This window comes from Cellulosimicrobium sp. 22598 (assembly GCF_052044445.1).
In the GTDB taxonomy this organism is placed as follows: domain Bacteria; phylum Actinomycetota; class Actinomycetes; order Actinomycetales; family Cellulomonadaceae; genus Cellulosimicrobium; species Cellulosimicrobium cellulans_G.
Genome location: NZ_JBQEMZ010000018.1, coordinates 1 through 57183, shown reverse-complemented (window position 1 = coordinate 57183; position 57183 = coordinate 1). Strand labels below are relative to the sequence as shown.

Annotated in this window: 51 protein-coding genes (1 of these 51 only partly in view); 12 read left to right on the top strand and 39 right to left on the bottom strand. The window is 73.9% G+C overall.

Features of this window, described 5'->3' with window-relative positions; genetic code table 11:
* On the bottom strand, positions 1-288 hold the 5' portion of the coding sequence (locus ACTJIY_RS17340; RefSeq protein ID WP_440673829.1) for a GNAT family N-acetyltransferase. The gene continues 615 nt to the left of window position 1, outside the view; only the first 288 of its 903 coding nucleotides appear in the window; the start codon lies at positions 286-288; its stop codon lies beyond the left edge, outside the window.
* A 61-nt stretch (positions 289-349) separates the two neighbouring features.
* Positions 350-1006, bottom strand: a complete 657-nt coding sequence (locus tag ACTJIY_RS17335; RefSeq protein ID WP_439157219.1) for a GNAT family N-acetyltransferase — start codon at positions 1004-1006, stop codon at positions 350-352.
* 73 nt (positions 1007-1079) lie between these two features.
* Here ACTJIY_RS17335 and ACTJIY_RS17330 point away from each other — a divergent pair, with 73 nt between their 5' ends.
* Together ACTJIY_RS17330 and ybaK are read left to right on the top strand one after the other, a co-directional pair.
* Positions 1080-1805: a VIT1/CCC1 transporter family protein gene (locus tag ACTJIY_RS17330; RefSeq protein WP_440673828.1), complete on the top strand. Its 726-nt coding sequence runs from the start codon at positions 1080-1082 to the stop codon at positions 1803-1805.
* Between the two features lie 25 nt (positions 1806-1830).
* Complete coding sequence (ybaK, locus tag ACTJIY_RS17325) at positions 1831-2334, top strand: Cys-tRNA(Pro) deacylase (RefSeq protein WP_253050581.1); 504 nt, start codon at positions 1831-1833, stop codon at positions 2332-2334.
* A gap of 100 nt (positions 2335-2434) precedes the next feature.
* Here ybaK and ACTJIY_RS17320 read toward each other — a convergent pair whose 3' ends face one another.
* A complete protein-coding gene (locus ACTJIY_RS17320) occupies positions 2435-2833 on the bottom strand; it encodes a YccF domain-containing protein (protein WP_047232538.1) in 399 nt (132 codons plus the stop codon).
* Positions 2834-2943: 110 nt separating this feature from the next.
* On the opposite strand from ACTJIY_RS17320, the gene ACTJIY_RS17315 reads away from it, so the two are divergent.
* Positions 2944-3690, top strand: coding sequence for a YggS family pyridoxal phosphate-dependent enzyme (locus ACTJIY_RS17315; RefSeq protein WP_440673827.1), 747 nt, complete (start codon positions 2944-2946; stop codon positions 3688-3690).
* A gap of 73 nt (positions 3691-3763) precedes the next feature.
* Here ACTJIY_RS17315 and ACTJIY_RS17310 read toward each other — a convergent pair whose 3' ends face one another.
* Entirely contained in the window at positions 3764-4813 is a 1050-nt protein-coding gene (locus ACTJIY_RS17310) for a lipoate--protein ligase family protein (RefSeq protein WP_253050585.1), read from the bottom strand.
* A 67-nt stretch (positions 4814-4880) separates the two neighbouring features.
* Entirely contained in the window at positions 4881-6539 is a 1659-nt protein-coding gene (gene cimA / locus ACTJIY_RS17305; protein ID WP_253050586.1) for a citramalate synthase, read from the bottom strand.
* A gap of 337 nt (positions 6540-6876) precedes the next feature.
* Here cimA and ACTJIY_RS17300 point away from each other — a divergent pair, with 337 nt between their 5' ends.
* On the top strand, positions 6877-7470 hold the full coding sequence (locus ACTJIY_RS17300; RefSeq protein WP_253050588.1) for a hypothetical protein: 594 nt from the start codon (positions 6877-6879) through the stop codon (positions 7468-7470).
* A gap of 111 nt (positions 7471-7581) precedes the next feature.
* Here the strand turns inward: ACTJIY_RS17300 and ACTJIY_RS17295 are convergent, their stop codons facing one another.
* On the bottom strand, positions 7582-8715 hold the full coding sequence (locus ACTJIY_RS17295; protein ID WP_253050590.1) for a branched-chain amino acid aminotransferase: 1134 nt from the start codon (positions 8713-8715) through the stop codon (positions 7582-7584).
* Between the two features lie 207 nt (positions 8716-8922).
* Positions 8923-9966 carry a 3-isopropylmalate dehydrogenase gene (locus ACTJIY_RS17290; protein WP_440673826.1) on the bottom strand — a complete coding sequence of 348 codons (1044 nt, stop codon included), beginning with the start codon at positions 9964-9966 and terminating at the stop codon, positions 8923-8925.
* A 131-nt stretch (positions 9967-10097) separates the two neighbouring features.
* Here ACTJIY_RS17290 and ACTJIY_RS17285 point away from each other — a divergent pair, with 131 nt between their 5' ends.
* Positions 10098-11315, top strand: a complete 1218-nt coding sequence (locus ACTJIY_RS17285) for an ROK family transcriptional regulator (RefSeq protein ID WP_253050594.1) — start codon at positions 10098-10100, stop codon at positions 11313-11315.
* A 68-nt stretch (positions 11316-11383) separates the two neighbouring features.
* On the opposite strand, the gene ACTJIY_RS17280 is transcribed toward ACTJIY_RS17285, so the two are convergent.
* From ACTJIY_RS17280 to ACTJIY_RS17225, 12 genes are all read right to left on the bottom strand, one after another.
* Positions 11384-11923 carry an ASCH domain-containing protein gene (locus tag ACTJIY_RS17280; RefSeq protein ID WP_253050596.1) on the bottom strand — a complete coding sequence of 180 codons (540 nt, stop codon included), beginning with the start codon at positions 11921-11923 and terminating at the stop codon, positions 11384-11386.
* 4 nt (positions 11924-11927) lie between these two features.
* On the bottom strand, positions 11928-12671 hold the full coding sequence (locus ACTJIY_RS17275) for a cysteine hydrolase family protein (protein ID WP_440673825.1): 744 nt from the start codon (positions 12669-12671) through the stop codon (positions 11928-11930).
* A 161-nt stretch (positions 12672-12832) separates the two neighbouring features.
* A complete protein-coding gene (ilvC, locus tag ACTJIY_RS17270) occupies positions 12833-13858 on the bottom strand; it encodes a ketol-acid reductoisomerase (protein ID WP_253050600.1) in 1026 nt (341 codons plus the stop codon).
* A gap of 117 nt (positions 13859-13975) precedes the next feature.
* Positions 13976-14500 (bottom strand): acetolactate synthase small subunit, encoded by a 525-nt coding sequence (gene ilvN / locus ACTJIY_RS17265; RefSeq protein ID WP_047232530.1) that lies wholly within the window; start codon positions 14498-14500, stop codon positions 13976-13978.
* 6 nt (positions 14501-14506) lie between these two features.
* On the bottom strand, positions 14507-16420 hold the full coding sequence (locus ACTJIY_RS17260; protein WP_253050602.1) for an acetolactate synthase large subunit: 1914 nt from the start codon (positions 16418-16420) through the stop codon (positions 14507-14509).
* Between the two features lie 377 nt (positions 16421-16797).
* Positions 16798-18666: a glycoside hydrolase family 13 protein gene (locus ACTJIY_RS17255; RefSeq protein WP_440673824.1), complete on the bottom strand. Its 1869-nt coding sequence runs from the start codon at positions 18664-18666 to the stop codon at positions 16798-16800.
* 19 nt (positions 18667-18685) lie between these two features.
* Entirely contained in the window at positions 18686-19735 is a 1050-nt protein-coding gene (locus ACTJIY_RS17250; protein ID WP_440673823.1) for a DUF4037 domain-containing protein, read from the bottom strand.
* A gap of 47 nt (positions 19736-19782) precedes the next feature.
* Positions 19783-20763, bottom strand: coding sequence for an NAD-dependent epimerase/dehydratase family protein (locus ACTJIY_RS17245; RefSeq protein WP_440673822.1), 981 nt, complete (start codon positions 20761-20763; stop codon positions 19783-19785).
* Positions 20760-22574 (bottom strand): AMP-binding protein, encoded by a 1815-nt coding sequence (locus ACTJIY_RS17240; protein WP_440673821.1) that lies wholly within the window; start codon positions 22572-22574, stop codon positions 20760-20762. Before ACTJIY_RS17240 ends, ACTJIY_RS17245 begins: the two co-directional genes overlap by 4 nt.
* Positions 22571-23872, bottom strand: coding sequence for a cytochrome P450 (locus ACTJIY_RS17235; protein ID WP_440673820.1), 1302 nt, complete (start codon positions 23870-23872; stop codon positions 22571-22573). Before ACTJIY_RS17235 ends, ACTJIY_RS17240 begins: the two co-directional genes overlap by 4 nt.
* Complete coding sequence (locus tag ACTJIY_RS17230) at positions 23869-24660, bottom strand: glycosyltransferase family 2 protein (protein ID WP_204542519.1); 792 nt, start codon at positions 24658-24660, stop codon at positions 23869-23871. The genes ACTJIY_RS17235 and ACTJIY_RS17230 overlap by 4 nt, the downstream gene beginning before the upstream one ends.
* On the bottom strand, positions 24657-25748 hold the full coding sequence (locus ACTJIY_RS17225; RefSeq protein ID WP_253050614.1) for a 3-oxoacyl-ACP synthase III family protein: 1092 nt from the start codon (positions 25746-25748) through the stop codon (positions 24657-24659). The genes ACTJIY_RS17230 and ACTJIY_RS17225 overlap by 4 nt, the downstream gene beginning before the upstream one ends.
* A 128-nt stretch (positions 25749-25876) precedes the next feature.
* Here ACTJIY_RS17225 and ACTJIY_RS17220 point away from each other — a divergent pair, with 128 nt between their 5' ends.
* Complete coding sequence (locus tag ACTJIY_RS17220; protein WP_440673819.1) at positions 25877-27196, top strand: cytochrome P450; 1320 nt, start codon at positions 25877-25879, stop codon at positions 27194-27196.
* A 37-nt stretch (positions 27197-27233) separates the two neighbouring features.
* Here ACTJIY_RS17220 and ACTJIY_RS17215 read toward each other — a convergent pair whose 3' ends face one another.
* The 3 genes from ACTJIY_RS17215 to ilvD (ACTJIY_RS17205) all read right to left on the bottom strand — a co-directional run bounded on the left by ACTJIY_RS17215 (position 27234) and on the right by ilvD (ACTJIY_RS17205) (position 30598).
* Positions 27234-28052 carry a hypothetical protein gene (locus ACTJIY_RS17215; protein ID WP_440673818.1) on the bottom strand — a complete coding sequence of 273 codons (819 nt, stop codon included), beginning with the start codon at positions 28050-28052 and terminating at the stop codon, positions 27234-27236.
* A gap of 71 nt (positions 28053-28123) precedes the next feature.
* Positions 28124-28798, bottom strand: coding sequence for a VOC family protein (locus tag ACTJIY_RS17210; RefSeq protein ID WP_440673817.1), 675 nt, complete (start codon positions 28796-28798; stop codon positions 28124-28126).
* A gap of 81 nt (positions 28799-28879) precedes the next feature.
* On the bottom strand, positions 28880-30598 hold the full coding sequence (gene ilvD / locus ACTJIY_RS17205) for a dihydroxy-acid dehydratase (RefSeq protein WP_253050622.1): 1719 nt from the start codon (positions 30596-30598) through the stop codon (positions 28880-28882).
* A 91-nt stretch (positions 30599-30689) separates the two neighbouring features.
* Here ilvD (ACTJIY_RS17205) and ACTJIY_RS17200 point away from each other — a divergent pair, with 91 nt between their 5' ends.
* A complete protein-coding gene (locus ACTJIY_RS17200) occupies positions 30690-31256 on the top strand; it encodes a hypothetical protein (protein WP_253050624.1) in 567 nt (188 codons plus the stop codon).
* A gap of 76 nt (positions 31257-31332) precedes the next feature.
* Here ACTJIY_RS17200 and ilvD (ACTJIY_RS17195) read toward each other — a convergent pair whose 3' ends face one another.
* A complete protein-coding gene (gene ilvD / locus ACTJIY_RS17195; protein ID WP_440673816.1) occupies positions 31333-33198 on the bottom strand; it encodes a dihydroxy-acid dehydratase in 1866 nt (621 codons plus the stop codon).
* A gap of 307 nt (positions 33199-33505) precedes the next feature.
* On the opposite strand from ilvD (ACTJIY_RS17195), the gene ACTJIY_RS17190 reads away from it, so the two are divergent.
* Positions 33506-34111, top strand: coding sequence for a DoxX family protein (locus ACTJIY_RS17190; protein WP_440673815.1), 606 nt, complete (start codon positions 33506-33508; stop codon positions 34109-34111).
* Between the two features lie 88 nt (positions 34112-34199).
* Here ACTJIY_RS17190 and ACTJIY_RS17185 read toward each other — a convergent pair whose 3' ends face one another.
* Entirely contained in the window at positions 34200-35810 is a 1611-nt protein-coding gene (locus tag ACTJIY_RS17185; protein ID WP_440673814.1) for a peptide MFS transporter, read from the bottom strand.
* A gap of 52 nt (positions 35811-35862) precedes the next feature.
* On the opposite strand from ACTJIY_RS17185, the gene ACTJIY_RS17180 reads away from it, so the two are divergent.
* The 3 genes from ACTJIY_RS17180 (at position 35863) to ACTJIY_RS17170 (ending at position 38207) form a co-directional block, all read left to right on the top strand.
* Complete coding sequence (locus ACTJIY_RS17180) at positions 35863-37242, top strand: cryptochrome/photolyase family protein (protein ID WP_440673813.1); 1380 nt, start codon at positions 35863-35865, stop codon at positions 37240-37242.
* A gap of 111 nt (positions 37243-37353) precedes the next feature.
* Complete coding sequence (locus ACTJIY_RS17175; RefSeq protein WP_440673812.1) at positions 37354-37722, top strand: ArsR/SmtB family transcription factor; 369 nt, start codon at positions 37354-37356, stop codon at positions 37720-37722.
* Positions 37719-38207: an SRPBCC family protein gene (locus tag ACTJIY_RS17170; RefSeq protein ID WP_439159126.1), complete on the top strand. Its 489-nt coding sequence runs from the start codon at positions 37719-37721 to the stop codon at positions 38205-38207. The genes ACTJIY_RS17175 and ACTJIY_RS17170 overlap by 4 nt, the downstream gene beginning before the upstream one ends.
* Before the next feature lie 115 nt (positions 38208-38322).
* On the opposite strand, the gene allB is transcribed toward ACTJIY_RS17170, so the two are convergent.
* The 8 genes from allB to ACTJIY_RS17130 form a co-directional block, all read right to left on the bottom strand.
* Positions 38323-39681 carry an allantoinase AllB gene (gene allB / locus ACTJIY_RS17165; protein ID WP_253050636.1) on the bottom strand — a complete coding sequence of 453 codons (1359 nt, stop codon included), beginning with the start codon at positions 39679-39681 and terminating at the stop codon, positions 38323-38325.
* A gap of 97 nt (positions 39682-39778) precedes the next feature.
* A complete protein-coding gene (gcl, locus tag ACTJIY_RS17160; protein WP_440673811.1) occupies positions 39779-41554 on the bottom strand; it encodes a glyoxylate carboligase in 1776 nt (591 codons plus the stop codon).
* Between the two features lie 44 nt (positions 41555-41598).
* Positions 41599-42483 carry a 2-hydroxy-3-oxopropionate reductase gene (locus ACTJIY_RS17155; protein WP_043654226.1) on the bottom strand — a complete coding sequence of 295 codons (885 nt, stop codon included), beginning with the start codon at positions 42481-42483 and terminating at the stop codon, positions 41599-41601.
* A 64-nt stretch (positions 42484-42547) separates the two neighbouring features.
* Positions 42548-43354, bottom strand: coding sequence for a hydroxypyruvate isomerase family protein (locus ACTJIY_RS17150; protein WP_440673810.1), 807 nt, complete (start codon positions 43352-43354; stop codon positions 42548-42550).
* 201 nt (positions 43355-43555) lie between these two features.
* A complete protein-coding gene (locus tag ACTJIY_RS17145; RefSeq protein ID WP_053371404.1) occupies positions 43556-44386 on the bottom strand; it encodes a bifunctional allantoicase/(S)-ureidoglycine aminohydrolase in 831 nt (276 codons plus the stop codon).
* Between the two features lie 97 nt (positions 44387-44483).
* Positions 44484-45854, bottom strand: a complete 1371-nt coding sequence (locus tag ACTJIY_RS17140; RefSeq protein WP_440673809.1) for a DUF6986 family protein — start codon at positions 45852-45854, stop codon at positions 44484-44486.
* Positions 45854-47500: a malate synthase A gene (aceB, locus tag ACTJIY_RS17135; RefSeq protein ID WP_440673808.1), complete on the bottom strand. Its 1647-nt coding sequence runs from the start codon at positions 47498-47500 to the stop codon at positions 45854-45856. Before aceB ends, ACTJIY_RS17140 begins: the two co-directional genes overlap by 1 nt.
* Before the next feature lie 42 nt (positions 47501-47542).
* Positions 47543-49039: an NAD-dependent malic enzyme gene (locus ACTJIY_RS17130; RefSeq protein WP_440673807.1), complete on the bottom strand. Its 1497-nt coding sequence runs from the start codon at positions 49037-49039 to the stop codon at positions 47543-47545.
* 129 nt (positions 49040-49168) lie between these two features.
* Here ACTJIY_RS17130 and ACTJIY_RS17125 point away from each other — a divergent pair, with 129 nt between their 5' ends.
* Positions 49169-49981, top strand: a complete 813-nt coding sequence (locus ACTJIY_RS17125; protein ID WP_253050650.1) for an IclR family transcriptional regulator — start codon at positions 49169-49171, stop codon at positions 49979-49981.
* A 91-nt stretch (positions 49982-50072) separates the two neighbouring features.
* On the opposite strand, the gene pucL is transcribed toward ACTJIY_RS17125, so the two are convergent.
* From pucL to gatC, 7 genes are all read right to left on the bottom strand, one after another.
* On the bottom strand, positions 50073-51014 hold the full coding sequence (gene pucL / locus ACTJIY_RS17120; protein WP_253050653.1) for a factor-independent urate hydroxylase: 942 nt from the start codon (positions 51012-51014) through the stop codon (positions 50073-50075).
* A 1-nt stretch (position 51015) separates the two neighbouring features.
* Positions 51016-51384, bottom strand: coding sequence for a hydroxyisourate hydrolase (gene uraH, locus ACTJIY_RS17115; protein ID WP_253050656.1), 369 nt, complete (start codon positions 51382-51384; stop codon positions 51016-51018).
* The gene (gene uraD, locus ACTJIY_RS17110) at positions 51381-51878 is read right to left on the bottom strand and encodes a 2-oxo-4-hydroxy-4-carboxy-5-ureidoimidazoline decarboxylase (RefSeq protein ID WP_353708817.1); all 498 of its coding nucleotides are present in this window, start codon (positions 51876-51878) and stop codon (positions 51381-51383) included. The genes uraH and uraD overlap by 4 nt, the downstream gene beginning before the upstream one ends.
* 354 nt (positions 51879-52232) lie before the next feature.
* A complete protein-coding gene (locus ACTJIY_RS17105; protein WP_253050660.1) occupies positions 52233-52838 on the bottom strand; it encodes a GNAT family N-acetyltransferase in 606 nt (201 codons plus the stop codon).
* Between the two features lie 4 nt (positions 52839-52842).
* Positions 52843-54348 carry an Asp-tRNA(Asn)/Glu-tRNA(Gln) amidotransferase subunit GatB gene (gene gatB / locus ACTJIY_RS17100; RefSeq protein WP_439159118.1) on the bottom strand — a complete coding sequence of 502 codons (1506 nt, stop codon included), beginning with the start codon at positions 54346-54348 and terminating at the stop codon, positions 52843-52845.
* Positions 54345-55886, bottom strand: coding sequence for an Asp-tRNA(Asn)/Glu-tRNA(Gln) amidotransferase subunit GatA (gene gatA / locus ACTJIY_RS17095; protein ID WP_440673806.1), 1542 nt, complete (start codon positions 55884-55886; stop codon positions 54345-54347). The genes gatB and gatA overlap by 4 nt, the downstream gene beginning before the upstream one ends.
* Position 55887: 1 nt before the next feature.
* Positions 55888-56184 (bottom strand): Asp-tRNA(Asn)/Glu-tRNA(Gln) amidotransferase subunit GatC, encoded by a 297-nt coding sequence (gene gatC, locus ACTJIY_RS17090; protein WP_253050666.1) that lies wholly within the window; start codon positions 56182-56184, stop codon positions 55888-55890.
* Positions 56185-57183 lie beyond the last annotated feature (999 nt).

The window sequence follows — 57183 nt, the reverse complement described above, 5'->3', positions numbered from 1 at the left end:
CCCGGCGTCCTCGGCGAGGCGGCGCGCGAGCTCGTCGTCGCGCTGCAGGTCCGGCGCGATCCCCAGGCGGAGCAGGTCGGGGCCGTCGAGCAGCCCGACGGCGACCACTCGTCCGTCGCGGCGCCACGTCCGCAGCGCGGCGGCGGTCGCCGGAGCGCCGAACCGCCAGTACCAGCCCACGTCGCCGGGATGGAGCTGCAGCGGCGCAGCGTCGTCCTGCCACGAGCGGAGCACGTCGACGACCTCGCCCAGCTCGTCGACCCCGAGGGTGCGCGTCTCGATCGTCACAGGTCGATCAGACACCACGACGCGGGCGCCGGTCGCACCCTTTTCGCCGGGCGGCGCCGCCTCAGCCGTCCGCGGGACGCAGGTCGAGGCGCATGACCCGGCGTCGCGTCGTCGGGCGCGCCACCTCCACCAGGCCCGCCGCACGGAACGCCTGGACGCTGCCGACCGAGTTCTCCCCCCAGGTGATCGGTGCGCCGGCCGGGTCGAGGATCGGGTACCCCTCGACCGCCGTCGCGCCGTGCTCGCGCGCGTACCCGACGGCGGCCCGCGCGAGGTCGTACGTCAGCCCCAGCCCGCGGAAGCCCGCGCGCACCACGAAGCACGCGACGGCCCACACGCCCGCGTCGTCCTTGTCCTGCGCGTCGCCCGCCGCACGCCCCGACCACGGGACCGGGCTCCCCCGCAGGCGCCGGTAGGTCGGGCGCGGTCCGACCGCGACCCAGCCCGCGGGCTCGCCGTCGAGGAACGCGACGAGGCCGCTCGTGGTCGGCGCTCCCGGGTCGTCGCAGCTCGTCTGCTCGTGCAGGAGCCGGGCCCGCTCCTCGGGCGGCGTCCGGTACCAGACGCGGTCGCCGAGCACCTGGCGCTGGCACCAGCACGTCGCGGGATAGCCGCGCTCGCCGAACACGGTCGCGAGCTCGTCCCACGTCACCGTGCTGGCCGGGCGCACGACGACGGCCCCGGTCGCCCCGGGGAGCGTCGTGCCGCGCGTCGCCACGTCCCGACGCTACGCCGACGCCGCGCTCCCCGCTCCCGGTCGCGGCGCGCGCGCAGGCCCCTACGGTGAACCCATGAGCGACGCACCGCGCACGGGCCGTCACCCCGGCGAGCCCCACCACCCGGAGAACACCGGGTCACGCCTCAACCGGCTGCGCGCCGGGGTCCTGGGCGCGAACGACGGCATCGTGTCGACGGCGGGCGTCGTCGTCGGCGTCGCGGCGACGAGCACGTCGATCCCCGTCATCGCGACGGCGGGCGGGGCGGCACTCCTCGCGGGAGCGCTGTCCATGGCGGCGGGCGAGTACGTCTCCGTGAGCACGCAGCGCGACACCGAGAAGGCCCTGCTCGCGACCGAGCGCCGCGAGCTCGCCGAGATGCCGGACGCCGAGCTCGCGGAGCTCGCGGGGATCTACGAGGCGAAAGGGCTCACACCCGACCTCGCGCGCCAGGTCGCGGTCCAGCTCACCGAGCGCGACCCGCTCGCCGCGCACGCCGACGCCGAGCTGCACATCGACCCCGACGAGCTCACCAGCCCGTGGGAGGCCGCGGTCGCGTCCATCGTGTCGTTCACGGTGGGCGGCCTGCTGCCGCTCGCGGCGATCCTGCTCGCCCCGGCGACCATCCGCATCCCGCTCACGTTCGTCGCCGTCGTGCTCGCGCTCGTGCTCACGGGCTGGGGCTCCGCGCGCCTCGGGAACGCGCCGACCCGGCGCGCGACGGTCCGGACCGTCGTCGGCGGCGCGGTCGCGATGGGCGTGACCTACGCGATCGGGTCGCTGCTCGACGTCAACGTGTAGCGCGGCGCTGCGGCAGAATCGAGCCGTGGCCAAGAAGTCGAAGTCGTCCGCGCACGCCGGCACGCCCGCGGTCGCGCTCCTCGAGCGCGAGGGCGTCGCCCACACGCTGCACCCGTACGAGCACGACCCGTCGAGCGACCTGTCCTACGGGCTCGAGGCGGCCTCGGCGATCGGGGTGCCCGCGGAGCAGGTGTTCAAGACCCTGCTCGCGGTCGTCGACGGCGCCGCGCTCGTCGTGGGGATCGTGCCCGTCGACCGTCAGCTCGACCTCAAGGCCCTCGCCAAGGCGGCGGGCGGCAAGAAGGCGAGCATGGCCGAGCCCGCCGCGGCCGAGCGCGCGACGGGCTACGTCGTCGGCGGCATCTCGCCCCTGGGCCAGAAGCAGCGCCACCGCACGTTCCTCGACGACACCGCGCGCGCGTTCGACGCCGTCTACGTCTCGGGTGGCCGCCGCGGCCTCGACGTCGGCCTCGCGCCGTCGGACCTCCTGCGCCTCACGGCGGGCACCACGGCCCCGATCGCGAGGTAGAGCCCCGGTCGGCCGAGGTAGAGGCCTGGTCTGGCGAGGTAGAGGCCTGGTCATGACCAGGCCTCTACCTCGCGGTACCGGGGCTCTACCTCGCGGTCCGTCAGCGCTGGTAGGCGGTGTACGGGGCGTCGGTCGGGACGATGTCCTTGCCGAGCGGCAGGAGCGAGACGGGGATCATCTTGAGGTTCGCGATCCCGAGCGGGATGCCGATGATCGACACGAACAGCGGGATCGCGGTGACGACGTGACCGATCGCGAGCCAGATCCCGGCCACGACCACCCAGATGACGTTGCCGATCGTCGACCACGCGCCCGCGGTCGGCTTGTCCACGACCGTGCGGCCGAACGGCCACAGCGCGTACCCGGCGATGCGGAACGACGCGATGCCGAACGGGATCGTCACGATGAGGATGCAGCAGATGATGCCCGCCAGGACGTAGCCCAGGGCGAGCCACAGCCCGGCGAACACGAGCCAGATGATGTTGAGCAGTGTCTTCACGGCACCGTCCTTTCGCGCACCATTCTCGCCGATCAGGGCGCCGGTGCGGATCCGGGACCACCCTGAGACGACCCGGGTCTCGGGCGACCCGCCCGGCCTAGACTGACCGCATGCCCCTCCCCGACCCGTCGTCCGTGCTGCCCGCGCAGATCGCGCAGAACCTCGCCCGGGTGCGGAGCAGGGTCGACGACGCCGCCCGAGCGGCCGGGCGTGCGCCGTCGGACGTGCGGCTGCTCGTGGCGACCAAGACGCAGCCGGCGGACGCCGTGCGCGCGGTCGTCGAGGCCGGCGCGGACCTGATCGGCGAGAACCGCGTCCAGGAGCTCGTCGCGAAGGCCCCCGACCTCGCCGACCTCGTGGCCGCGGGGCGTGTCGAGGTCCACATGATCGGGCACCTGCAGCGCAACAAGGTCAACCAGGTGCTCGCGACGGCCACGGGCGTCGAGAGCGTGGACTCCCTCGCGCTCGCCGAGGCGCTCGCGGCGCGCTGTGCGCGCGACGGCCGCGTGCTCGACGTCCTGGTCCAGGTCAACGTCTCGGGCGAGGAGTCCAAGTCGGGCGTCCGGCCCGACGACGCCCCCGCCCTCGCGACCGCCGTCGCGGCGCTCGACGGGCTGCGCCTGCGAGGATTCATGACGATCGGCGCGAACGCCCCCGACGAGACGCTGGTGCGCGCGGGCTTCGCGCGCCTGCGCGAGGTGCGCGACGCCGTCGCGGGCTCGGGCGCTCCCGGGACCGGAGACGCGCGCGAGCTGTCGATGGGCATGAGCGGCGACCTCGAGCTCGCCGTCGCGGAAGGGGCGACGATCGTCCGCGTCGGCACCGCCGTCTTCGGCCCGCGACCCACGCCGAGGTAGAGCTCGCGGTCGCGAGGTAGAACCCCGGGAGCTCTACCTCGCGACCGGCAGCTCTACCTCGCGGGTGACGGCGTCACGGGACGCGCGCGGTCCACTCGGGCGTCGAGAACTTCGTCCGCGCGAGCTCCTGGGCGCGCTCGCGCTCCTCGGGCGTGACCTTGCCCTCGACCGTCCGGTAGCGCGACCGGAAGTGCCGCTTGAACGCCTCGATGACGTCCTCGCGCGCCATGCCCGTCTGCGAGCGCACCGGGTCGACGCGCTTGTTCGCGCTCGTCGTGCCCTTGTCGGAGAGCTTCTCGCGGCCGATGCGCAGCACCTCGGTCATCTTGTCGGCGTCGATGTCGTACGCCATCGTCACGTGGTGGAGCACCGCTCCCCCGCGCAGGCGCTTCTGCGCCGCGCCCGCGATCTTGCCTGCGGGCGAGGCGATGTCGTTGAGCGGCTTGTACGTCGCCTCGACACCGACGTCCGCGAGCGCGCCGAGCACCCAGTCGTCGAGGAACGCGTAGGAGCGCTCGAAGCTCAGGCCCTCGACGAGCGACCCGGGCACGTAGAGCGAGTAGGTGATGGTGTTCCCCGGCTCGACGAACATCGCGCCCCCGCCGGAGATGCGGCGCACGACCGTCACGCCGTGTCGCTCGGCGCCCTCCGGGTCCACCTCGTTGCGCAGCGACTGGAACGACCCGATGATCACCGCGGGCGACGCCCACTCCCAGATCCGCAGCGTCGGGCCGCGGCGGCCGGCGTCGAGCTCCTCGGTGAGCACCTGGTCGAGCGCGAGGTGCATCGCCGGCTCCTCCGGGCCCTCGTGCACGATCTCGAAGGTGTGGTCGCCCCAACCCGTCGCGTGCCCGAGGGCTCGCCGGACGGCGATGGCGACCGCCTCCGGCGAGAAGCCGATCATCGTGACGTCCTCGCCGAGAGCGCCCTGGACGGCGCTCGCGAGCTGCGCGACCGTCGCCGTCTCCGGCATGCCCGTGAGCGCGCCGTCGATGTCCTCGAGCGCGTCGTCCGGCTCGAGGAAGAAGTCGCCGCTCACCGCGACGCGGGCGAGCCGCCCGGCCTCCACCTCGACGTCGACCGCCACGAGCTTGCCACCGGGAACCTTGTACTCACCACGCACCCGTCCACCCTAAGCCCGCAGGGCCCCGGCTCGACGGGAGACGTCGGTCACGGGGTCCGGTGACGGCTCAGCGCGGGTCGACCCCCGCGTGGACCAGCCCGTAGATCGCGGAGTCGGTCAGCGCCTCCCAGGCGGCCTCGATGAGGTTCGGCCCGACGCCGACCGTCGACCACGAGGTCGAGCCGTCGGTCGTCTCGATGAGGACGCGCGTGATCGCGTCGGTCCCCTGCTCCGTGTCGAGGATGCGGACCTTGAAGTCGATGAGCTCGAACACGTCGATCTCGGGGTAGACGCGGCCGAGCGCGAGCCGCAGCGCGTGGTCGAGCGCGTTGACGGGCCCGTTCCCCTCGCCGGTCGTGACGATCCGCTCGCCGCCGGCGTGGAGCTTGACGGTCGCCTCCGCCGTGGCCTCGGTGCCGCGCGACCCCGCCCGCTCGACGATCGTGCGCCAGCTCTCGACGCGGAAGTACGGGGGGCGCTCGCCCGTGATCTCCTCGCGGAGCAGCAGCTCGAACGACGCGTCCGCGGCCTCGTAGGTGTAGCCGTTCGCCTCGTCGTCCTTCACGCGGTTGGTCACGCGCGTGAGGAGCTCGCCCTGGCCCGACAGGTCGAAGCCGAGCTCGCGGCCCTTGAGCTCGATCGACGCGCGACCGGCCATGTCGGAGACGAGCATGCGGATGTCGTTGCCGACCGCCGTCGGGTCGATGTGCTGGTAGAGGTCCGGGTCGACCTTGATCGCGCTCGCGTGCAGCCCCGCCTTGTGCGCGAACGCGCTCGCGCCGACGTACGGCTGGCGCGCGTACGGGGAGATGTTGGTGATCTCGCTGATCGCGTGCGAGATGCGCGTGGACTCCTCGAGCCCCTCCCCGGTCAGGGTCCGCAGCCCGTGCTTGAGCTCGAGGTTCGCGACGACCGTCAGCAGGTCGACGTTGCCCGTGCGCTCCCCGTACCCGTTGACCGTCCCCTGGACGTGGGCCGCGCCGGCCTCGACGGCCGCGAGCGTGTTCGCGACGGCGCACCCCGAGTCGTTGTGCGCGTGCATGCCGAGCAGCGCGTCGCCCGGGAGCGCGTCGCGCCCGTGCGGGAGCCCGACGGCGTCGCGCAGCTCCTCGACGATCTCGACGACCCAGGTCGGCAGCATCCCGCCGTTGGTGTCGCACAGGGCGACGACCTCGGCCCCGGCCTCGAACGCGGCCTGCACGGCGGAGCGCGTGAACGCCGGGTCGTGCCGGTAGCCGTCGAAGAAGTGCTCCGCGTCGACGACGACCCGCCGGCCCTCGCCCACGAGGAACGACACCGTGTCGGTGATCATGGCGAGCCCCTCGTCGGGCGTCGTGCGCAGCGCGCGCTCGACGTGCCGCACGTCCGACTTGGCGACGAGCGTCACGACGGGCGCCTCGGAGTCGACGAGCGCCCGGACCTGCGGGTCGTCCCACGCGCGCAGCCCGGCCTTGCGGGTCGAGCCGAACGCCGCGAGCACGGCGTGGCGCAGGTCGAGCTCCTTGGCCGCGCGGCGGAAGAACTCCGTGTCCTTGGGCACCGCGCCCGGCCAGCCGCCCTCGATGAACCCGACGCCGAGCTCGTCGAGCAGCGGGGCGATGGCGAGCTTGTCGGCGACGGAGAGGTTCATGCCCTCCTGCTGCGCGCCGTCGCGCAGGGTCGTGTCGTAGACGTGGAAGACCCGGGCCTCGCGGGGGCCGGTCACGGGGGTCGTCGCCGAGGTCATGGTGCCTCTTCCTGCCGTTCGTCGTGTCGCGGACGCCGCAGCGCCCGCCCCTCTGGTCCGTCTCCCAGGACGCCGGGCGGGGCCCTCGTGAGGCGGGAGGCCCGGCATCCGTGCCGCCGGGCGGGGGTGGTGCCCAGCAACAAAAAAACCCCCCGAGGGTGCGGGAGGTCTGCGCGTCCGGTGAGTGCTACCGGGCGCGCTACTCGATAATGAGCTGGGAGACGAGGTGTGTCACAGGGCACATGGTGCCACAGGTTCGGCGAGGATGGACACGAGCGTCCATCCACCGAGCCGCCCACCGCCCCAGGGCGCGGCGGCGATCGACCGAGGAGTGACGATGAGCGACCCGACGCCGGGCGGCTACGACCCGCAGAACCCCCCGACGCGCCGGTACGGGCAGCCCCCCGTGCCGCAGCACGCCCAGCCCCCCGCGATCCCCCCGACGGACCCGCAGGCCGGCTTCCCCGAGCAGAGGCCGCCCGTCAATCCCGCGGACCCGCGCCTCGCGGTCGAGGCGGGCCGGTTCTGGGCGGGCGCCGCGGCGACGGCGCTCGTCGCCGCGCTCATCGGGCTGCTCGGCGTGATCATCTTCGAGCGCATCTTCGCGATCACGCTCGTGCCGCCGCCCGACCTGTTCGGCACGGGGTCGCGCCAGGCCGCGTGGGCGATCGACGGGGCGATCCTCGCCGTCCTCGCGGCGGGCGTCCTGCACCTGCTCATCCTCAGCACGCCGCGCCCGCGCGCGTTCTTCGGCTGGATCATGGCGCTCGTCATCGTCGTGATCGCGGTGCTCCCGTTCGCCTGGTCGAGCGACGTCACGGCGGCGGCCCTGTCCGGGCTCATCAACCTGCTGATCGGCATCGCGGTCTGGTCGCTGCTCGCGGGAGTCGCCGGGCGCACCATCGTCGTGCGGCCGGCGACCGCCGTCTGATTCACCGGTCGTCGCGCGTCCCACGCGCCGACCGACACGCACGACGACGGGGTGCCCCTCTCGCGGGAGGGGCACCCCGTCGTCGTGCCGGGTGCGGACGGGCCGCCGGCCTCAGGCGAGGCGGCGCAGCCAGCCGTGGCGGTCGGCCGCGCGCCCGGTCTGGATGTCGGTGAGCTCGGCGCGGATCGCCATGGTGAGCGACCCCGCCTCGCCGCCGCCGATGGTGTGGTCGAAGTCGGACCCCGCGAGGCGCCCGATGGGGGTGATGACGGCGGCCGTGCCGCACGCGAACACCTCGGTCACGGAGCCGTCCTGAATCCCGGCGAGGACGTCGGTGAGCGGGATGCGGCGCTCGACCACGTCGTGCCCGCGGTCGGTGAGGAGGCGGATGATCGACGAGCGCGTCACGCCCTCGAGGATCGAGCCGCTGAGCTCGGGGGTCTCGACCGAGCCGTCCGCCTTGACGACGAACACGTTCATGCCACCGAGCTCCTCGAGGAACGTCCGCGTGCCGGAGTCGAGGAAGCACACCTGCTCGCACCCGTGCTGCTGCGCGACCACCTGCGGGAGCAGGCTGGAGGCGTAGTTGCCGCCGCACTTCGCGTCACCGGTGCCCCCGGCGCCCGCGCGGCTGTACTCGCGGTCGACCCAGATCGACACGGGCTTCACGCCGCCCGAGAAGTAGGGCCCCACCGGGGAGGCGATCACCAGGTACTCGGCCTCGAGCGACGGACGCACGCCGAGGAACGCCTCCGACGCGTACATGAACGGGCGCAGGTAGAGGCTCGCCTCGTCGCCGCTGGGCACCCAGTCGACGTCCGTGCGCACGAGCGCCGTGATCGACCCGACGAAGTCGTCGACGGACAGGGCCGGGAGCGCGAGGCGGTGGGCCGAGCGAGCGAAGCGCGCCGCGTTCGCCTCGGGGCGGAACGTCCACACGGACCCGTCGGCGTGGCGGTACGCCTTCATGCCCTCGAAGATCTCCTGCGCGTAGTGCAGGACGGCGGTCGCCGGGTCCAGCAGGAGGGGGCCGTACTTCTCGATGCGGCGGTCGACCCACCCGTCCGTCGAGTTCCAGCTGATCCGCGCCATGTGGTCCGTGAAGACCGTGCCGAACTTCGGGGCCGCGATCGCGGCCTCGCGCTCGGCGGGCGGCGTCGGGGCGTCCGTCGGGCGGACGTCGAACAGGGCGATGAGGTCTTCCTCCGAGGAGGACGGCTGGTGCTGCGCTGCGAGGGTGCTCATCATGAGGCCTTTCACCTGGCGACCCGGGTGGTCTCCGCCTAGTTTTCCACGACCGCACGGCTCGTGCGGCGATCCGCGCGAGGGTACGACGACGGCAGGCGTCACCGGGTCAGAACGGGAGGGATCCGGTCCTGGGGCGATGACGACCGAGGTGCGGGGACTGCGGGCGAACCGGTGCCCGGGTCCGTGCGGGACCCGGGCGGCGTGTCAGCCGGCGACGCGAGCGGCGAGCTCGCGGCCCACCTCGGCCGTCGAGCGTACTCGGCTCCCCCGCTCGGCGAGGTCGACCGCGACGGCCGCCTCGACGCGCTTCGCCTCGTCGCCGAGGCCCAGGTGGTCGAGGAGCAGCGCGACCGACAGCACCGTGGCGGTCGGGTCGGCCTTGCCCTGCCCGGCGATGTCCGGCGCCGAGCCGTGCACGGGCTCGAACATGGACGGCGCCGTGCGGTCGGGGTTGATGTTCGCGGACGCGGCGAGGCCGATCCCGCCCGTGATCGCGGCGGCCTGGTCCGTGAGGATGTCCCCGAACAGGTTGTCCGTGACGATGACGTCGAACCGCGACGGCTTCGTCGTGAGGAAGATGGTCGCCGCGTCGACGTGCAGGTAGTCCGTCGTGACGTCGGGGAACTCGGCGTTGACGGCCTCGACCGTCCGGCGCCACAGGTGGCCCGCGTGCACGAGGACGTTGTGCTTGTGCACGAGCGTGAGGTGCTTGCGCGGGCGCGCCTGGGCACGGGCGAACGCGTCGCGCACGACGCGCTCGACGCCGAACGCCGTGTTGAGGGAGACCTCGGTCGCGATCTCGTGGGGCGTGCCGGTGCGCAGCGAGCCGCCGTTGCCGACGTACGGGCCCTCGGTGCCCTCGCGCACCACGACGAAGTCGATCTCGCCCGGGTCGGCGAGGGGCGAGGTGACGCCCGGGTACAGCTTGCCCGGGCGCAGGTTCACGTAGTGGTCGAGCGCGAAGCGGAGCTTGAGCAGCAGGCCGCGCTCGAGCACGCCCGACGGGACGCTGGGGTCGCCGATCGCGCCCAGGAGGATCGCGTCGTGGCCGCGGATCGCGTCGAGGTCCGCGTCGGTGAGCGTCTCCCCCGTCGCGTGCCAGCGGCGCGCACCCAGGTCGAACGGCGTCGTGGAGACCTTCACGTCCGAGCCGGACACGGCGGCCTCGAGCACGGCGAGGCCCTGCTCGACGACCTCGGTACCGATGCCGTCCCCGGCCACGACTGCCAGATCAATGGTGCGCGTCATGCCGTGAGCCTACGCCGCCGCGCCACCCCTCGGGACGACTGTCTCACGTCTCGGACTGCGCTCGAGTTGCGCGACGGGGCGAGACAGGGCACTATTAGGAAACTTTCCTAAAGCCCGCCCGAAGGAACGCCATGACCGCGCCCACCTCGTCGAGGATCCCCGGCACGCCGGGGCTGCTCCGCACGATCAACGATCGCGCGGCGCTCGAGCTCCTGCTCGACGCCGGGCCGCTCACCCGGTCCCAGATCGGCGACAGCACGGGAGTGTCCCGACCGACGGCCTCGCAGATCGTCGCACGGCTCGAGCAGTCCGGACTCATCGAGCCCACCGGCTCCGTGCAGGGGGCGCGCGGGCCCCAGGCGACACAGTACGCCGCACGCACCGACGTCCTCGTCGGGCTCGCGCTCGACGTCGTGCCCGACGGCGTGCGGGCGAGCGTCGTCGACGCGCTCGGCCGGACGCTCGGCGAGACGACCGTCGCCGCGGGCCCGGACCGCGCCGCCGCGACCGACGTCCGCACGGCGCGCGACGAGGCCTGCGCGGACGCGGGCATCCCGGTCGCGCGCGTGGCGACCGCGGTCGTCGGCGTCCAGGCCGCGGTCGCCCCGCGCACGGGCGACATCGCCCTCGTCGGCGAGCTGCCCGGCTGGCCGCGCGAAGGGCTCCGGGGGCATCTCGAGGGCGCCCTCGGCATCGACGTGCGCGTCGAGAACGACGTGAACCTCGCCGCGATCGCCGAGCGCGACGCGGGTCGCGACGAGCAGAGCTTCGCCCTGCTGTGGCTCGGCGAGGGCATCGGCATGGGGGCGTGGCTCGAGGGCCGCGTCCACCACGGCACCACGGGCGGCGCCGGCGAGATCGGCTACCTCCCCGTCCCCGCCGCCGGGATCGACGACTCCGTCAACGTGCAGGACCTCGTCGGGGGCCTGCGGCTCGTCGAGCTCTGCGCCCGGGCGGGCGTCCCCGGGGTCACGGAGTCCACCCCCTACGCCGCGGCCGTCGCCGCGATCCGCGAGCACGGCGACACGGCCGCCGTCCGCGCGCTCGTGCAAGATCTCGCCCGTCGTGTCGCGATCGTGCTCCAGCCCGTCGTGGCGATCCTCGAGCCCGACGCCGTCGTGCTCGGCGGCCCGACGGGGGTCGCGTGCGGCGCGGGGCTCGCCGAGGCCACCGCCACCGCTCTCCGCGGCACCGACCAGCGGACGGGAGCGGTCGTCGCGACCGCCGTGCCCGAGCTCGCGGTCCTGCGCGGGGCGCGCTCCGTCGTCGCGCAGGACGTGCGCACGCTCCTGCTCGCCGCAGCGGGCCGACCGGACCACCCGGTCGGCCCGTCATCGATCCCGGGGTAGTCCTCTTCACCTGCCCCGCGAGCGGTGGCCGGCCGACCGTGGCACGGCCGGTCACCGCTCATCCCGCCTCAGCGCGGGTAGCGCAGCTCGAACCGCTCGCACACGAGCGGCATGTCGGGAGCGAACTCTCGCTCCAGCACGCGCCGGAAGTACGTCTCGTGACCGTCGCGCCACGACTCGAGCGAGCCGTCGTCCTCCCCCTCCGCCAGGGCGAAGTCCGCGTCGACGTCCTCGAACGCGACGATCTCGACCGACGTCGTCCGGACGAGCGCCCGCGGGTGCCCGGCACCGTCGAGCAGGATGGACAGCTCGCCGACGCGCGGGACGGGCTCCCCCGAGTCCTCGTACTCCCACAGCGCGGACGACGTCGCGGTCTTCTCCCCGCTCAGCACCGCCGCGAGCAGGTCGTCGGCCAGCGCGGGGTTGTCGCCGAACGACCACGCGGGCGGCGGCACCGTCTCGGAGACCGTGGTGCCGGTGACCACGCCCACCCGCGCCATCCCGGCGCTCGGCCGCGCCAGCTCCCAGAACGCGAGGATCTCCGCCGCCCTCTCGTCCACCACCACGTCGTCCGTCACCGGTTCCCCCTCGTCCGCCTGTCGGGTCATGCCCCTATCGTGGCGTACCGAGGGTCGATGTGCCCGATCTCTCGCGGTTCGTCCCGCTCGTGTCGCGCCGACCGACGGCCCCGGCCACCGCCGCGACGACGGCCGACGAGGGACGCAGCACGACACCCAGTCCCGCGACCTGGGCGAGGCCCTCCTCGGTCGTGCCGGAGACGGCGTCGGGCACGACGACGGCCCGCAGATCCCGCTCGCTCGCGTCGGTGAGCGTCGCGCGCGGGCAGTTCGGGAAGTTGCAGCCCGCCACGACGACGGTGTCGACGCCGCGCTCACGCAGGAGATCCTCGAGCGGGGTGCGGTGGAACGCGCTCCACCGAGGCTTCCACACGACGATCTCGCCGGGCCCCAGGTCCTGTGGACGCCCGGCGAGCAGCACGTCGGGATCGAGCGGGGGCGCGCCCGCCGGCACGAGCTCGGGAAGGATCGCGGAACCCGGCGTGCCCGGACGCACGACGGCGGCGCCGTCGCCGATCGCCCGGCGCCGCACCAGGTCCACGTCGTCCCCGTCGTACAGGCGCACGACGTGGACGACAGGCAGGCCCGCCCGCCGGTACGCCTCGACGAGCGAGGTGAGCGCGGGCACGACCGCCCGCGTTCCCGCGACGGGCGTGCTCCCGCCCTCGGCGAAGTCGACTTGCGTGTCGATCACCAGCAGCGCCGACGTCTCCCAGTGCGGAGCCAGGAACGGATCCAGCAGCTCGTCGTGCGCGGCCGGCGGTGTCGTCGTCGTCACAGTGCCTCCTTGGTCGGCACGGTCGCGTGCCTGGTTGCCGCGACGATGGGGCGGGACGATCCGGGTCGCGCCGCGCGAGCGCGGGGTGACCCGAGAGCCCGAGGCGGAGCCGACGTCGCGCACGACGCCGGCTCCGCCTCGGGCAGGCAGGACGACCTGCGTCAGCGTGCGGCGCTGCCCTCGGTGTAGTCGGCGTCCTGCTGCTTCCACGCGAACAGCGAGCGCAGCTCCTTGCCGACCTTCTCGATCGGGTGCTGCGCGGCCTTCTCGCGCAGCGCCGTGAACTCCGGCGCGCCGGCGTCCTGGTCGTCGATGAAGCGCTTGGCGAACGCGCCGGACTGGATGTCCGCGAGGACGCCCTGCATGTTCTCCTTGACGTGCGGGTCGATGACGCGCGGGCCGGAGACGTAGTCGCCGTACTCGGCGGTGTCGGAGACGGACCAGCGCTGCTTGGCGATGCCGCCCTCCCACATGAGGTCCACGATGAGCTTGAGCTCGTGCAGCACCTCGAAGTAGGCGATCTCCGGCTGGTAGCCGGCCTCGGTGAGCGTCTCGAACCCGTACTGGACGAGCTGCGACACGCCACCGCACAGGACGGCCTGCTCGCCGAACAGGTCGGTCTCGGTCTCCTCGGTGAACGTCGTCTTGATGACGCCGGCGCGCGTGCCGCCGATCGCCTTCGCGTACGACAGCGCGACGTCCCACGCCTGGCCCGACGCGTCCTTCTCGACGGCGATGATGTCCGGGATGCCGCGGCCCGCGACGAACTCGCGGCGCACGGTGTGGCCCGGGGCCTTGGGCGCGACGAGGATGACGTCGACGCCGTCGGGGGCCTCGATGTAGCCGAAGCGGATGTTGAAGCCGTGCGCGAAGGCGAGCGTCTTGCCGGCGGCGAGGTTCGGCTTGATCTCGTCGTTGTAGATCGAGCGCTGGTGCTGGTCCGGCGCGAGGATCATGATCAGGTCGGCCCACGCCGCGGCGTCGGCGACGGACTTCACCTCGAAGCCCTCGTCCTGGGCCTTGGCGGTCGACTTCGAGCCCTCGCGGAGGGCGACGACGACCTCGACGCCGGAGTCGCGCAGGTTCTGGGCGTGCGCGTGGCCCTGGCTCCCGTAGCCGACGATCGCGACCTTCTTGGCCTGGATGATGGACAGGTCGGCGTCGTCGTCGTAGAACAGCTCAGCCACGATGGATCTCCTCGGTTCTTCGTTGCGGTGCAGGGGTCTGTTGCGATGTCTCGCGGTGGAACGACGATCGGTGCGCACCGACGCCCGTGCGGGTCTCGGTGCGAGGGTAGGCGATCGTCAGGCGGAGCGGACCACGCGTTCCAGCGCGCGGTCGGTGATCGAGCGGGAGCCGCGCCCGACGGCGACGGTCCCCGACTTCACGATCTCGCGCACGCCGTAGGGCTCGAGCGCGCCGAGCAGGGCGTTCAGCTTCTCGCCGGTGCCCGTCGCCTCGATGGTCACCGCGTCGGGCACGACGTCGACGACCTTCGCACGGAACAGGTTGACGACCTCGAGCACGCCGGTGCGGTTCGCGCCGTCGGCGCGGACCTTGACGAGCAGGAGCTCGCGCTGCACGGACGCGGCCGCGTCGAGCTCGACGATCTTGATGACGTTGACCAGCTTGTTGAGCTGCTTCGTCACCTGCTCGAGCGGGCGCTCCTCGACGTCGACGACGACGGTGATGCGCGAGATCTCCTCGTGCTCGGTCGGGCCGACCGCGAGCGAGTGGATGTTGAAGGCGCGACGGGCGAACAGGCCCGCGACGCGCGTGAGCACGCCGGGCTTGTTCTCGACGAGCACGGAGAGGGTGTGGCGGGACATGGCGGGTCAGTCCTCTCGGTCCCACGCGGGCGAGATGCCCCGCGCGTACTGGATGTCGTCGTTGCTCACGCCGGCGGCGACCATCGGCCACACCATCGCGTCGCGCGAGACGTTGAAGTCGACGACCACGGGGCGGTCGTCGATCTCCATCGCGCGCTTGATCGCGGCGTCGACCTCGCCCATCGACTCGACGCGGATGCCCTCGCACCCGTACGCGTCGGCGAGCTTGACGAAGTCGGGGACGCGCGCCGTGCCGTGCCCGGTGTGCAGGTCGGTGTTGGAGTAGCGCTTGTCGTAGAACAGGGTCTGCCACTGGCGCACCATGCCGAGCGAGGAGTTGTTGATCAGCGCGACCTTGATCGGGATCTCGTTGATCGTGCAGGTGGCGAGCTCCTGGTTGGTCATCTGGAAGCAGCCGTCGCCGTCGATCGCCCACACCGTGGCGTCCGGACGGCCGACCTTCGCGCCCATCGCCGCGGGGATCGAGAAGCCCATGGTGCCGAGTCCGCCGGAGTTGATCCAGGTGCGCGGGTGCTCGTACCGGATGAACTGCGCGGCCCACATCTGGTGCTGGCCGACACCCGCGACGTAGACCGACTCGGGACCGGAGATCTCGCCGAGACGCGAGATGACGTGCTGCGGGGCGAGGTGACCGTCGTCGGGCTCGGTGTACCCGAGCGGGTAGGTCTCGCGCCAGTCGTCGATCTGGCGCCACCAGGCCTCGACGTCCGGCTTCCCCTTGGCCTCGTGCTCGCGCTCGAGCTCGGGGAGCAGGTCGGCGATGACCTCCTTGAGGTCGCCGACGATCGGGACGTCCACGTCGCGGTTCTTGCCGATCTCCGCGGGGTCGATGTCCGCGTGCACGACCTGCGCGTGCGGCGCGAAGCTCGAGAGCTTGCCCGTGACGCGGTCGTCGAAGCGCGCGCCGAGGGACACGACGAGGTCGGCCTTCTGCAGCGCCGCCACGGCGGGGACGGTGCCGTGCATGCCGGGCATCCCGAGGTTCTGGGGGTGCGTGTCGGGCACGGCGCCGCGCGCCATGAGCGTCGTGACGACCGGCGCGCCCGACAGGTCGACGAGGCGGCGCAGCTCGGCCGACGCGTTCGCGCGGACCACGCCGCCGCCCACGTAGAGCACCGGGCGCCGGGCCGACGCGAGCAGGCGCGCGGCCTCCTTGATCTGCTTGCTGTGCGGCTTCGTCACCGGGTGGTAGCCCGGGAGCTGCACGTCCTGGGGCCACGAGAACGTCGTGCGCGACTGCATCGCCGACTTCGCGATGTCCACGAGCACCGGGCCGGGACGGCCCGTCGAGGCGATGTGGAACGCCTCCGCGATGGTGCGCGGGATGTCGTCGGGGTCGGTGACGAGGAAGTTGTGCTTGGTGATCGGCAGCGTGATGCCGACGATGTCCGCCTCCTGGAAGGCGTCCGTGCCGATCGCCCCCGCGGCGACCTGGCCGGTGATCGCGACGAGCGGGATCGAGTCCATGTTCGCGTCGGCGATGGGGGTGACGAGGTTGGTCGCGCCCGGGCCCGAGGTCGCCATCGTGACGCCGACCTTCCCGGTCGCGTGGGCGTAGCCCTGCGCGGCGTGACCGCCGCCCTGCTCGTGGCGGACGAGGATGTGGCGCAGCCGCTGGGAGTCCATGAGCGGGTCGTACGTCGGGAGGATCGCGCCACCCGGGATGCCGAAGACGACCTCGGCGCCGACCTCCTCGAGGGAGCGGACGATCGACTGCGCGCCGGTCATCTCCTCACCGGTCGAGGTGCCCTGCGTGCTGCCGGCCGGGCGAGCCGTGGCAGCGCGCCGGACGTCGCCGCGCGGGGCGACCGACGCGGGTGTCGGGGCGGGCTTCGGCGCCGGCGCCGCGGGCGTCGGGGCCCCCGGTCGCGGAGGTGCCGGGGTGGGACCCTGGGCCATGGTGTCTCCTGCGTGTCGTGGCCTCGGCCCGGCGGGCGCCCCGTGGGGCGCTCCGCCGGGAACCGGAGCCGACCGTGGTGGTGCGGTCGTGCTGGTCGCGGTGTGCGGGTGCCGGTCCTCGCGGGTCTCGCGGGTGCGGCGCTCGCGGTGGCCTGGTGAGCCTGCCGCGGTCTGTCTGCCGTGCTGATGGCGTTGTGGTGGCAACAAAAAACCCCTCGGACCCGGGATGCCGGGCTGGACGAGGGGTGAGCGCGCTGACGAAGCCTGGTTGCGTGGCCTCAGCCGGCGCGCTCAGGAAGTACTACAAGGAGGATCGTCTGCACGTCATGGGACTGTACGCCCATGTCTCGGCGATGTCACGTGTCGAGGCGCCCGTCTCACGCACTGGGACGTGCGGCATCCTCGCCCGCCCGGCGGAGCACCCGTCCCTCCCACGGCCGCAGGTGCCCGACGGCGCCCGGCCGGCCCTCGGCGTCGGGCCCGCCCGGGTGCGTGGCCACCAGGGTCGACGCGTCCTCCCAGCCGGCGAGGACGTCGTCCGGCACGTCCTGGGGCTGCCCGCCCACGTTCACGAGGACGAGCAGCTCGTCGCGCACGGCCGTCCCGTCCGCCCGTGTCGTGTCGAGGCCGCGCGTGAACGCGTAGACCGCCTCGTGGTCCGGCAGGAGCATGTGGAAGTCCCCGAGCGCGACGACCGGCTCGTCGCGGCGCAGGGCGACGAGCCGCCGGTAGAAGTGCAGGACCGAGTCCTCGTCGGCCCACGCCGCCTCCGCGTTGATCGCGGTGTGGTTGGGGTTGACCTCGAGCCACGGCGTCCCTGTCGTGAACCCGGCGTTCGCGCTCGCGTCCCACTGCACGGGCGTACGGGCGTGGTCGCGGCTCGCGTGCGCGAGCACGGCGAGCATCTCGCCGTCGGTGCGCAGCCGCGGTCCGCCCGTCCGGCCGGTGAGCTCGCGGAAGTACCCGAGCGACTCGACGTCCTGGTACTGCTCGACGCGCGTGAACGGCGCGTTCGTCATGCCGAGCTCCTCGCCCTGGTAGACGTACGGCGTGCCGCGGTGCAGGTGCAGCAGGAGCGCGAGCGCCTTGGCCGACGCGACGCGGTGCGCGGGTGAGTCGTCGCCGAAGCGCGAGACGACGCGCGGCTGGTCGTGGTTGTCCCAGTAGAGGGCGTTCCAGCCGCGGTCGGCGAGGCCGGCCTGCCACCGGCCGAGCGTCGCCTTGAGGTCGGCGAGCTCCCACCGGACCGGGTCGTAGCGCGTCGCCCCGTGGTCGATGCCCATGTGCTCGAACTGGAACACCATGTCGACCTCGCGACGGTCGGGGTCGGTGTACCGGACGCCGTGCTCGACGGTCACCCCCGGCGTCTCCCCCACCGTGAGGATCTCGCGGCCCTGCGCGAGGTACGGGGCGAACACCTCGCGGTGCATCTCGGCGAGGAACTCGTGCACGCGCGGCCCGTCCGTGTAGTGCGGGCTCCCGTCGCCGTACGTCCCCCAGTGCACCTCGCCGTCGGGCAGCGAGCCGTCCGGGGCGACGTCCTTGGAGATCAGGTTGATGACGTCCATGCGGAACCCGTCGACGCCCCGGTCGAGCCACCTCCGCATCATCGCGTAGACCGCGTGGCGGACCTCCGGGTTCTCCCAGTTGAGGTCCGGCTGCTTGGTGTCGAACAGGTGCAGGTAGTACTCCCCCGAGGCCTCGTCGAACCGCCACGCGCTGCCCCCGAAGAAGGAGCGCCAGTTGGTCGGCTCCGCGCCCGGCGCCCCGGGCTCCATGCCGGTGCGCGCGGGACGCCACCAGTACCAGTCGCGCCGCGGGCTCTCGGCGGACGACCGCGACTGGACGAACCACGGGTGCTCGTCGCTCGTGTGGTTGACGACGAGGTCCATGACGAGCTTCATCCCGCGCGCGTGCAGACCCTCGATGAGGGCGTCGAGGTCCGCGAGCGACCCGAACAGCGGGTCGACGTCCTCGTAGTCGCTGATGTCGTACCCGTTGTCCGCCTGCGGCGACCGGTACACCGGGGACAGCCACACGACGTCCACGCCCAGCCGCTCCAGGTGATCGAGGCGCCGGGTGATCCCGGGGAGGTCCCCGACGCCGTCGCCGTCGGTGTCCTGGAACGAGCGCGGGTACACCTGGTACACGACCGAACGCGTCCACCACGGTGCGTCGGCAGGCGTCTCGGCGCCGGGCCACCCGCCGCGGGGCCGGGCGTCCGGGGTGGGTGCGGACGAGGTCATCGCACGGCTTCCTCTCGGGTCACGGGGTCGTGGTCCCAGCCTGCCCGACGCCGCGCGCCGCGGCGACGCGACGGCCGGGGTCCGTGAGGACGTCGACGTCGTCGACCCACTGCTCGACCGTCCCGACGCCCGGTGGCAGCGCCCGCACGGCCGGGTCCTGGATCGCGGCGGTCACCGCGTCGGCCACCGGCCCGAGCCCCCGGTACGGCCGGTCGAAGAACGGGACGACGACGTCGGCCACCGTCGGGAGACCCGCCTCGCCCTGGAGGTCGTGCAGGGACGCCAACCCCCGGCACAGCGCCGCCTCGCGCGGGCGCCAGTCGTCGGCCACGAGCGCCGCCGCGAGGTCGGGCCCGACGGCGGCGGCGGCGCGCGGGAGGGCGGCGAACGCCGTCCCGAACCACTTCGCGTACGGGGGCCAGCACCGCTCGAGCAGGAAGCCGAGGTGCATCGCGACGCGTACGAGCCGGGCCGCGACGACGCGCGACCCGAGGTCGTCGCCGCGCTCCGCCGTCCGGCCGACGAACGGCAGCTCCTGCCCGATCCGCGCCCAGTCGACGGCGACCGCGTACCGCCACAGGTCGTCCGGGTACCAGGCGAGGCGGTCGCGCGCCGCGGTGACCCGACCGTCGGTGTCCGCGAAGACGGGACCCGCGGTGACCTCGAGCACCGCCTGACCGGTGAGCGCGAGCCAGTCGTCCAGGGTGAGCGGGCGCGTCGCGTCGAGTCCCAGGCGGGACGTGGTGAAGCCCGACGGCGACGCGACCTCGACCTGGTGCGGGCCCTCCGGGCTCCACGTGGTCGGGAACCGGGTCGGGTGCCCGGCGAACGTGCCAGGCAGCGCCGCGTCGAGCAGCGCGTCGACCTCGTCGACCATCGGCTCGTCGACCAGCAGCGTCAGGCGCAGGCCCCAGTCGTGGTCGCGCGACGTCGCGTCGTCGAGCCCGAGGACGTCGGACCCGCTCCCGAGGCGTCCGGCCGCGTGCCGCAGCCCCGGCCAGCGGCCGAGCACGATCGGCCCGACGACCTCGTCGTAGTAGCGCCGCGCGAGGTCGGCCCCGGTCTCCACCCGGGCAACCTAGCGGGTCGGCGTCACGACACCCAGGGCTTTCGCCGCTACCAGCGCTCGGCCCCGACGAAGCTCGTGGGAGCGGGCTCGACCCCGAGCACGTCGCGCAGGACGGTGAGGTCGTAGGTGCGTTCCATCGCGAGGTGGCTCAGCGCGTACCGCGTGAGGCGCGGCGGCTCGGGACGCCGCAGCCGCCGCGCGACCGTCTCGACCGCGCCCGCGAGCGCCCATGCCGGGCGGACCGGGACGGCGACGACCCGGGCGTCGGTGCCGCGGCGGCGCAGCGCCGCGGTGAGCGCGTCGCGCAGCACGACCGGCGCGGCGTCGGCGACGTTCGCGACGAGCAGCCCGCGGTTCGGTCCTTCCCCGCGGCCGGCCGCGCGGGCCGCGCCGTCGGGCAGCGCGACGGCGGCCCGCACCGCGGCGAGGAGCGTGTCCACGTGCGTGAGCGACTGGAGCACGCGCCCGCCGCCGGGCAGGACGAGGCGCCCGCGCCGCACGGCGGCCTCGACCCGCGGGAGCAGCGTCGTGTCCCCCGGGCCGTAGACGGCGTGCGGGCGCAGCACGACGACGGCGCCCCGGTCGGGGTGGTGCGCGACGTCGCGGGCGAGCGCGCGCTCGGCCTCCGCCTTGGTCGTCCCGTAGGCGTCGAGGTACCGGTCGACCGGAGCCTCGTGCTCGCGGGCGCGCACGCTCGGGCGGTAGGGGTCGTACACGCTGCCGGACGACACGTGCACGAACCTCGCGCCCGGGAACGTGTCGCGCACCGCGAGCGTCCCGCCGACGTTGGTCGCGCGCGCGACGTCGGGCGCGCACCAGTCGGACACGGCGGCGCCCGCGTGCACGACGGCGTCCACCGCGGGCGGGTCGGGGAGCGGACCGGCGGTGAGGTCCCACGCGAGGTGCCGGGTGCCCGGGAGGCCCGGGTCGCGGCGGGAGGACGTCCAGACGTCGTGGCCGTCGGCGACGAGGCCGCGGGCGACCGCTCCCCCGACGAACCCCGATGCCCCGGTGACGACGACCCTCACGCGACGGCACCGCGCGCGTCGCGGCCGGCGGCGGCCGGCTCGGCGGGCACGAACGGCGCGGCGGCGCGCGAGAGCGCCGCGCGGTCGGGCTTGCGCGAGCGCCCCGCGAGCGGGACGCGGTCGGCGTGCAGCACGACGTCGGGCAGCGCGTCGTGGTCGAGCACGCCCGGCAGCGCCGTGCGCACCCGCGCGACGAGCGGGTGGTCCGGGTCGAGGCCGACGTCGCCGTCGGGCCGCGCACGACGGGTCGGCGCGCCGTCGGTCACCGAGCCCGTCGAGGTGCCGGTCGAGGTGCCCGTCGAGGTGCCCGTCGAGCCGACCGACGAGGTGACCACCAGCGCGACCCGCTCGTCCCCGTCCACCTGCGGCACGCCGACGAGGACCGCCTCGCCGACGCCGTCGAGCGCCGCGACGCGCGGCTCGAACAGGCCCGGGTAGATGTTGGTCGTCCCGCGGATGATCATGTCCCGCGTGCGGCCGACGAGCACGATCCTCCCCGCGTCGTCGAGCCGCGCGAGGTCGCCGGTGCGGTGCTCCGCGACACGCGCTCCCCTGCCGCGCGCCGGGGCGTCGAGGTCGTGCAGATAGCCCGCCATGAGCGACGGCCCGGACAGCACGAGCTCGCCGACGACGTCCGCGCCGCCGTCGGCCGGGCGGTCCGCCGGGTCGCCCGGCCCGTCGTCCTCCACCGGGTCGAGGTGCGCGACCGTCCCGGGAAGCGGCAGGCCGACGAGGTCGCCGTCCCCCGGGTGCGCGAGCTTCTCCCGGGCCTCGACCACCGCGACGGGCAGGATCTCCGTCATCCCGTACACCGCGACCCAGCGCGTGCCGGGCAGGACCCGTGTCGCGCGCGCCAGCAGGGCGCGCGTCACGGGGGCTCCGCCGACGAGCGCGACGCGCGGGCCGCGCGGTGGCACCGTCCCGGCCTCGACGGCGTCGAGCAGCGCCGTGACGTCCGCGGGCACGAGGTACGTGCCCGCGGCGCCGTCGAGCTGACGAGCGAACGTCACGACGTCGCGGCTCGGCGGGTCGGCCGGCACGGACCACGTGGCACCCGCGAGCAGTGCCGGGACGCCGAGCAGCATCTGGTCGGTGTGCACGACGTCGCCCGGCGCGAGCGCGAACACGTCCCGCAGCAGGTCGCACCCGGCGAGCAACGACCCGGCCGTGTGCACCACGGCCTTGGGCTGCGCCGTCGTGCCGGACGTGAAGACGGTCAGGGCCTCACGGTCCGGGTCGAGCTCTGGCAGCGCCGCGCGGTCGACCGGGCCGGCGCCGAGGCGACGCGCGGCGCGCGAGCCGCGTGGCACCCCGGGGAGCCACGGCCCCGCGTGCACGTGCCGCAGCGGCAGGCTCGCGTAGTCCGGCAGGAGCAGCCCGCGCGAGCGGGCCAGACGGCGCAGCGGCCCCCGCGACACCGCGTACAGCAGCGACTCGGTCGTCGCGAGCGACGGCCCGGCAGCGCCGACGCGTGCCGTGAACAGCTCGGGCGTCGACCCGGGGTCGACGAACACGATCGTGCCGCCCGCGCGGACGACCCCGAACGCCAGCATGACACCCTCCGGCCGGGGACGCACCGAGAACAGCGCCCGGTCGCCGGGCGCGAGCCCGTCCGCCGCGAGCGCCGTCGCGGTCGCCTCCACGCGGCGGGCGAGGTCGGCGTACGTGACCTCCTCGCGCACTCGCGCGCCCCGACGGCCGGGCCGCGTCCAGTGCCGGAGGGCGACGGCGTCCGCGGACGCGTGCCCTGGTGCGCCCCGCTCGAGGATCGGGCCCAGCAGGTGGCGAGCCGCGTCGTCGGCCGCGGTCACGCCGCCTCCCCTGCCGACGCCACGGCCGACCCGGCGCCCGGGCGCGCGGACCCGCCCGGCGCGCCCACCCCGCCGCCGGCCGCACGCACCCCGAGCGATCGGTACGCGGGGATGAGCACCCCGCGCGCGACGGCACGGTCGGTGACCTCGACGCTCCGCCCCGCCGCGGCGACGGGGCGCAGGGCGTCCAGCACCGCGTCGACCTGGGCCATGGCGAGCGGCATGCCGAGGCAGAAGTGCGGGCCGGCACCGAACCACAGGTGCCGCACGGCCGGGTCGACGGGTGCGTCGGGGTCGAAGGGGCCTGCGTCCTTGCAGCAGGAGATCGTCGCGATCACGACCCGGTCCCCCGCGCGGACGCGGACGTCGCCCACGGTCGCGTCGGCGCGCACCGACCGCAGCATCGCGGGCGTGGGCGCCGTGACGCGCAGCGCCTCCTCCACGACGCGCCCGCGCAGCGCCGCGCCCTCGGGACCGGGCGGCGCGGCCAGGAGCCGGTCGAGCCAGCCCGTGTCCGCCGTGAGCGCGACGAGGCGCGGCACGAACGACTGGATCGTCTCCGTCCCGGTGAGGACGAACGCGCCGACCGCGCCCATCGCCTCGTCCTCCGAGAGTCCGAGCTCGCGCATGCGCCCCGGCACGGTCGCGGGGTCGCCGTCCCGGTACGCGTCCCGCGCGGGAGCCGAGAGCCGGGCGAGGACGGCGCGCGCGTGCCGCACCTGCGCGGGCGTGAGGCTGCGTCGGTGCAGCCGCACCAGGCCGACCACGGACTGCGCGGCCGTCATCGCCTCGCGCACGGCGACGTCGGTGGGCGGCAGCCCGGTCATGGCGCAGATGACGGTGCCCGCCATGGCCGCGGTCTCCGCGACGAGGTCGACGCGCGCGCCCGCCAGCAGGCGCGGCGCGAGCCCCGCGAGGACGTCCGGGACGCTGACCGCCACGAGGTCCCGCACCGCCCGCGGGGTGAAGAGCCCGGAGAGCGCGCGGCGCAGGCGCGCGTGGTCGGCGCCCTCCATGTTGAGCAGCACGGACGGCCCGAGCACGGGCGTCCACAGGTCCGACGGCGACCCCGGGCCCACCTTGGTGAACCGCTCGGTGTCGAGCAGCACGGCCCGCGCGGTCGCGGCGTCGGACACGACCACCCCGATGCCGGGGACGCGCACGACCGGGCCGCGGTGGCGCAGCGCCCGGATCGCCGGGTAGACGAGCGGGTGCGCACGGCGCTGGACGCGCTCCTCCCAGCGCATCGCCGCGGCGAGCCCGACCGGGGCCGGCGCGACCGCCGTCGTCCCCGTCACCGGATGTCCACCACCTCGGGCCGGTACCGGTGGTCGGCGTACCAGCCGAGCGTCCGCACGAGGCCCCACGCGTGCGCGCGGCGCGCCGACGCGAGCACGACGACCTCGCGGTGCGCCCCGTACCTCCGGGTCAGGCGCCGCACCGCGTTGACGAGCGCCCGGTCCTCGTGGACGTCCTCGATCGCGGTGCGCGGGAACCCGCCCGCGGCCTCGTAGAGCTCCGCGGTGATCGCCATGTTGCAGCCCGGCGCCATGACGTACGGGCCGAGGTAGGACGGGTCCTGGTTGCCGGGCCGGAAGCGCCCGAACGTGCTCGCCACGCTCACCGCCGCCGACAGCACCCCCTGCTGGACGCGCGAGACCGGCCGGTCGTCCGTCCGCGCCACGAGCCGGCCCGCGACGAGGTCGTGCCCGCTCGCGAACGCCGCCCGCACGCGCCGGGTCCAGTCCGGCAGCGGGAGGCAGTCGGCGTCCGTGCGGGCGAGGTGCGTCGCCCCCTGCTCGATCGCCGCGCGCATCCCCGTGTCGGCCGCGGCGCCCGTGCCCTTCTGCGGCTCGTCGACCACGCGCCAGCGCGTCATGCCCCACGCCGCGGCGGTCGCGCGGACGAGGTCGCCCGTCCCGTCCGACGACCCGTTGTCGACGACGACGAGGTCGAAGTCGGTGTCCTGCTGGTCGCGCAGCGCCTCGAGCGTCGCGACGATCCCGTGCGCCTCGTCGCGCGCGGGCACGACGACGGCGAGCCGCTGCGGGCTCGCGACGTGCCGCGTGAACCGGCGCGCGGTCACAGCCGCACCACCGTCGCGCCGATGCTGATGCCGCCGGCGAGCCCGACCAGCACGACGACGTCCCCCGGCCCGACCCGGCCGGTCTCCAGCGCCGTGGCGAGCTGCAGCGGGAGCGTCGCGGAGGCGACGTTGCCGTGGTCGGCGACGGTGACGAGCGTGCGGCCCGTCGGGAGGCCGAGCGCGGCGTGCACGTCGTCGAGGTACGCGACGGCGACCTGGTGGACCGCGACGAGCGCGACGTCGTCCCACCCGAGGCCCGCGCGACCCAACGCGTCGAGGACGACGCCCGGGCCCAGCGCGAGGAACGCGTCACGCAGGCGCGACCCGTCGATCTCGAAGTAGGTCCGCTCGAGGTCGCGCGGGTGCGCGGTGCCGCCGCCCGGGAGCATGCCGACGTCCCAGTGCGTCGACTCCGCGCCGAACGCGCTCGCGAGGATGCCGCGCGGTGCGGGCGCCCCGGCGGCGTCACGCGCGTCGGCCTCCGCCGGCGTGGCGCGGCGCACGAGGACGGCCGCCCCGGCGTCGGACATCGTGTAGCCCGGCGCGGAGAGCAGGTACGTCGCGCGGTCCGGGACGTCCCAGCGCACCGCGCGCGACGGCGCCTCGCCCGACGCGATCAGGACCGTCGCGTAGCGCCCGGTGCCGATGAGCGCCTCCGCGACCTCGATCGCGTTGAGCACCGAGTTGCACGCGTTCTTGACGTCCATCACCGGCGCGCGGACGCCGAGCTTCGCCGCGACGATGTGGCTCGTCGCGGGCTCGACCATGTCCTGGCTCGCCGACGCGAAGAGCAGCAGGTCGACGTCGTCGGTCGCCAGCCCCTCGGTCGCGAGCAGCTTCTCCGCGGCCGCGACCGCGAGGTCGGACGCGTCCCAGTCGTCCGGGAGCACGTGCACCTGCCGCACGCCCGTGAGGCGCGCAACCATCGGCACCCGCGGCGCCGCGCCCGGGTTGCGCTCCGCGAGGGCGCGCTCCGCGTCGCGCACGTCGACCGTGCGCTCGGGCAGGTGCACCCCGACCGCGGCGAGCACCGCCGTCGGGGGTGCGAGGGGCGGGCGGGACGCCGTCCCGGCGGGGTTCACTGGCACGCGCGACACAGTAGCCAAGCAGACCCGCTCCGACGGTGGTCGTCCACAGGATCCGATGGGGTGAACTGCCCATCCCCAGATCGCGGCGTGCCCGCCCGGAGCCGCCGCGTGTGCGCCACACTGACCCGGTGACTGCGACCACGACCGCGCCGGTGACCACCCGCGAGCGACGCCGCGCCCTGCCCACGACCCGGCGCGAGCTGCAGGTGCTGGCCGCCGCGCGGCCCGCGATGGCCGGCGTCCTGCTCGCGGGCGGGGCGCTCGCCGGGGCGCGCGCGGGCGGCGGTCTGCGCAAGTTCCCGGGGCTCGGCTGGGTGACCGCGGACCCGACGGTCGGACGGCGGATCCTCACCGACCACCGGCACTTCACGATCGTCGGGGAGGGCGGGGTCGGGCACCTGTGGGCGCAGATCCTCGGCGACTGGGTGCTCGACCTGTTCGACGGCCCGGGCCACCACGACCTGCGCACGCGCTCGCGCGAGCTCTTCACCGAGGCGAGCGCCGCGGCGCTCGTCGACGGCGCGTGGTCCGTCGCCCTCGACGACGCGAGGCGGACCCTCGCGGCGGGCGGGACGGTCGACGTCGGCCGGCTGGCTCGCGTGCTGGTGGGACGGATGATGATCTCCCTGCTCGGCATCCCGACGCTCGGCGGCGCGGCCGCCCCCGACGGCGGGTCCGCCGTCGTCCCGGGCGACGACGACGCGCTCACCGCCTTCGCGACGGGCGAGCGCCTCGCGTCGATCGCGCTCGGCAGCGCGGGCTCGACGTACCTCTCGCCGGAGCAGGTCGCGGCGGCGCAGGAGATCGTCGCCGAGCTGACCCGGGGCGTGCCCGACGGCTGGCGGCACGCCCCCGCCGACCGCCTGCTCGGCCGGTGCCGCGAGCTCGGCCTCGGGCTGGAGGAGACCACGGGGCTCGCGAGCCTGCTCATGGTCGCGGGCACGGAGACGTCGGCGTCCGCGATGGCCCGCACCACGGCGCTCCTCGTCGACACGGGCGAGCAGCACCGCCTGCTGCGCCTCATGGCCGACGAGCGCGCGCACCCCGTCGAGCGCGCCGCGGGCGAGCCCGACGTCGTCGAGAACGCGGTGCGCGAGGGCCTGCGCGTGACCAGCCCGGCGTCGGTCATCGGGCGCGGCGTCTCCGCGGACGTCGAGGTCGCGGGGCGCACGCTGCGCGCCGGGGAGCGCGTCATGATCCTCACGTGGGCCGCGAACGTCGCCGCCGGGCCGTTCCGCGCCGACCGCCCCTACGTGCGCGAGACGCGCCAGCTCTGGTTCGGCGCGGGCCGCCACCTGTGCCTCGGGGCGGCGCTCGCACGCGCCGAGATCGCCGCGCTGCTGCACGCGTTGTGGGACGACGGCGTGCCGCTGCGAGTCGTGTCCCGCCGGGCGAAGCGGCGCGTGCTCGTGCCGGGGTACGACGAGCTCGTCGTCGCGCGCGCCTGACGCGGCGAGGCCGGGCCGCGCCACGCGGCGCCGGGCGTCAGCCCTGGGGCGTCACGCTCCACGTGCCCGCGGTCTTCACGGCCAGGACGCCGGGCAGCACCAGGTCGAACGTCTCGGTGAACGCCTCGGTGTCGCCGAACACGCGCGACGCCTCGCGCGTGACGCCGAAGTACCGGCCCTGGAACGAGTCCTCCGGGCCGGCGGGCGTCCACGCGACCTCGGCGCTCGTCGCGGTGCCGTCCAGCCGCAGGACGGTCGAGCCGGTGCCCGACTGCGCTCCCGTCACGGGCGGCAGGTCGTTCCAGCTCTCGAGCCGCACCGACCAGTCCCCCGGGGTCTCGAGCCAGATCGACTGCTGCGGCGCGGAGTCCTCGAACACGTCCATGAGGTAGGAGCCCGTCGCCTCGCCGAGGGTGCCGGGGTACGGGGTGACGTCCGTGGGCGCCATGAACGCGCGCGCCCCGGCGCAGTCGCCGCAGTCGAGGTGCACGACGACGGCGAACTCGCCGTCGCGCACGAACGACACCGCCGCGCTCCCCGTACCGCTCACGACGGCGGGCGCCCCGGCGGCGACCGTGCCGGCGTCGACCGCCTGCGCGGGCGGCTCCGACGGCCGGTCCGCGAGCGGGTCGTCCGCGTCGGCGGCCGCGTCCGTCGGCTCGTCGGTCGCGCCCGCCGCGTCGTCGGGCTCCGCCGACGGGGTCGGGGTCGCGGCCGACGTCGTCGGTCGCGGACCCGGCTCGGCACCGGTCGAGCACGCGCCGAGCGCGACGACGCAGGCCGCGGCGACGAGGAGCGGCACGACGGCGGGGGCGGGCCTCCGGCGACACAGGAAGCTCACAGGACCGGTTCTCATGGGACCAGGGTCTCAGGCGCGCCCGGCCCCGGTCGCGGGCGTCTCACCGGCGCGGCGGCACGGGTGGACGGTCAGTCGCGCGCCTGCCACGTGCAGACGCACGCCTCGTTGCCCTCGGCGTCGGCGAGGACCCAGAACGCGGGCGCGCGGCGGTCGGACACGAGATGACCGCCCGCCGCGATGGCGGCCGTCACGCGCGCCTCGGCGACGTCGTGCGGCACGGTCACGTCCACGTGGATGCGGTTGCGCTGCTCGCGCGGCGCGTCCATCTGCTGGAACCAGAACGCGGGGGCATGAGCCGTCGGGTCGTGGAGGTCGGGCGCGGGCAGCTCCGGGGAGCCCTCGTCGAACCCCAGGACCGCGCGCCAGAACGGCTGGACCGCCGAGCCGACCAGGGTGTCGATCGCGATCTCGAGGTCCTGCACCGCCGTCGGGTCCGCGACGAGGTCGAGCTCGCGCGCCGCGGCGGAGACCTGCCGGGCGAGGTCGACGTCGCGCGTGCTGACGCCGCCGACGTCGTGCGAGGACAGCCGGACCGTCACGGTCCCGTAGCGCAGGTCGACGTCGGGGTGGTGGTTCGCCGCCTCGGCGAGCTCGCCGATCGCGTCGACCAGCTCCACCCCCGCGGTGAACGACCCGGTGCGGAACAGCGTCTGCACCGTCCCGAGGATGTACCGCCAGTCTTCGACGCCGTCGCTGTCGTGGAACTGGCGCGCGGTGATGCGGTCGTCCGCCGTCTGGGTCATGGCCGTCCTCCGGGTGGGCGTCGCTGCGTCGAGGTGCGACACCACGCTAGTGCCCGCGCCCGACGCACGCGCGGCCCGCGCCTACTCGAGGATCGCGCCGCGAGACGCGGACTGGACGAGCTTGGCGTACTTGGCGAGCACGCCGCGCGTGAACGTCGGCGGCAGCGGCGCCCACCCGTCACGGCGCGCGGCGAGCGTGTCCGCGTCGACGAGCAGGTCGAGCGTCTTGTTCGCCACGTCGAGCCGGATCGGGTCGCCGTCGCGCACGAACGCGATGGGCCCGCCGTCGACCGCCTCGGGCGCGACGTGCCCGACGCACAGCCCGGTCGTCCCGCCGGAGAAGCGGCCGTCGGTGAGCAGCAGGACCGTCTTGCCGAGCCCAGCGCCCTTGATCGCGCCCGTGATCGCCAGCATCTCGCGCATGCCTGGGCCGCCCTTGGGCCCCTCGTACCGAATGACGACGACGTCGCCGTCGGTGATCGTCCCGTCCTCCAGGGCGTCGAGCGCCGCCCGCTCGCGCTCGAAGACGCGCGCCGTCCCCTCGAACACGTCCTCGTCGAACCCGGCGGACTTCACGACGGCGCCCTCGGGCGCGAGCGACCCGTGCAGGATCGTGATGCCCCCAGTGTGGTGGATCGGGTTGTCGAGCGCCCGCAGGATCTTGCCGTCCGGGTCCGGCGGGTCGATGTCGGCGAGGTTCTCCGCGACCGTGCGGCCCGTGACGGTGAGCGCGTCGCCGTGCAGCAGCCCGGCGTCGAGCAGGGCCTTCATCACGACGGGCACGCCGCCGATGCGGTCGACGTCGTTCATCACGTAGCGCCCGAACGGCTTGAGGTCCCCGAGGTGCGGCACGCGGCTCGCGACGCGGTCGAAGTCGGCGAGCGTGAGGTCGACCTCCGCCTCGTGCGCGATGGCCAGCAGGTGCAGCACCGCGTTGGTCGAGCCGCCGAACGCCATGACGACGGCGATCGCGTTCTCGAACGCCTCCTTCGTCATGATGTCGCGCGCCGTGATGCCGAGCCGCAGCAGGTTGACGACGGCCTCGCCCGAGCGGTGCGCGAACGCGTCCCGGCGCCGGTCCGCCGACGGCGGCGCCGCCGACCCGGGCAGCGACATGCCCATCGCCTCCGCGACCGACGCCATCGTGTTCGCCGTGTACATGCCGCCGCACGCGCCCTCGCCGGGGCAGATCGCCCGCTCGATGCGGTCCACGTCCTCCCGGCTCATGAGCCCGCGCGCGCACGCGCCGACCGCCTCGAACGCGTCGATGAGCGTGACGTCCTTCTCCGTGCCGTCGGAGAGCTTGACCCAGCCCGGCATGATCGAGCCCGCGTAGAGGAACACGCTCGCCAGGTTCAGCCGCGCCGCCGCCATGAGCATCCCCGGCAGCGACTTGTCGCACCCCGCGAGCAGCACCGTCCCGTCCAGGCGCTCCGCCTGCACGACCGTCTCGACCGAGTCCGCGATGATGTCGCGGCTCACGAGCGAGAAGTGCATCCCCTCGTGGCCCATGGAGATGCCGTCGGAGACGGAGATCGTCCCGAACTGCAGCGGGTACCCGCCGCCCGCGTGCACGCCCTCCTTCGCGCCCTGCGCCAGCCGGTCGAGCGACAGGTTGCACGGCGTGATCTCGTTCCACGAGCTCGCGATGCCGATCTGCGGCTTGGCGAAGTCCTCGTCGCCCATCCCGACGGCGCGCAGCATCCCGCGCGACGCCGTCGCCTCCAGACCGTCCGTGACCTGGCGGGAACGAGGCTTGAGGTCGGGTCCGGCGTCCGTGCGCGGGGTCTGCCCAGTCATGCCCCCACTCTAGGAACGCGGTCGCCGGACGGCGCGCCGGACGTCCCGAGACACGCCGACCCGGCCAGGGACCGCACGGCATCATGGGCCCGTGCGCACACGATCCCTCGCCACCGCTGCCCTCGTCTCCGCTCTCGCCCTGGTCGTGACGACCGCGTGCACCGCCCCGGGGCCGTCGAGCGCGGACCCCGGCGACACGACGTCGGCGGCGCCCCCCTCGTCGTCAGGCTCCCCGACCGCTGCCCCCGACGACGTCGCGACCGAGGACGAGACCGAGCCGGCACCCGAGGAGGAGCTCGCGGAAGAGCGCAGCGAGACGCCCGAGGAGTCGTTCCGCGCGTGGCTCGCCGCGAGCCGCGCGCCAGACGTGGAGGTCGCGTGCGGCTACCTCACCCCGGAGCTCGCCGAGCGGATGGTCGCCGAGATGACGTCGCAGGGGTGGCCGGGCATCACGGACTGCGCATCGATGATCACGACGACCGCCGGCCTGTACGCGGCCGTCGGCGACGTCCCGGACGTCGAGATCGCGGTCCGCGAGGAGCGCGCCGAGACGACGGTGCTGTCCGTCGTCTACGGCGGCGGCGACTGCGGCAGCGCCGTCATGGCACCCGCGGGCACGCGATGGGTCGTCACGGAGCAGTCCGAGGAGGAGTGCTGACGCCCGCCGCGGACGCACGCCCCCGGCACGACGACGGGCCCGCACCTCGCGAGGTGCGGGCCCGTCGTCGTCGGGATCAGCGGCTGCGCTTGATGAGCGACACGTCGCGGACGGCGCCGCGGTCGGCGGAGGTCGCCATCGCGGCGTACGCCTGGAGCGCGGGCGAGACGTAGCGGTCGCGGTCGACCGGCTGCCACGGGTTCTCGCGCGTCTCCATCTTGGCGCGGCGCTCGGCGATCACCTCGTCCGGGACGTTGAGGCGGATGAGGCGCGTGTCGACGTCGATCTCGATCTCGTCGCCGTCCTCGACGAGGCCGATGACGCCGCCCGCGGCGGCCTCGGGCGAGACGTGGCCGACGGAGATGCCCGACGACCCGCCGGAGAAGCGGCCGTCGGTGATGAGCGCGGTCACCTTGCCGAGGCCGCGGCCCTTGATGAACGACGTCGGGTACAGCATCTCCTGCATGCCCGGGCCGCCCGCGGGGCCCTCGTAGCGCACGACGACGACGTGCCCCGGCTCGACCTGCTTGGTGAGGATCTTCTCGACCGCCTCGTCCTGCGACTCGCAGACGAGCGCCTTGCCGACGAAGTGGAAGACGTCCGGGTCGACCCCGGCGGTCTTGAACACGGCGCCGTCCTCGGCGAGGTTGCCGCGCAGCACGGCGAGGCCGCCCTCGACGGTGTACGCGTGCTCGAGGTCGCGGATGCAGCCCTCGGCCGCGTCGGTGTCGAGCGACTCCCAGCGGTTCGACGTCGAGAACGCCTGCGTGGTGCGCACTCCCCCGGGCGCCGCGTGGAACAGCTCGATCGCGCGGTCGGTCGCCTTGCCGCCCCGGACGTCCCAGTCGTCGAGCCACTCGCGCAGCGTCGGGGTGTGGACGCTCGTGACGTCGTGGTCGAGCAGGCCCGCGCGGTCGAGCTCGCCCAGGAGGGCGGGGATGCCGCCGGCGCGGTGCACGTCCTCCATGTGGAAGTTCGGGTGGTTCGGCGCGACCTTGGACAGGCACGGCACCTGGCGGCTGATCCGCTCGATGTCGGTGAGGTCGAAGTCGACCTCGCCCTCCTGCGCCGCGGCGAGGATGTGCAGCACGGTGTTCGTCGAGCCGCCCATCGCGACGTCGAGCGCCATGGCGTTGGAGAACGCGGCCTTGGTCGCGATCGAGCGCGGCGCGACCGAGTCGTCCTCGTCCTCGTAGTAGCGCTTGGCGAGGTCGACGATCGTGCGGCCGGCCTCGAGGAACAGCTCCTTGCGCGCGGCGTGCGTCGCGAGGGTCGAGCCGTTGCCCGGGAGCGACAGGCCGAGCGCCTCGGTGAGGCAGTTCATCGAGTTCGCGGTGAACATGCCCGAGCACGACCCGCACGTGGGGCACGCGTTCTCCTCGACCTGCGCGAGCGCGGCGTCGGACACGTTGTCGTCCGCCGAGTAGTTGATCGCGTTGACGAGGTTGAGGTGGGTCTTGGCGACGCCGTCGGCGACGACCGCCTTGCCCGCCTCCATGGGGCCGCCGGACACGAAGATCACCGGGATGTTGAGCCGCAGCGCGGCGTTGAGCATGCCGGGCGTGATCTTGTCGCAGTTCGAGATGCACACGAGCGCGTCGGCGCAGTGCGCGTTGACCATGTACTCGACCGAGTCGGCGATGAGGTCGCGGCTCGGCAGCGAGTAGAGCATGCCGCCGTGGCCCATCGCGATGCCGTCGTCGACGGCGATCGTGTTGAACTCCTTGGAGACGCCACCGGCCTCGCGGATCGCCGACGCGACGAGGTCGCCCATGTCCTTGAGGTGGACGTGGCCGGGGACGAACTGCGTGTACGAGTTCGCGATCGCGATGATCGGCTTGCCGAAGTCCTCCGAGCCCATGCCGGTCGCGCGCCAGAGGGCGCGGGCGCCGGCCATGTTGCGGCCGTGGGTGGACGTCCGGGAGCGCAGGGGGCGGCTCATGTCGGTTCAGCTCCTTCGACGGGTGGCCGCGGCCGATCCTCCGGCCGCCGGGTCACATTACGCCTGTCGGGGACCGGACGAACCGGGCGTCCGTCTCGTGGTCGTCGGGCTACGTACGCGGAGTCCCTACCCCCTGAGGGATCTCCACCTAAACGTTACGTAAGGGTTGAACCGCCGCAGGGCACCCTGCCACCGTGGACGGGCACGGCACGGCCGGGGACCTCGGCGACGCCTCGACGGAGAGCGGCGGCAGGTCAGGTCCCGGCACCGACCCGATCCTCAGATCCCGTTCCCGAGGGGGCACCTCATGTCCACGTCCACCGCACGCACGACCTCACCGCCCGGCGGCGCCTCCCCGACCGCCGCGCGCGCCGCCGCCACCGCGACGACCGGTCCCGTCACCCAGGACGACGTCGTCACGCGCTCCCCCGCCCGGCACGCCCTCGCGCTCGCCCGGCTCGGCGCCGCGGTCGTGTTCCTCTGGCCGTTCGCCGACAAGCTCCTCGGCCTCGGGTACGCGACGCCGCGCGACCGCGCGTGGCTCGCGGGTGCCGCCCCGGCCCAGGGGTACCTCGAGCACGGGGTCCAGGGCCCGCTCGCGGGCACCTTCACCGCGATGGCCGGCCCCGTCACGGACTGGCTCTTCATGCTCGGTCTGCTCGGCGTCGGCCTCGCGCTCCTGCTCGGGATCGGCCTACGCGTGGCCGCGGTGAGCGGCGCCCTGCTCTTCGGCATGCTCTGGCTGTCGCAGTGGCCGCTCGCGGCCGGGTCGAACAACCCGGTCGTCGACCAGCACGTCCTCGTGGTGCTGCTCCTCGTCGTCCTCGCGACGACGCTCGCGGGCGACACCTGGGGGCTCGGCCGCCGCTGGGCCGCGCTGCCCCTCGTCCGCCGGGCGCCCTGGCTGCGCTGACGGCGGCCCGCCCCGCCGGGACCGCGCGAGGTCGCAACGGCGCGACCTCGCGCGGCCACGGTCCCGGCGCGTGGCCGACCGAGCGCCGTCAGGCGCCGGCCGTGTGCGCGCCCTCGAGCTCGTCGGCGTGGCGGACGTGCCGCGTGACCCACGGGGCCAGCGCGAACAGCACGAGCGCGAACACGAGCGTCACGGCGCCGATACCCCCGAAGTACGCGGTGTCGGACGCCCCCTCGGTGACCTGCACGACCTGCGCCGTGATGGCCTGACCCGCCGCGGGTGCGAGGAACCAGAGCGCCATCGCCTGGGACCGGAACGCCTTCGGCGCCAGCAGCGTCGTCGCCGCGAGGCCGACGGGAGACAGGCACAGCTCACCGAGCGTCTGGATCACGTAGACGAGCACGAGCACCCAGGACGGGGCCTTGCCGTCGCCGACGACCGCGGACGCGACGGCGAGGAAGAGGAACGACACCGACGCGAGGGTGAGACCGATGGCGAACTTGTTGGCCGTCGTCGGGCGGTCCCCGGTCTTGATCCAGATCCACGCGAACACCGGCGCGAGGACGATGATCGACAGCGGGTTGACCGACTGGAAGAACTCGGGACTGATGCCGACGCCGAAGAAGGTGAGGTCGGTCCGGTCCTTCGCGAACGCGGAGAGCGTCGTGGCCGCCTGCTCGAAGATCATCCAGAAGAGCATCGCCGCGACGAACAGCGGGATGTAGGCGATGACGCGCGGGCGCTCGGCGTCGGTCACGCGCGGCGAGCGGTACATGACGACGAAGTACGCGATCGGCGCGAGGAACGCCAGGTAGGACATCGTGTCGATGAACGTCGAGATGTCGAAGCCGCCGGCCACCAGGACCGCGATCAGCCCCACGAGCACGACGCCCGCGGCGATGAGCAGGAAGACGCGCGCGATCGTCGCCCGCTCCTCGGGGCGCACGGGGTTGGGCACGTGCGCGCCCGCCTCGCCGAGGTAGCGGCGGCCCGCGACGAAGAACACGAGCGCGACGGCCATGCCGACCGCCGCCACCGCGAACCCGGCGTGGTACCCGCCCCAGGCGCGCGCGGCCCCGACGAGGAACGGCGCGACGAACGACCCGAGGTTGATGCCCATGTAGAAGATGGAGAAGCCCGAGTCGCGCCGCGGGTCGTCGCGCGCGTAGAGCTCGCCGACCATGGACGACACGTTGGGCTTGAGCAGACCCGTCCCGAGCGCGACCATCGCGATGCCCGCCATCGAGAAGCCCGCGCCCGGGACCGTGAGGCTCACGTGCCCCGCGGCGATGACGATCCCGCCGTACAGGACCGAGCGACGCGAGCCGATCACGCGGTCCGCGAGCCACCCGCCCACGACGGAGAGCAGGTAGACGCTCGTGCCGTAGATCGAGACGAGCGCCAGACCGGTCGTCTCGCCGATCCCGAGCCCGCCGTTCGCCACGGAGTCCGTGAGGTAGAACAGCAGGATCGCGCGCATCCCGTAGTAGCTGAACCGCTCCCACAGCTCCGTGGTGAAGAGCGTCAGCAGGCCGCGCGGGTGCCCGAAGAACGCGTGGTCCCCCTCGATCGCGCCGGCCGCGGGTCCCGGACCGGCCGCTGAGCCGGGCGGGCGCGCGACGGCGCCCGGGCCGGGTGGTGCACCCGGGTCCGGCTCGACCTCGAACTCGCGTTCGCCGCCGCCACCCCGCGTCGCCATGCGTTCGATGCTCCCACCGGCGTGCGCGGCAGGCGACCGTTAGCGTGACCGGGTGCCGACGATCTGGTGGTGCCGCCGCGACCTGCGCCTCGCCGACAACCCGGCCCTCGTCGCCGCGGTGGAGGCCGCTCGGGACGCGGGCGACGACGTCGTCGCGCTCTACGTCCTCGACCCGCACCTGTGGGGCTCCGCGGGCGCACCGCGCCGCGCGTACCTCGCCCGGAGCCTCGCGGCGCTCGACGCCGCGACGGACGGGCGGCTGGTCGTGCGGCGCGGAGACCCGCGGGCCGTCGTCCCCGCGCTCGCACGCGAGGTGGGCGCCGGCGAGGTGCACGTCGCGGCGTCGTTCGAGCCCTACGGCGTCGCGCGGGACGAGGCGGTCGCGCAGGCGCTGACCGACGCCGGGGCGCGCCTCGTGCGCACGGGCTCGCCGTACGCCGTCGCGCCCGGGCGGGTGCTCACGCGCACCGGGACGCCCTTCCAGGTCTTCACGCCGTTCCGCGAGGCGTGGGTCGCGCACGGCTGGCGCGACCCGGTGCCGCGGCCCCGCGACGTGCCGTGGGCCTCGCTGCGGTCCGACGGCGTCCCCGACGACCCCGGGACGGACGCGCGCCTGCCCGCCGCGGGCGAGGCGGCCGCGCACCGCCGGTGGCGCGACTTCCTCGTGGACCACCTCGCGGGCTACGCGACCGAGCGCGACCGCCCGGACCGGGCGGCGACGTCGGGCATGTCCGTCCCGCTCAAGTGGGGCGAGCTCCACCCGCGCACCCTTCTCGCCGACGTGCGGAGCGCGCTGCACGACGGGCTCGCGCCGTCCGACGACGCGCTCGCCTACCGCTCCGAGCTCGCGTGGCGCGAGTTCCACGCGGACGTCCTGTTCCACCACCCCGGGGCGGCGCGGCGGTCGCTGCGCACGGTCGTGCCCGACGACGCGTGGGCGACCGGCGCGGAGGAGGACCGGCTCCTCGCGGCCTGGGCGGCCGGGCGCACCGGGTACCCGCTCGTCGACGCCGGCATGCGCCAGCTCCTCGGCGAGGGATGGGTGCACAACCGCGTGCGGATGGTCGTCGCGTCGTTCCTCGTCAAGGACCTGCACGTGCGGTGGCAGCGCGGCGCGGCGCACTTCATGGCGCACCTGGCCGACGGCGACGTGTCGCAGAACCAGCTCAACTGGCAGTGGGTCGCCGGCACGGGGCGCGACGCCGCACCGTACTTCCGCATCTTCAACCCGGTGACCCAGGGCAGGACGTTCGACCCCGACGGGGACTACGTGCGGCGCTGGGTGCCGGAGCTCCGCGACGTGGAGGGCCGGGCCGTCCACGAGCCCTGGAGGCTGCGGGAGCGACCCGTGGGGTACCCCGAACGGATCGTCGACCACGCCGTGGAGCGGCGGGTCGCGCTCGACGACTTCGAGCGCGCCCGACGGCGCTGAGGTCCCTTATCAACCAAGGGGTTGACGACCGCGGGCGCGAGGCGTAGCGTCGTCGTCAACCGAACAGTTGACGAACGGGACGCCGCACCCGGCGCCCCACGAGGAGGTCCCGTGACGGCCGACCCGCTCTCGCGCGTGTTCTCGGCGCTCGCCGACCCCACGCGCCGCGACATGGTGGCCCGGCTCGCGTCGGGCGACGCCAGCGTCGGCGAGCTCGCCCGGCCGTACGACATGTCCGTCCAGGCGGTGTCCAAGCACCTGCGCGTGCTCGAGGACTCCGGCCTGGTGACCCGCACGACGGACGCCCGACGCGCCCCCGTGCACCTCGAGGCGGAGGTCTTCGACCTCATGACCAAGTGGATCGAGCGATACCGGCGTGAGGCGGAGGACCGCTACCGCCGCCTCGACGACGTCCTGCGCGACCTGCACGACCGGCCGGCCGCGCCCCCGAACGACCCGACGACAGGAGCAGGATCATGACCACCACCGGCACCCACGAGACCGAGATCGTCGTCCCGGAGGACCTCCCGATCGTCCGCATCGTGCGCGAGTTCGACGCGCCCGCGGCGAAGGTCTTCCGTGCCCACGTCGACCCCGAGCTGTTCGCGCGCTGGAACGGCCCGCGCTACCTCACCCAGCGCAACGAGCACTGGGACGTGCGCACGGGCGGCGCCTACCGCTACGTCCAGGTGGACCCCGACGGCAACGAGTACGCGTTCTTCGGCAGCGTCCACGAGGTGCGACCGGACGAGCTCATCGTCCAGACGTTCACGTTCGAGGGCTTCCCCGACGGCGTCTCGCTCGACCGTCTCGTGTTCGAGGACCTGCCCGACGGCCGCAGCCGCCTCACGGCGACGTCGCTCGTCGACTCGATCGAGGGCCGCGACAGCTTCGTCGCGAGCGGCATGGAGGTCGGCGTCCGCGAGGGCTACGAGCAGCTCGACGAGCTCCTCGCCGAGTCCTGACCCGACCCGCGCGACGACGGGGCGGCACTCACCAGCGGTGCCGCCCCTCGTCGTGTGCGGGTCAGGTGGTTCCCCGTGCCCGGCCCCCGCGGCCGGGCACGGGAGTCTCAGCGCGTCACGCCTCGCCGCGCGCGAGGAGGCGACCCGTGGGGCGGTCGAAGGTGATCTCCTCGCCCCGCAGGTACGTCGCGACGACGGCGCCCGAGAGCGCGCGGTCGGCGTACGGCGTGATGGGGTTCTTGTGGTGCAGGGCCGTCGGGTCGACGACGAACGCCGTGTCCGGCTCGACGATCGCGAGGTCGGCGTCGAAGCCGAGCGCGATCGAGCCCTTGCGCCGGAGCCCCGCGATGCCGGCCGGGCGCGACGACATCCACTCGACGACGCGCGCGAACGGCACGCCGCGCGTCCGGGCCTCGGTCCACACGATCGCGAGCCCGAGCTGGAGCGACGAGACGCCGCCCCACGCCGTCCCGAAGTCGCCCGTGTCGAGGTCCTTGAGGTCGAGGGTGCTCGGCGAGTGGTCGGACACGACGCAGTCGATCGTGCCGTCGACCAGCCCCTCCCACAGCAGCTCGCGGTTGTCGATCTCTCGGATGGGCGGGCAGCACTTGAACTGCGTCGCGCCGTCGGGGATCTCCTCGGCCGCGAGCGCCAGGTAGTGCGGGCAGGTCTCGACCGTGATCCGTACGCCCTCGCGCTTCGCGCTGCGGATCATCGGCAGCGCGTCGGAGCTCGACAGGTGCAGCACGTGGGCGCGCGCGCCCGTCCAGCGGGCCGCCTCGATCACCGCCGCGATCGCGACGTTCTCCGCGCCGCGCGGGCGCGACGCGAGGAACGTGTCGTAGTGGTCGCCGTGCGGCGTGGGCGCGTGCTCGATGGCGCGCGAGTCCTCGGCGTGCACGAGCATCAGCCCGTCGAAGTCGGCGAGGACGCGCAGGTCCGCCTCGAGCTCGTCGGGCTCGAGGTACCCGAACTCCTCGACCCCCGAGTGCAGCAGGAAGCACTTGAACCCGAACACGCCCGCGTCCCACAGGGGCCGCAGCTCGTCCGCGTTGCCGGGCACGGCGCCGCCCCAGAACCCGACGTCGACGAACGCCTGGTCGCGCGCGACCTTCTGCTTGGTCTCGAGCGCCGCGACGTCGACCGTCGGCGGGATCGAGTTGAGCGGCATGTCGACGATCGTCGTCACCCCGCCCGCGGCGGCGGCCCGCGTCGCGGACGCGAACCCCTCCCACTCGGTGCGCCCGGGCTCGTTGACGTGCACGTGCGTGTCGACGAGGCCGGGGACCAGCACCTGGTGCGGCCCCAGCTCGACGACGCGCGCGCCGTCGAGCCCGGCGCCGAGCGGCTCGATCGCGCGGACCACTCCCCCGACGACGCCCACCTCGCGCGGGTGCTCGCCGCCGGCGACGAGCACGCGCTCGCCGCGCACGACGAGGTCGTACTCGTGCTCCTGCGGGACCGTCGTGCTCATCCCGTCCTCCTTCGCTCCGGGTCGTGACCAGGGTTCTGCCTCGCGGTACCAGCGCTCCCTCTCGCCGTACCGGCGTTCCACCTCGGCGGTGGGCGTCTCAGTCGAGGAGCGCGACGGCGGTCGGCGCGTCCTCGGCCGAGATCGCGAGGTCCTCGAACTCGTTCACGCCCGTGAGCTCGACGCCCATGGCGATGTTCGTGACGCGCTCGAGGATGACCTCGACCACGACCGGCACGCGGAACTCGGCCGCCATGGCCTGCGCCTTCGCGAACGCCTCGCCGAGCCCCTCGGGGTCGGTCACGCGGATCGCCTTGCAGCCCAGGCCCTCGGCCACCTTGACGTGGTCGACGCCGTAGCCGCCGAGCTCGGGCGAGTTGACGTTCTCGAACGAGAGCTGCACGTGGTAGTCCATGTCGAACGCCCGCTGCGACTGCCGGATGAGGCCGAGGTAGGAGTTGTTCACGACCACGTGCACGTACGGCAGGTTGAACTGCGCGCCCACCGCGAGCTCCTCGATCATGAACTGGAAGTCGTAGTCGCCCGAGAGCGCGACGACCGGCTCGTCCGGCGCGGCCTTCGCGACGCCGAGCGCCGCGGGCCCGGTCCAGCCGAGCGGACCCGCCTGGCCCGCGTTGATCCAGTGGCGCGGCTTGTACACGTGGAGGAACTGCGCGCCGGCGATCTGCGAGAGCCCGATCGTCGTGACGTAACGGGTCTCGGGCCCGAACGCCTTGTTCATCTCCTCGTACACGCGCTGCGGCTTGATGGGGATCTCGGTGAAGTGCGTCTTGCGCTGCAGCGTGCCCTTCCGCTCGGCGCACTCGGCGGCCCAGCCGGAGTAGTCGCGCGCCTGCCCCGCGTCGCGGCGCTCGCGCGCGACCTCGACGAACAGCTCGAGGGCCGCCTTCGCGTCGGACACGATGCCGTAGTCGGGTGCGAACACGCGACCGATCTGCGTCGGCTCGATGTCCACGTGGACGAACGTCCGACCCTCGCGGTACGTGTCGAGGCCCCCGGTGTGGCGGTTGGCCCAGCGGTTGCCGATCCCGAGCACGAAGTCCGAGGCGAGCAGGTTCGCGTTGCCGTAGCGGTGCGACGTCTGGAGGCCGGCCATGCCGGCCATGAGCGCGTGGTCGTCCGGGATGGCGCCCCAGCCCATGAGGGTCGGGATCACCGGGACGCCCAGGGTCTCGGCGAGCTCGACGAGCAGGTCCTCGCCGCCCGCGTTGACGATGCCGCCGCCCGCGACCAGCAGGGGTCGCTCGGCCGCCAGGAGCAGGTCGATCGCCTTCTCGGCCTGCGCGCGCGTCGCCGTCGGGCGGTGCACGGGCAGCGGCTGGTACGTCGCCGGGTCGAACTCGATCTCCGTGAGCTGCACGTCGATCGGCAGGTCGATGAGCACCGGCCCCGGGCGGCCCGAGCGCATGAGGTGGAACGCCTGCTGGAACACCTGCGGCACCTGGCCCGCCTCGAGGACGGTCTTGGCCATCTTCGTCACCGGCGCGGCGATGCTCGCGATGTCGACGGCCTGGAAGTCCTCCTTGTCGAGCTTGGCGACCGGCGCCTGGCCCGTGATGCAGAGCATCGGGATCGAGTCGGCCCATGCGGCGTAGAGGCCGGTGATCATGTCGGTGCCCGCGGGGCCTGACGTGCCGATGCAGATGCCGATGTTCCCCGGCTTCGCGCGGGAGTAGCCGTCGGCCATGTGCGACGCGCCCTCGACGTGGCGGGCGAGCACGTGGTCGATGCCGCCGTGCGCGCGCATGGCGGAGTAGAAGGGGTTGATGGCGGCGCCGGGCAGGCCGAAGGCCTGGGTCGCGCCCTCGATCTCGAGGATCGCCACTGCGGCGTCCACCGCACGCATACGAGGCATGGTTTCTCTCCTTGCTGGAGGTGACGTCGTCGTCAGGGGGAAGGTCAGGAGCCGTCGCGGCCGGACAGGCGCTCGACGCCGCGGAACAGGCCGGAGTGGTCGAGGCCGCCGTCGCCGTTGGCGCGCGCGGAGGCCATGAGCTGGGCGACGAGGCCGCCGAGCGGCGCGACGACGCCCGCCTCGCGGGCCGCGGCGGTCACGATGCCGAGGTCCTTGTGGTGGAGCTCGATCCGGAAGCCGGGGCCGAAGTCGCGGTCGAGCATCTTGCGCGCCTTCTGGTTCAGGACGGCCGAGCCGGCGAGCCCGCCGCCGAGCACCTCGATCGCGGCCTCGGTGTCGACGCCGTAGGCCTCGAGGAAGACGACCGCCTCGGCGAGCGCCTGGATGTTCGCGGCGACGATGAGCTGGTTCGCGGCCTTGACGGTCTGGCCGGAGCCGTTCGGGCCCACGTGCACGACCGTCTTGCCGACGACGTCGAGGAACGGCTTGGCCGCCTCGAAGTCCTCCGGCGTGCCGCCCACCATGATCGACAGCGCGGCGTTGATCGCACCCGGCTCGCCGCCCGAGACGGGGGCGTCGACGATGCGCAGCCCCGCGTCCTTCGCCTGCTGGGCGAGCGCGACCGTGACGTCCGGTCGGATCGAGGAGAAGTCGACGACGAGCGCGCCGGGCTTCGCGTTCGCGAGGACGCCGTCGTCGCCGGTGAGCACCGCCTCCACGTCGGGCGAGTCCGGGACCATGATCGCGACGACGTCCGCGCCCGAGACCGCGTCGGCGACCGACCCGGCCGCGCGACCGCCCGCCTCGACGAGCGGCGCGGTCTTCTCGGGGCTGCGGTTGTAGCCCGCGACGTCGTGGCCGGCGTTCTGCAGGTGGACGGCCATGGGGCTGCCCATGATGCCGAGTCCGATGAAGGCGATGGAGGCCATGGTGTGCTCCTCTGGGTGGTTCAGGTCGGGGGTCGGGGCGGCCGACGGACGGCCGGGGGTCGCGTCAGCGCTCGGCGGCGGGGAGCCACGCGAACGGGTCGGCGGCCGCGGTCTTGTACTCGAGGCCGATCCAGCCGTCGTAGCCGCCGGCGCGCAGGTCCTTGGTCCAGCGCTCGATCGGCAGGTCGCCCGTGCCGGGCTCGCCGCGACCGGGCGCGTCCGCGACCTGCACGTGCGCGATGCGGCCGCGGTAGGTCGACAGGGCCGCGTCGACGTCGTCGCCGTTCACGGCCAGGTGGTAGACGTCGAACAGGAGACCGAGGTTCGTCTCGCCGTGGTCGGCGGCGACCCGGTCGATGACGCGCACCGCGTCGGCCGCGGTCTTCAGCGGGTAGGCCGGCGCGCCGCTCACGGGCTCGACGAGCACCGTGCCGCCGATGCGCCCGACGGCCCGCGCCGCGAGCGCGAGGTTCTCGGCGCCGAGCTCGTCCTGCGCCTCGGGCGTCTCGCCCTCCTGGCGGTTGCCGTAGAGCGCGTTGAACGCGCGGCAGCCCGTGCGCTCCCCGATCGCGGTGACGACGTCGAGGTTTGCGCGCAGGTCGGACGACCGCGCGAGCCACGACACGAGGCCCCGGTCGCCGCCGGGCATGTTGCCGGCGTCGAAGTTCAGGCCCGTGAGCTGCACGCCCGCCGCCTGGATCGCGCCGACGAACGCGTCGACCTCGTCGTGGGCGGGCGTGGGCGACGCGAACGGCCACCAGAACTCGACGCCCCGGAAACCCGCCGCCGCGGCGGCGGCCGGCCGCTCGAGCAGCGGCAGGTCCGTGAGCAGGATCGAGCAGTTGACGGTGTACGTCGGTGCGGGGCTCATCGTCGTCTCCCTGGGTCCGTCCGCGTCTCGCTGCGTTGCGATTCCGTTCTGCGGAACTTTTCTTCTGCTGTATGGAAGTGTAGGCACGCTCGCCGCGGAGCGTCAACAGCCGCTGCGTCACCCCGTCCCGTGGCGGGCATGGAAAGGGCCCGGTTCCGCGTGCGGAACCGGGCCCTCGTCGTGCCCTCGTCAGGTGTCGCGTCAGCGGCGACGGTCGAGCTTGACCTGCCGGTTGACGTCCTTGTAGAGCAGGTAGCGGAACGGCTTGGGGCCGCCCGCGTAGCAGGCCTGCGGGCAGAACGCCCGGAGCCACATGAAGTCGCCCTCCTGCACCTCGACCCAGTCGCCGTTGAGACGGTAGACGGCCTTGCCCTCGAGCACGTACAGGCCGTGCTCCATGATGTGCGTCTCCGCGAACGGGATGGACCCGCCCGGCTGGAACGTCACGATGTTCACGTGCATGTCGTGCGCGAGGTCGTCGGGGTCGACGAACCGCGTCGTCACCCACACGCCGTCCGTGTCCGGCATCGCGCGCGGCTCGACGTCCTGCTCGCGCGTGACGAACGACGTCGCGGTGTGGCCCGGGATCGGCTCGTACACCTTGCGGATCCACTGGAACGCGGCCTTGGCGTCCGAGCGGTTGTGCAGCGCCCACCGCTCCCCCGCCGCGAGGTACGCGTACCCGCCGGGCTCCAGCACGTGCTCGACCCCGGCGAGCGTGAGCACGAGCGTGCCCTCCGTGACGAAGACGACGGACTGCACGGTCTCCTCGTCCTCGCCCTGGTCCGACCCGCCGCCGGGCGAGACCTCCATGACGTACTGCGCGAACGTCGTCGCGAACCCCTCGATCGGCCGGGCGAGCACCCACAGCCGGGTCTTCTCCCAGCCCGGCAGGTTGCTCGTGACGATGTCGCGCAGCACGCCGCGCGGGATCACCGTGTACGCCTCGGTGACGATCGCGCGGTCGGTGAGCAGCTCGGTCTGGCCGGGCAGGCCACCCTGCGGGGTGTAGTAGGGGGTGGTCTGGGTCATCGGTTCACTCCTCGGGATGGTGGCCCGGCCGACGTCGGTCGGTCGCGGCGGGCTGGACGGGGGGCGGGGTGGGTGAGGGCGCGGAGGCCGTGGGTCGTCAGCCCGCGACGGGCTGCGGGGCGTGGCCCGAGACGCGGACGGCGTCGAGCCCGGAGCGGTCGAGGCCGGTCGCGGCGCGGACCTCGGCCTCGGTGAGCGCGCCGCAGTCGACGCCGCGCCCGAGGAACCAGGCCATCGCCTTGGCCGTGGCGGGCTCGTCGAGCACGCCACCGGCGTCGGGCACGAACCCGACGTACGCGGCGAGGCGCGCGAGCGCCGACGCCGCGCCCTCGCGATAGAACGCGTACGTCGCCGCGAACCGGCTCGGGAGCTGCGCCGGGTGCAGGTCCCAGCCCTGGTAGTAGCCGCGTTCGAGCGACCGGCGCACGAGCCGCCCGTGGAGGCGCCACGCGGCGTCGACGGCCTGAGGGTCACCGACCGGCAGCACGTTCGTCGAGCCGTCGGAGAGCCGCACGCCCGTGCCCGCGACGGCGAGCTGCATGACGGACTTCGCGTGGTCGGCCGCCGGGTGCTCCATCGACTGGTAGGCCGCGGCGATGCCGAGCGACGCCGAGTAGTCGTACGTGCCGTAGTGCAGCGCGGTGACACGTCCGGGCGCGGCGTGCACGAGCCGCGCCACGGTGGCCGTGCCGTCCGCCGCGAGCAGCGCCTGCGGCGTCTCGACCTGCACCTCGAACCGCAGGCTGCCCGGTCCGAGGCCGTTCGCCTGCTCGACGCGCTCGCACGCGACCGCCATCGCCTCGACCTGCTGCGGCGCGGTGACCTTGGCGAGCGTGACGACGAACCCGTCGGGCAGCCCTGCGTGCCCGTGCGCGGCGCGGGCCGCGACGAGCTCGGCCACGAACAGCGCGAGCGTGCGCACCCCGCGCCGGCGCGTGGCGGCCTCGAGGCACTTGATCCGGATGCCGGAGAACGGCGTCGCCGTGCCCTGCGCCTCGGCCCGCGCGAGCTCGCGCGCCGCCGCCGTGACGGCGGCGTCCTCGGCCGCGTCGCCGCGGTCGCCGAACCCGTCCTCGAAGTCGATCCGCAGGTCCTCGATCGCCTCGACGGCGAGCTTGGTGCGCACGCGCTCGGCCACGGCGTCGGCGAGACCGTCCCCGGACCCCGCGCCGATCCCCAGCAGGTCGACGAGCCGACGTACGCCGTCGGCGCCGCCGCCCGCCGCGTCGACCGCCTCGCGCGCCCGGGCCGCCCACTCGGGCACGAGGCCCGCGGTGTACCGGTCACCCGGCACGTAGACGGTGTGCACGGGCTGGCGCGAGCCGTCGTCGCCCGGGTACCGCGCGTCGAGCTCCGCGTCCCACGGGGCGAGCAGGCCGTCGAGCGTCGCGTGCAGCGCGTCGACCCCCTGCTCGCTGAAGGCGCTCCTGGACTCCTCGCCCGCTCCCTCCGGGAACCCCGCCGGCATCAGGAGGCGTCCTGCTCGTGCGCGACGACGTCCTCGTACGCGGGCAGCGTGAGGAAGTCGACGTAGTGCTCGTTGAGCGCGATGTCCTCGACGAGCGCCGCCGCCCGGTCGTACGGCCCGGCGTCGTAGGCCTCGTGCCCGACGTCGTCGCGCAGCCGGGCGGTCTCCTCGCGCAGGAGCGTGCGGACCAGGTCCGCGGTGACCGTCGTGCCCGCGCTCTCGCCCGCGGTGAACGACGCGCCCGAGCGCACCCACTGCCACACCTGCGAGCGCGAGATCTCCGCGGTCGCGGCGTCCTCCATGAGGTTGTGGATCGCGACCGCGCCGTTGCCCGCGAGCCACGCCGCGACGTACGCGACGGACACGTAGAGGTTGTTGCGCAGCCCGGCCTCGGTGACCTCGCCCTGCGCCGACGACACGTCGAGGAGCCGGTCGGCCGTGACGTGGACCTCAGGGCGCTGCTTGTCGAGCTGGTTGGGCCGCTCGCCGAGCACGCCGTCGAACACCTCGCGGCACACGGGCACGAGGTCCGGGTGCGCGACCCACGAGCCGTCGAACCCGTCCCCCGCCTCGCGCTGCTTGTCCGCGCGCACCTTGTCGAACGCCTGGGCCGTGACCTCGGGCTCGCGGCGGTTCGGGATGACGGCGGCCATGCCGCCCATCGCGAAGGCGCCGCGCTTGTGGCACGTCTGGACGAGCAGCTCGGTGTACGCGCGCATGAACGGTGCGGTCATCGTGATCGCGCCGCGGTCCGGGAGCGTGAACGACGGGCCCGAGTCGCGGAAGTACTTGATGACGGAGAACAGGTAGTCCCAGCGGCCCGCGTTGAGGCCCGACGCGTGGTCGCGCAGCTCGTAGAGGATCTCGTCCATCTCGAACGCGGCCGGGATCGTCTCGATGAGGACCGTCGCGCGGATCGTCCCGTGCGGGATCCCGAGGGACTCCTCGGCGTGCGAGAAGACGTCGTCCCACAGGCGCGCCTCGAGGTGCGACTCCATCTTGGGCAGGTAGTAGTACGGTCCCGACCCGCGGGCCAGGAGCTCCGCGGCGTTGTGGAAGAAGTGCAGCCCGAAGTCGACGAGCGCACCCACCGCGGGCGTCCCGTCCACGGTGAGGTGCACCTCGTCGAAGTGCCACCCGCGCGGTCGCACGACCATGACGGCGAGCGGGTCGCCGTCGGTCTCCGGGCGCAGCGCGTACTGCTTGCCCTCGGGCGACGTGAACGCGAGCGTGCGGCGCGTCGCGTCGTGCAGGGCGACCTGACCCCCGACGACGTTGCTCCAGTGCGGCGTCGACGCGTCCTCGAGGTCCGCGAGCCAGACCTTCGCGCCCGAGTTGAGAGCGTTGATCGCCATCTTGGGCGTCGGCGGCCCCGTGATCTCGACGCGGCGGTCCTGGAGGTCGACGGGCGCGCCCGCGACCGTCCAGTCCCCCGCGCGCACGTCGGCGGTCTCGGGCAGGAAGTCGAGGCGCCCCGTGCGGGCGACCTCCTCGCGTCGCGCGGCGCGCGCGGCGAGCAGCTCGTCGCGGCGGGCGCCGAAGCGCCGCTGCAGGTCGGCGACGAAGTCGAGCGCGTCGGGCGTGAGGATCTCGTCGGACCGCTCGACGGCGGGTCCGTGGACGGTGACGGCCGTGGTGGTGGTCATGGTGTGTCCTTTCTGCGGGCGGGCCGGGCTGACGAGGGCGCGTCAGGCCCGGGGCGCCGACCCGGCGTGGTGACCCGACGTGGTGCTCTCCTGAGCCTGCTCCGCACGGGCGCGCTCCGCGACCTCGGCGACGGCGCGCGCGACGGCCTTGGAGACCGCGGGCTCGAACACGCTCGGCACGATGTAGCTCGCGCTGAGCTCCTCGGGCGCGACCGCGTCCGCGATGGCGACGGCCGCGGCGCGCAGCATCTCGTCCGAGATCTCGCTCGCGCCGACGTCGAGCAGCCCGCGGAACAGGCCCGGGAAGGCGAGCACGTTGTTGATCTGGTTCGGGTAGTCGCTGCGGCCCGTCGCGACGACGGTCGCGTGCCGCGCGGCGGCGATGGGGTCGACCTCGGGCGTCGGGTTCGCGAGCGCGAAGACGATCGCGTCGTCGGCCATCGTCGCGACGTCGTCGCCCGTGAGGATGTTCGGGCCGGACACGCCGATGAACACGTCGGCCCCCGCGAGGCCCTCGCGCAGCGTCCCCGTGAAGCCCTCGGCGTTGGTCGTCTCGGCCAGACGACGGCGGTGCTCGTCGGTGAGGTTCGCGCCCGGGTGGATCGCGCCGTGGCGGTCGAACGCGACGATGCGGCGCGCGCCTTGGCCCTGGAGCAGCGCGATGATCGCGTTGCCCGCGGCTCCGACGCCCGAGACGACGATGCGCACGTCCTCGATCTGCTTGCCCACGACGCGCAGCGCGTTCGTCAGCGCGGCGAGCACGACGATCGCGGTGCCGTGCTGGTCGTCGTGGAACACGGGGATGTCGAGCTCCTCGCGCAGCCGGCGCTCGATCTCGAAGCAGCGCGGCGCGGAGATGTCCTCGAGGTTGATCCCGCCGTACACGGGCGCGATCGCCTTGACGGTGCGGATGATCTCCTCGGTGTCGGTCGTGTCCAGGCAGACCGGCCAGGCGTCGACGCCCGCGAACTGCTTGAAGAGCGCCGCCTTGCCCTCCATGACCGGGAGCGCGGCGGCCGGGCCGATGTCGCCCAGGCCGAGGACGGCGGTGCCGTCCGTCACGACCGCGACGGTGTTGCGCTTGACCGTCAGACGGCGCGCGTCCTCGGGGCGCTCGGCGATGGCGAGGCACACGCGCGCCACGCCGGGCGTGTAGGCGCGGGCGAGGTCGGCGCGGTGGCGCAGGGGGACCTTGGGGTTGACCTCGAGCTTGCCGCCGAGGTGCATGAGGAACGTCGCGTCGCTCACGTGGCGGACGGTGATGCCGTCGAGCGCCCCGAGCGCGTCGCGGATCTGCTCGACGTGCGCGGCGTCCACGGTGTCCGCCGTGACGTCGACGACGAGGCGGTCCGCGCCCGACTCCGAGACGTCGACGCCCGTGATCGCGGCGCCCGTCGCGCTCACGGCGGCGACGAGGTCGCTCGCGGTGCGGTGCCCGCTCGGGGCCTCGACGCGCAGCGTGATGGAGTAGCTCGGGCTGGTCGCCGCGGCCTTCGCCGTCGTGGCCTGCGTCTCCGGGGCCTTCGTCTCGGACGTCATGTTCGTTCCTTCTTCTCGTATGCTGATGCGTGTCTTCCGTGATGCGGAAGGGAGCGCGGGACGGTCCCGCACTGCTCAGGCGAGGTGCGCCCGCCGTCGGGCGGCACCTGGTGGACAGGAGATGGTGAGATGGCCGAGACCTCGGCGGCGACGGAGCCGACGGAGACCGCCCCGGGCGTGCGCCCGGCGAAGGCGTCCGGGGGCGTGCAGTCGGTCGACCGGGCGATCGAGCTGCTCGAGCTGCTCGCCGACTTCGGCGGCGAGTCCGGGCTCAGCGAGCTCGCGCAGCACGCCGGCCTCCCCCTGCCGACGATCCACCGGCTGCTGCGCACGCTGCTCGCGCAGGGCTACGTGCGCCAGACGCCGTCGCGCCGGTACACGCTCGGCCCGCGCCTCATCCGGCTCGGCGAGTCGGCCGGGCGCCAGCTCGGCGCCGGCGCCCGTCCCTACCTCGAGCGGCTCGCCCACGACCTCGGCGAGTCGGCGAACCTCGCGATGATCGACCGCGACATGGCGGTCTACGTCGCCCAGGCGTCGTCGAGCCACTCGATGCGGATGTTCACCGAGGTCGGCCGGCGCGTCTACACGCACTGCACGGGCGTCGGCAAGGCGGTGCTCGCCCAGCTCCCCGACCAGACGGTGCGGGAGATCATGGGCCGCGTGGGCATGCCGCCCGCGACGGACCAGTCGATCACCGACGTCGACGCGCTCCTCGCCGAGCTCGCCGCGACGCGCGACCGCGGCTACGCGATCGACGACGGCGAGCAGGAGCTCGGTGTGCGCTGCTTCGCCGTCGCGGTGCCCGACGCCCCGACCCCCACCGCCCTGTCCGTCTCGGGCCCCGCGGCCCGCGTGACGTACGAGTTCGGGGAGCGAGCCGTGCCGGTGCTGCACCGCGTCGCGAACGAGCTCACGCGCGAGCTCATCACCGCGGCGCCCTGAGACGGCGCCGGGGTGCGACGGGGCGGGCGCGCCCTGCCGGACCGCGGGTGCTCCGCGGTCGGGCAGGGCGCGTCCGTCCGTCACGGTCGGCTCAGCAGAACCCGGTGACGGTCGCCCAGGCGCGCGGCTCGGCCGGCTCGCCCTCGCGCTGCACCGTCGCCTCGATGAGCCCGTACGGGCGGTCGGCCGCGTAGAAGACCTCGTTGGGGTTGTCGAGGCCGAACGGCGCCAGGTCCACGAGGAAGTGGTGCTTGTTCGGCATCGAGAACTTGATCTCGGCGATCTCCGGGACGGCCTCCAGGACCGCCTTGCCCATCGCGAACAGCGTCTGCTGCAGCGCGAGCGAGTGGGTCGTCGCGAACGCCTCGAGCTGGATCGCGCGGACCTTCGCGTACACGGCGTCGAAGTCGACGTCCGTCGTCGTGTAGCGCCAGCGCGACGTGACCGACGTCGCGAGGATGCGGTCGTTCGTCTCCACGAGGGTCGTGTAGCGGTCGCGCGGGAACCCGTGGAACTCCGAGCCCGTCGACTTGAGCACGACGAGGTCCGTGAGGCCCGAGACGACGAAGACCTCGTCGCCGTCGCGCTGGACGACGGTCGTGCGCGTCTCCTGGTTGTTCCGCACGAACGCGTGGTCGTGCTCGCCGTCCGCGGTCTCGATGCGGTTCCAGGAGTACTGCTCGATCTCCCAGCGGCCGCCCTCGATCCACTCGAAGTCCTCGACGAAGTGCCGGCCGAGGCGGATCGCGAAGTCCTCGATCGCGCCGACGCCGTCGCGGGCGAACGCGTAGATCGTGTTCTTCTGCGTGTCGGTGGCGACGCACTTGGAGTTGTCGCCCTCCAGGTGCGTGGCCTCCTGCCCGCCCCGCAGCTGCGAGGAGACGTTGAGGTCCGTGATCTCGTGGCGAGGCGTGGCGCGGTCGACGCGCACGAGGCGCACCTCCGCCTTGCCCCACTGGTTGTCGCCCAGGACGATGGCCCCGCTGCTCTGCGTGGCCGCCGGCTGCGCGGCGGTCGTGGTGGTGGTGCTCATGTCAGCTCCCTCGATAGGTCGAGTAGGCGAACGGGCTGAGCAGGACGGGGACGTGGTAGTGCTGCTCAGCGCTCGCCACCCGGAAGACGATGACGACCTCCGGGTAGAAGGACACGGTGTCTCGCCGGTCGAAGTACTCGCCCGTGTCGAACACGAGCCGGTACGTACCGGGGACGAGGGTCTCGGGCCCGAGCTGGGGCACGCGACCGTCGTCGTTCGTGCGGGAGGACGCCACCAGGGACCAGCCCTGCCCCGTCGTCCTGTCCGCGATCTCCGGAGCCGCCTCCAGGCGGACGGCGATCCCCTCGGCGGGCCTACCGCTGGCCGCGTCGAGTACGTGCGTGGTGATGTGGCTGGCGTGGGTGCTCATGGTGTCAGCATTCCCTTCAGCCGCAGCGCGGCGATCTCGCGCAGGTTGCGGGCGGCGTTCGCCCGCTCGGTCTCGGCGTCGTTGCCGAGCCGCTCGGTGAGCTGCTCGAGGATCTCCTCGGCGCTGCGTCCGGCGGCCCGGATGAGGAACACGTGCCCGAACCGCTCCTCGTACGCGCGGTTGCCGTCGGCGAGCCGCCGCGTCACGTCGTCGTCGGAGGTGTCGACGCCGGACTGCTCGGACCGCGACATGCTCGCGTCCGCGGCGTCCCCCTGCGCACGCTCCCCGATCCGGGGGTGGCGGGAGAGCGCCGCGTCGACCTCGTCGTCCGTCCACGGGTCGGCCGCCGCGAGGGCGGCCTCGGCCGCGTCCTCGACGGTCGCGTAGGGGCGCCCGTCGGCGACGGCGTCGGCCCAGCGCGTCACGTGCGCGCACGCGAGGAGCGCGTCGCGCGCCGCCGACGGCGACAACCGGTTGAACTCGTCCAGCGTCATCGCTGCGTGTCCCTCTCGACGTCCGGCCGGTCGGCGGTGCCCGACCTGACCTGGCCTCTACGATGTCATTCCACATCTCGGAAGTTTGTTTCCGTCTTATGAATGTACGTCGGACGGCTCCGTCATGTCAACCACGGTCCCCCGCCGCCGGGGTCACCGCACGTCGCTCCGAGGCGGCAGGTGCGACCTCCGCTCACGCGACACGGACTCTCCGCCGAGGGACGACACGGACCGGCTCGCGGAGTCGGCCGGGACGAGACAGACCGGGTCGCGGGATCACCCGGGGACGACGAAGGGCCCGGCAGCAGCTGCTGCCGGGCCCTCCGGTCGGTCGGACGCGTGGTCTCCCGCCGCTCAGGACGTACCGAGTCCCGCCCGGAACTCGTCCTCGAGGATGCTCATGACGGTGGCGTCGGCCCAGCCGTCGCCGTCGCGGTAGACGTCGCGCAACCGGCCCTCCTCGCGGAAGCCCAGCGACTCGTAGAGCATCTGCGCGCGCGGGTTGATGCTCAGCACGTCCAGGCTCACGCGGTGCAGGCGCGGACCTTCGTGCCGGTTCCCGTCGACGTCGGTCGCGCCCTCGAACGCGAACCGCAGCACCTCGAAGATCGCCTCCCGGCCGTAGCCACGGCCCCGGTAGTTCGGGAGCAGCGCGAGGCGCAGGTTCGCCGAGCGGGCGTCCTCGTCGAGGTCGTTGAGCACGATCTCGCCGATCATCTCGTCGCTCACGGGCTGACCGTCGCGCACGGCGCCCGCCGTGATGGCCCAGTCGTACCGGCCCTCACGGTCGCTGATCGTCGCCGACCACGTGTCGATCTGGTCGCGGGTGAACGTCGCCGTCGTCCCCGTGAGCCGGTTCGACTCCGGGTCCTGCAACGACTCCCACATGCGGTCGGCGTCCCGCGCCTCGATCGGGCGCAGTCGCACCATCTCCCCGAGCAGGACCGGTCCGCGCGTCACGGCGTCAGCCGATCCGCTCGAGGATGAGCTCGCGCACACGACCGGCGTCCGCCTGGCCGCGGGTCGCCTTCATGACCGCACCGATGATCGCGCCGACGGGCCCGAGGTTGCCGCCCCGCACCTTCTCGACGACGTCCGGCTGCGCGGCCAGCGCCTCGTCGATCGCGGCCAGGAGCGCGCCGTCGTCCGACACGACCTCCAGGCCGCGCGCCGTGACGACGTCCTCCGGGTCCCCCTCGCCGGCGAGGACGCCGTCGAGGACCTGGCGCGCGAGCTTGTCGTTGATCCTGCCCGCGTCGACGAGCCCCTGCAGCGCCGCGACCTGCGCAGGCGTCACGGGGAGCTGCTCGAGCGCGACCTCGTCCTGCTTCGCGCGACGGGCGAGCTCGCCCATCCACCACTTGCGCGCACCGGCCGGGCTCGTCCCGGCCGCGACCGTCGCCTCGATGAGGTCCGTCGCACCCGCGTTGACGACGTCCCGCATCTCGGCGTCCGCGTAGCCCCACTCGCCCTGGAGGCGACGGCGGCGCGCGACCGGAAGCTCCGGCAGCGCGGCGCGGATCTCCTCGACCCACTCGCGCGGCGGCGCGACGGGGACCAGGTCGGGCTCCGGGAAGTACCGGTAGTCCTCGGCGTCGGACTTGACGCGCCCCGACGTCGTGATGCCGGTGTCCTCGTGCCAGTGCCGCGTCTCCTGGATCACGGTGCCACCCGCGTCGAGGACGGCGGCCTGGCGCGAGATCTCGTACCGGACCGCGCGCTCCACGGAGCGGAAGGAGTTGACGTTCTTCGTCTCCGTCCGGGTGCCGAGCGGCGACTCGGGCGTCGGACGCAGCGACAGGTTCACGTCCGCGCGGACGTTGCCGCGCTCCATGCGCGCCTCGGACACGTCGAGGGCCCGGAAGATGTCGCGCAGCGTCTGCACGTACGCGCGCGCGACCTCGGGGGCCCGGTCGCCCGCACCCGTGATCGGCCGCGTGACGATCTCCACGAGCGGGATGCCGGCACGGTTGTAGTCGACGAGCGAGTACTCGGCACCGTGGATGCGACCGGTCGCGCCACCCACGTGGGTGTTCTTGCCGGCGTCCTCCTCCATGTGCGCGCGCTCGATCTCGACGCGGAACACGGTCCCGTCCTCGAGCTCGACGTCGATCCACCCGTCGTACGCGATGGGCTCGTCGTACTGCGACGTCTGGAAGTTCTTCGGGACGTCCGGGTAGAAGTAGTTCTTGCGCGCGAACCGGCAGGTCTCGGCGATCTGGCAGTTCAGCGCGAGGCCGATGCGGATCGCGTACTCGACAGCCTTGCCGTTGACGACCGGCAGCGCGCCCGGCAGCCCGAGCGAGACCGGGGTGACCTGGGTGTTCGGCTCGGCGCCGAAGCTCACCTCGGCGGGGCAGAACATCTTGGTCAGCGTGCCGAGCTCGACGTGCACCTCGATCCCGATGACGGGGTCGTAGCGGCGCGTGGCGTCGGCGTAGTCGACGAGGTCGACGGTCGTGGCGGTCATCCGACCTGGCCTTCCTTCTCGATGGTGGCCGTGGGCAGCGCCGGAGCACGGTCGAGCAGCGGCCCGCCCCACGCGGTGAGGAGCGCGGACTCGAGCGCGGCACCCACCCGGTACATGCGGTCGTCCGCCTTGGCCGGCGCGAGGATCTGGAACCCGACGGGCAGGCCGTCGTCCGACAGGCCCGACGGCACCGACATCCCCGGGACCCCCGCGAGGTTCGCGGGGATGGTCGCGACGTCGTTGAGGTACATCGCGAGCGGGTCGTCGAGCTTCTCGCCGAACCGGAACGCCGTGGTCGGCGCCGTCGGCGAGACGAGCACGTCCGCCTGCTCGAAGGCCGCGGCGAAGTCGCGCTGGATGAGCGTGCGGACCTTCTGCGCGCTGCCGTAGTAGGCGTCGTAGTAGCCCGCCGACAGGGCGTACGTGCCGAGGATGATGCGGCGCTTCACCTCGTCGCCGAACCCGGCGCCGCGCGTCGCGGCCATGACGCGCTCTGCGGTCACGGGGCCCTCCTCGGGCTCCACGCGCAGGCCGAAGCGCATGCCGTCGAACTTCGCGAGGTTGCTCGACGCCTCCGACGGCATGATCAGGTAGTACGCGCCGAGCGCGTACTCGAAGTGCGGGCAGGACACCTCGACGATCTCCGCGCCCAGGCCGCGCAGGAGGTCGAGCGACTGCGCGAACCGCGCGCTCACGCCCTCCTGGTAGCCCTCGCCGTTGAGCTCCTTGACGACGCCGACGCGCACTCCCGAGAGGTCGCCCGTCGCACCCTGGACCGCGGCGTCGACGAGCGCCGGCCCACGACCGGGGATCGACGTCGAGTCACGCGGGTCGTAGCCGCCGATGAGCTCGTGGAGCAGCGCGGAGTCGAGCACGGTGCGCGTGACGGGGCCCGCCTGGTCCAGCGAGGACGCCATCGCGATGAGGCCGTAGCGCGAGACGCCGCCGTACGTGGGCTTCACGCCGACGGTGCCGGTGACGGCACCCGGCTGGCGGATCGAGCCACCCGTGTCCGTGCCGATCGCGAGCGGCGCCTCGAACGCGGCGACCGCCGCCGCGGAGCCGCCACCCGAACCACCGGGGATCCGGTCGAGGTCCCACGGGTTGCGCGTGTTGCCGAAGGCCGAGTGCTCGGTCGACGAGCCCATCGCGAACTCGTCCATGTTCGTCTTGCCGAGGATCGGCAGCCCGGCGGCACGGACCTTCTCGACGAGCGTCGCGTCGTACGGCGGCACCCACCCCTCGAGGATCTTCGAGCCGGCCGTCGTGGGCATGCCCTTCGTGACGACGACGTCCTTCACGGCGATCGGCACGCCCGCCAGCGGGTGCAGCTCCTCACCGGCCACGCGCCGCTCGTCGACGGAGCGCGCCGTCGCGAGCGCCTCCTCTGCGTTCACGTGCAGGAACGCGTTCACCGCACCGTCGACCGCGGCGATCCGGTCCAGGTGCGCCTGCGTCGCCTCGACGCTCGAGAAGTCGCGGGCGGTCAGCCCCTCCGCCAGCTCGGCGGCGGACAGCCTGGTCAGGTCCTCGCTCATCTCACTCCTCCCCGAGGATCTGCGGGACGGCGAAGCGCCCGTCCTCGGCCGACGGCGCCGCGGCGAGGACGTCCTCGACCGGCAGCGGCGGCTCGGGGACGTCGTCCCGGAAGACGTTGGTCATCGGGAGCGGGTGGCTCGTCGCGGGGACGTCGGGCGTCGCGACCTCGCTGACCTTGGCGATGGCGTCGACGATCACGTCGAGCTCGCCGGAGAGCCGGTCCAGCTCCTCGGGTCGCAGATCGATGCGGGCCAGCGCGGCGACGCGCGCGACCTCGTCACGGGAGATGGTGGACATGGTCGCCATTCTAGTGGGGCCCGACGCCCTGCCCACCGCGCCCCCAGCCCTCTCGCCACACGGGCGCGACCGAGCCCGCCCCGCCGACGAGAGCCCAGCCGCACGAGGCCCGACCGCGGCCCCGAGATGGACCCACGGTCACGCGAGACAGAACAGTGGACGCGCGAGGCAGAGCCATCGACGCGCGAGGCAGAGCCATGGACGCGCGAGGCAGAGCCATGGTCACGCGAGGTAGAGCCGTAGTCGCGCGAGGTAGAGCCATGGTCACGCGAGATAGATCCGTGGTCCGGATTCATGCTCGCGGAGCCCGCTCCGCGGTGCTGCTCGGCCTCGGGTCCGCCGGGGCCGAGTCTGCGAGCCGGGTCCGCCATGCTCGGGCCGCGGTGCTCGAGGCCGCGAGTCGGGTGCGCGGTGCGGGCGGGCTCGATGCTCCGGTCTGCGGCGCCGTCGCCCCGGTCCTTCGGCCGTGGGCCCTGGAAGCGCCGCTCTGACACCCCTTCGCCTCCGAGCCCACCCCCACCGCTCGGCCGTCGGCCCACGATGGCCCGGGGACCAGCCAACCAGGGGTCCTGGCAGCCCGACCCCAGCCGACCAGGCGATTCTAGCAGTCCGACCAGGCGACCATGGCGCTTCAGAAACCCAAGACGAACCGAGACCGCCTGCTTGCGGAGGCCTCGCGACAACCCGGCGTGGCCTCACGGCGAATCGGCGCGCGAAGGTCGCGAAGACCGGGTTGAGTGGCGACCGTGTCGCGACCACAGCCCTGGCCCGACGTCAGGCCCCAGCGGCGCCACCGCAACGCGCCGTATGCAGCGTGCGCCGCGCGGACCTGCTGCGGCTTCACGCGGCATGCGTACGCAGCGACGGGAACGTGCCGGCGACACCGGCACCGCGGGCGGTCGCCCAGGTGAGCGACGACGAAGGCGAGACGACGCCGGGCGGGGTGGGTGGTGGTGCCGCGTCGTGGCGGGCCTGGCGGGAGCCGCGAGGAACGAGCGG

Bases quoted from the DNA above. Each gene is read 5' to 3' on its own strand.
- aceB (WP_440673808.1), bottom strand. From the start codon at position 47,500: ATGACCACCACCACGGCCGTCACCGTCCACGGACCCGCCGTCGAGCGG.
- gatC (WP_253050666.1), bottom strand. From the start codon at position 56,184: ATGTCCACCATCTCCCGTGACGAGGTCGCGCGCGTCGCCGCGCTGGCC.
- ACTJIY_RS17255 (WP_440673824.1), bottom strand. From the start codon at position 18,666: ATGACCTCGTCCGCACCCACCCCGGACGCCCGGCCCCGCGGCGGGTGG.
- ACTJIY_RS17170 (WP_439159126.1), top strand. From the start codon at position 37,719: ATGACCACCACCGGCACCCACGAGACCGAGATCGTCGTCCCGGAGGAC.
- ACTJIY_RS17125 (WP_253050650.1), top strand. From the start codon at position 49,169: ATGGCCGAGACCTCGGCGGCGACGGAGCCGACGGAGACCGCCCCGGGC.
- ilvN (WP_047232530.1), bottom strand. From the start codon at position 14,500: ATGTCCCGCCACACCCTCTCCGTGCTCGTCGAGAACAAGCCCGGCGTG.
- ACTJIY_RS17210 (WP_440673817.1), bottom strand. From the start codon at position 28,798: ATGACCCAGACGGCGGACGACCGCATCACCGCGCGCCAGTTCCACGAC.
- ilvD (WP_253050622.1), bottom strand. From the start codon at position 30,598: ATGACTGGGCAGACCCCGCGCACGGACGCCGGACCCGACCTCAAGCCT.
- gcl (WP_440673811.1), bottom strand. From the start codon at position 41,554: ATGCCTCGTATGCGTGCGGTGGACGCCGCAGTGGCGATCCTCGAGATC.
- ACTJIY_RS17280 (WP_253050596.1), bottom strand. From the start codon at position 11,923: ATGACCCGACAGGCGGACGAGGGGGAACCGGTGACGGACGACGTGGTG.
- pucL (WP_253050653.1), bottom strand. From the start codon at position 51,014: ATGAGCACCACCACCACGACCGCCGCGCAGCCGGCGGCCACGCAGAGC.
- ACTJIY_RS17295 (WP_253050590.1), bottom strand. From the start codon at position 8,715: ATGAGCACCCTCGCAGCGCAGCACCAGCCGTCCTCCTCGGAGGAAGAC.
- ACTJIY_RS17140 (WP_440673809.1), bottom strand. From the start codon at position 45,854: ATGCCGGCGGGGTTCCCGGAGGGAGCGGGCGAGGAGTCCAGGAGCGCC.
- uraD (WP_353708817.1), bottom strand. From the start codon at position 51,878: ATGACGCTGGACGAGTTCAACCGGTTGTCGCCGTCGGCGGCGCGCGAC.
- ACTJIY_RS17285 (WP_253050594.1), top strand. From the start codon at position 10,098: ATGACCGCGCCCACCTCGTCGAGGATCCCCGGCACGCCGGGGCTGCTC.
- ACTJIY_RS17150 (WP_440673810.1), bottom strand. From the start codon at position 43,354: ATGAGCCCCGCACCGACGTACACCGTCAACTGCTCGATCCTGCTCACG.
- uraH (WP_253050656.1), bottom strand. From the start codon at position 51,384: ATGAGCACCCACGCCAGCCACATCACCACGCACGTACTCGACGCGGCC.
- ACTJIY_RS17300 (WP_253050588.1), top strand. From the start codon at position 6,877: ATGAGCGACCCGACGCCGGGCGGCTACGACCCGCAGAACCCCCCGACG.
- gatB (WP_439159118.1), bottom strand. From the start codon at position 54,348: ATGACCGCCACGACCGTCGACCTCGTCGACTACGCCGACGCCACGCGC.
- ACTJIY_RS17330 (WP_440673828.1), top strand. From the start codon at position 1,080: ATGAGCGACGCACCGCGCACGGGCCGTCACCCCGGCGAGCCCCACCAC.
- ACTJIY_RS17155 (WP_043654226.1), bottom strand. From the start codon at position 42,483: ATGGCCTCCATCGCCTTCATCGGACTCGGCATCATGGGCAGCCCCATG.
- ACTJIY_RS17315 (WP_440673827.1), top strand. From the start codon at position 2,944: ATGCCCCTCCCCGACCCGTCGTCCGTGCTGCCCGCGCAGATCGCGCAG.
- ACTJIY_RS17290 (WP_440673826.1), bottom strand. From the start codon at position 9,966: ATGACGCGCACCATTGATCTGGCAGTCGTGGCCGGGGACGGCATCGGT.
- ilvD (WP_440673816.1), bottom strand. From the start codon at position 33,198: ATGAGCCGCCCCCTGCGCTCCCGGACGTCCACCCACGGCCGCAACATG.
- ACTJIY_RS17185 (WP_440673814.1), bottom strand. From the start codon at position 35,810: ATGGCGACGCGGGGTGGCGGCGGCGAACGCGAGTTCGAGGTCGAGCCG.
- ACTJIY_RS17190 (WP_440673815.1), top strand. From the start codon at position 33,506: ATGTCCACGTCCACCGCACGCACGACCTCACCGCCCGGCGGCGCCTCC.
- ACTJIY_RS17260 (WP_253050602.1), bottom strand. From the start codon at position 16,420: ATGGCCCAGGGTCCCACCCCGGCACCTCCGCGACCGGGGGCCCCGACG.
- cimA (WP_253050586.1), bottom strand. From the start codon at position 6,539: ATGACCTCGGCGACGACCCCCGTGACCGGCCCCCGCGAGGCCCGGGTC.
- gatA (WP_440673806.1), bottom strand. From the start codon at position 55,886: ATGAGCGAGGACCTGACCAGGCTGTCCGCCGCCGAGCTGGCGGAGGGG.
- ACTJIY_RS17130 (WP_440673807.1), bottom strand. From the start codon at position 49,039: ATGACGTCCGAGACGAAGGCCCCGGAGACGCAGGCCACGACGGCGAAG.
- allB (WP_253050636.1), bottom strand. From the start codon at position 39,681: ATGAGCACGACGGTCCCGCAGGAGCACGAGTACGACCTCGTCGTGCGC.
- ACTJIY_RS17215 (WP_440673818.1), bottom strand. From the start codon at position 28,052: ATGAGAACCGGTCCTGTGAGCTTCCTGTGTCGCCGGAGGCCCGCCCCC.
- ACTJIY_RS17145 (WP_053371404.1), bottom strand. From the start codon at position 44,386: ATGACCCAGACCACCCCCTACTACACCCCGCAGGGTGGCCTGCCCGGC.